The sequence below is a fragment of the Bacillus sp. Bvel1 genome (assembly GCF_014872755.1).
GTDB classification, from domain to species: Bacteria; Bacillota; Bacilli; order Bacillales; family Bacillaceae; genus Bacillus; species Bacillus velezensis.
In genome coordinates this window covers 968,116-1,013,441 of sequence record NZ_JAAOBZ010000007.1, presented here as the reverse complement: position 1 = coordinate 1,013,441, position 45,326 = coordinate 968,116, and the positions used below count along the sequence as shown (strand labels likewise).

48 protein-coding genes, 6 tRNA genes and 1 riboswitch (1 of these 55 running past the window's edge) are annotated in these 45,326 nt (G+C 45.3%); of the genes, 38 read left to right on the top strand and 16 right to left on the bottom strand.

What is annotated here, in order from left to right:
• Nucleotide 1 precedes the first annotated feature (1 nt).
• From HAP68_RS14305 to HAP68_RS14280, 6 genes are all read left to right on the top strand, one after another.
• Nucleotides 2-77: transfer RNA gene (locus HAP68_RS14305), tRNA-His, on the top strand.
• A gap of 8 nt (nucleotides 78-85) precedes the next feature.
• Nucleotides 86-159 (top strand) — tRNA-Gly (locus HAP68_RS14300).
• A 15-nt stretch (nucleotides 160-174) separates the two neighbouring features.
• Nucleotides 175-251, top strand: a tRNA-Ile gene (locus HAP68_RS14295).
• Nucleotides 252-261: 10 nt separating this feature from the next.
• A tRNA-Asn gene (locus HAP68_RS14290) sits at nucleotides 262-336 on the top strand.
• 3 nt (nucleotides 337-339) lie between these two features.
• Nucleotides 340-430 (top strand) — tRNA-Ser (locus tag HAP68_RS14285).
• 3 nt (nucleotides 431-433) lie between these two features.
• Nucleotides 434-505 (top strand) — tRNA-Glu (locus tag HAP68_RS14280).
• A 35-nt stretch (nucleotides 506-540) separates the two neighbouring features.
• On the opposite strand, the gene HAP68_RS14275 is transcribed toward HAP68_RS14280, so the two are convergent.
• Nucleotides 541-1,011 carry a TspO/MBR family protein gene (locus tag HAP68_RS14275; RefSeq protein WP_003152211.1) on the bottom strand — a complete coding sequence of 157 codons (471 nt, stop codon included), beginning with the start codon at nucleotides 1,009-1,011 and terminating at the stop codon, nucleotides 541-543.
• 156 nt (nucleotides 1,012-1,167) lie between these two features.
• Nucleotides 1,168-1,887, bottom strand: a complete 720-nt coding sequence (locus tag HAP68_RS14270; RefSeq protein ID WP_003152213.1) for a TraR/DksA C4-type zinc finger protein — start codon at nucleotides 1,885-1,887, stop codon at nucleotides 1,168-1,170.
• 282 nt (nucleotides 1,888-2,169) lie between these two features.
• Here HAP68_RS14270 and HAP68_RS14265 point away from each other — a divergent pair, with 282 nt between their 5' ends.
• The 6 genes from HAP68_RS14265 (at nucleotide 2,170) to menC (ending at nucleotide 9,670) form a co-directional block, all read left to right on the top strand.
• Nucleotides 2,170-3,585: an isochorismate synthase gene (locus HAP68_RS14265; protein ID WP_024085718.1), complete on the top strand. Its 1,416-nt coding sequence runs from the start codon at nucleotides 2,170-2,172 to the stop codon at nucleotides 3,583-3,585.
• A complete protein-coding gene (gene menD, locus HAP68_RS14260; protein WP_024085717.1) occupies nucleotides 3,582-5,318 on the top strand; it encodes a 2-succinyl-5-enolpyruvyl-6-hydroxy-3-cyclohexene-1-carboxylic-acid synthase in 1,737 nt (578 codons plus the stop codon). Before HAP68_RS14265 ends, menD begins: the two co-directional genes overlap by 4 nt.
• Nucleotides 5,306-6,130 (top strand): 2-succinyl-6-hydroxy-2,4-cyclohexadiene-1-carboxylate synthase, encoded by an 825-nt coding sequence (gene menH / locus HAP68_RS14255; protein ID WP_024085716.1) that lies wholly within the window; start codon nucleotides 5,306-5,308, stop codon nucleotides 6,128-6,130. Before menD ends, menH begins: the two co-directional genes overlap by 13 nt.
• Nucleotides 6,131-6,188: 58 nt before the next feature.
• Entirely contained in the window at nucleotides 6,189-7,007 is an 819-nt protein-coding gene (gene menB / locus HAP68_RS14250) for a 1,4-dihydroxy-2-naphthoyl-CoA synthase (RefSeq protein ID WP_003152221.1), read from the top strand.
• An 87-nt stretch (nucleotides 7,008-7,094) separates the two neighbouring features.
• Nucleotides 7,095-8,558: an o-succinylbenzoate--CoA ligase gene (locus HAP68_RS14245; RefSeq protein ID WP_024085715.1), complete on the top strand. Its 1,464-nt coding sequence runs from the start codon at nucleotides 7,095-7,097 to the stop codon at nucleotides 8,556-8,558.
• Nucleotides 8,555-9,670, top strand: coding sequence for an o-succinylbenzoate synthase (gene menC / locus HAP68_RS14240; RefSeq protein ID WP_014305634.1), 1,116 nt, complete (start codon nucleotides 8,555-8,557; stop codon nucleotides 9,668-9,670). The genes HAP68_RS14245 and menC overlap by 4 nt, the downstream gene beginning before the upstream one ends.
• A 371-nt stretch (nucleotides 9,671-10,041) precedes the next feature.
• On the opposite strand, the gene HAP68_RS14235 is transcribed toward menC, so the two are convergent.
• From HAP68_RS14235 to HAP68_RS14225, 3 genes are read right to left on the bottom strand one after another with little or no spacing between them, the layout of a single operon-like run.
• Nucleotides 10,042-10,200: a DUF1540 domain-containing protein gene (locus tag HAP68_RS14235; RefSeq protein WP_003152224.1), complete on the bottom strand. Its 159-nt coding sequence runs from the start codon at nucleotides 10,198-10,200 to the stop codon at nucleotides 10,042-10,044.
• A 57-nt stretch (nucleotides 10,201-10,257) separates the two neighbouring features.
• Nucleotides 10,258-11,298 carry a cytochrome d ubiquinol oxidase subunit II gene (locus HAP68_RS14230; RefSeq protein ID WP_003152225.1) on the bottom strand — a complete coding sequence of 347 codons (1,041 nt, stop codon included), beginning with the start codon at nucleotides 11,296-11,298 and terminating at the stop codon, nucleotides 10,258-10,260.
• Between the two features lie 22 nt (nucleotides 11,299-11,320).
• Nucleotides 11,321-12,652: a cytochrome ubiquinol oxidase subunit I gene (locus tag HAP68_RS14225; RefSeq protein WP_003152226.1), complete on the bottom strand. Its 1,332-nt coding sequence runs from the start codon at nucleotides 12,650-12,652 to the stop codon at nucleotides 11,321-11,323.
• A 197-nt stretch (nucleotides 12,653-12,849) separates the two neighbouring features.
• Here HAP68_RS14225 and HAP68_RS14220 point away from each other — a divergent pair, with 197 nt between their 5' ends.
• Nucleotides 12,850-13,098: a type B 50S ribosomal protein L31 gene (locus HAP68_RS14220; protein ID WP_003152229.1), complete on the top strand. Its 249-nt coding sequence runs from the start codon at nucleotides 12,850-12,852 to the stop codon at nucleotides 13,096-13,098.
• Between the two features lie 118 nt (nucleotides 13,099-13,216).
• On the top strand, nucleotides 13,217-13,786 hold the full coding sequence (locus tag HAP68_RS14215; protein WP_003152233.1) for a beta-class carbonic anhydrase: 570 nt from the start codon (nucleotides 13,217-13,219) through the stop codon (nucleotides 13,784-13,786).
• Here HAP68_RS14215 and yidD read toward each other — a convergent pair.
• Nucleotides 13,783-14,010 (bottom strand): membrane protein insertion efficiency factor YidD, encoded by a 228-nt coding sequence (yidD, locus tag HAP68_RS14210; RefSeq protein WP_024085713.1) that lies wholly within the window; start codon nucleotides 14,008-14,010, stop codon nucleotides 13,783-13,785. The two genes, HAP68_RS14215 and yidD, sit on opposite strands and share 4 nt — an antisense overlap.
• A 124-nt stretch (nucleotides 14,011-14,134) precedes the next feature.
• Here yidD and HAP68_RS14205 point away from each other — a divergent pair, with 124 nt between their 5' ends.
• The gene (locus HAP68_RS14205) at nucleotides 14,135-14,608 is read left to right on the top strand and encodes an S-ribosylhomocysteine lyase (protein ID WP_003152237.1); all 474 of its coding nucleotides are present in this window, start codon (nucleotides 14,135-14,137) and stop codon (nucleotides 14,606-14,608) included.
• Between the two features lie 114 nt (nucleotides 14,609-14,722).
• Entirely contained in the window at nucleotides 14,723-15,166 is a 444-nt protein-coding gene (locus HAP68_RS14200) for a FixH family protein (RefSeq protein WP_015387819.1), read from the top strand.
• Here the strand turns inward: HAP68_RS14200 and ytzI are convergent.
• On the bottom strand, nucleotides 15,163-15,312 hold the full coding sequence (gene ytzI, locus HAP68_RS14195) for a YtzI protein (protein ID WP_003152241.1): 150 nt from the start codon (nucleotides 15,310-15,312) through the stop codon (nucleotides 15,163-15,165). The genes HAP68_RS14200 and ytzI overlap by 4 nt on opposite strands.
• Nucleotides 15,313-15,436: 124 nt before the next feature.
• On the opposite strand from ytzI, the gene HAP68_RS14190 reads away from it, so the two are divergent.
• The 3 genes from HAP68_RS14190 to ytkD all read left to right on the top strand — a co-directional run bounded on the left by HAP68_RS14190 (nucleotide 15,437) and on the right by ytkD (nucleotide 17,042).
• The gene (locus HAP68_RS14190) at nucleotides 15,437-15,874 is read left to right on the top strand and encodes a Dps family protein (protein WP_003152242.1); all 438 of its coding nucleotides are present in this window, start codon (nucleotides 15,437-15,439) and stop codon (nucleotides 15,872-15,874) included.
• A gap of 151 nt (nucleotides 15,875-16,025) precedes the next feature.
• Nucleotides 16,026-16,430 carry a phage holin family protein gene (locus HAP68_RS14185; protein WP_003152243.1) on the top strand — a complete coding sequence of 135 codons (405 nt, stop codon included), beginning with the start codon at nucleotides 16,026-16,028 and terminating at the stop codon, nucleotides 16,428-16,430.
• A 132-nt stretch (nucleotides 16,431-16,562) separates the two neighbouring features.
• Nucleotides 16,563-17,042 (top strand): RNA deprotection pyrophosphohydrolase, encoded by a 480-nt coding sequence (ytkD, locus tag HAP68_RS14180; RefSeq protein ID WP_003152244.1) that lies wholly within the window; start codon nucleotides 16,563-16,565, stop codon nucleotides 17,040-17,042.
• Between the two features lie 35 nt (nucleotides 17,043-17,077).
• Here ytkD and HAP68_RS14175 read toward each other — a convergent pair whose 3' ends face one another.
• From HAP68_RS14175 to HAP68_RS14165, 3 genes are read right to left on the bottom strand one after another with little or no spacing between them, the layout of a single operon-like run.
• Nucleotides 17,078-17,890, bottom strand: coding sequence for an ABC transporter permease (locus HAP68_RS14175; RefSeq protein WP_014418698.1), 813 nt, complete (start codon nucleotides 17,888-17,890; stop codon nucleotides 17,078-17,080).
• Nucleotides 17,865-18,647, bottom strand: coding sequence for an ABC transporter ATP-binding protein (locus tag HAP68_RS14170; RefSeq protein WP_003152246.1), 783 nt, complete (start codon nucleotides 18,645-18,647; stop codon nucleotides 17,865-17,867). Before HAP68_RS14170 ends, HAP68_RS14175 begins: the two co-directional genes overlap by 26 nt.
• Nucleotides 18,648-18,658: 11 nt before the next feature.
• The gene (locus HAP68_RS14165) at nucleotides 18,659-19,663 is read right to left on the bottom strand and encodes an ABC transporter substrate-binding protein (protein ID WP_014305628.1); all 1,005 of its coding nucleotides are present in this window, start codon (nucleotides 19,661-19,663) and stop codon (nucleotides 18,659-18,661) included.
• Between the two features lie 139 nt (nucleotides 19,664-19,802).
• Between HAP68_RS14165 and HAP68_RS14160 the strand changes: the two genes are divergently transcribed.
• Both HAP68_RS14160 and HAP68_RS14155 read left to right on the top strand, forming a co-directional pair.
• Nucleotides 19,803-20,576, top strand: a complete 774-nt coding sequence (locus tag HAP68_RS14160; RefSeq protein ID WP_015418056.1) for an alpha/beta hydrolase family protein — start codon at nucleotides 19,803-19,805, stop codon at nucleotides 20,574-20,576.
• Between the two features lie 57 nt (nucleotides 20,577-20,633).
• Nucleotides 20,634-20,876 (top strand): DUF2584 domain-containing protein, encoded by a 243-nt coding sequence (locus tag HAP68_RS14155; protein ID WP_003152249.1) that lies wholly within the window; start codon nucleotides 20,634-20,636, stop codon nucleotides 20,874-20,876.
• Nucleotides 20,877-20,918: 42 nt separating this feature from the next.
• Here the strand turns inward: HAP68_RS14155 and pckA are convergent, their stop codons facing one another.
• On the bottom strand, nucleotides 20,919-22,502 hold the full coding sequence (gene pckA / locus HAP68_RS14150; RefSeq protein ID WP_024085712.1) for a phosphoenolpyruvate carboxykinase (ATP): 1,584 nt from the start codon (nucleotides 22,500-22,502) through the stop codon (nucleotides 20,919-20,921).
• A 197-nt stretch (nucleotides 22,503-22,699) separates the two neighbouring features.
• Nucleotides 22,700-22,839: riboswitch (SAM riboswitch) on the top strand.
• A 169-nt stretch (nucleotides 22,840-23,008) separates the two neighbouring features.
• On the opposite strand from pckA, the gene metK reads away from it, so the two are divergent.
• The 3 genes from metK to alaP all read left to right on the top strand — a co-directional run bounded on the left by metK (nucleotide 23,009) and on the right by alaP (nucleotide 27,859).
• Entirely contained in the window at nucleotides 23,009-24,211 is a 1,203-nt protein-coding gene (gene metK / locus HAP68_RS14145; protein WP_003152253.1) for a methionine adenosyltransferase, read from the top strand.
• Nucleotides 24,212-24,354: 143 nt separating this feature from the next.
• Nucleotides 24,355-26,253, top strand: coding sequence for an asparagine synthase (glutamine-hydrolyzing) (gene asnB, locus HAP68_RS14140; RefSeq protein ID WP_003152255.1), 1,899 nt, complete (start codon nucleotides 24,355-24,357; stop codon nucleotides 26,251-26,253).
• A 202-nt stretch (nucleotides 26,254-26,455) separates the two neighbouring features.
• Nucleotides 26,456-27,859 (top strand): alanine permease AlaP, encoded by a 1,404-nt coding sequence (alaP, locus tag HAP68_RS14135; RefSeq protein ID WP_024085711.1) that lies wholly within the window; start codon nucleotides 26,456-26,458, stop codon nucleotides 27,857-27,859.
• Between the two features lie 175 nt (nucleotides 27,860-28,034).
• On the opposite strand, the gene HAP68_RS14130 is transcribed toward alaP, so the two are convergent.
• Nucleotides 28,035-28,550, bottom strand: a complete 516-nt coding sequence (locus tag HAP68_RS14130; RefSeq protein WP_024085710.1) for a gamma carbonic anhydrase — start codon at nucleotides 28,548-28,550, stop codon at nucleotides 28,035-28,037.
• Nucleotides 28,551-28,596: 46 nt separating this feature from the next.
• Between HAP68_RS14130 and HAP68_RS14125 the strand changes: the two genes are divergently transcribed.
• The 3 genes from HAP68_RS14125 to HAP68_RS14115 all read left to right on the top strand — a co-directional run bounded on the left by HAP68_RS14125 (nucleotide 28,597) and on the right by HAP68_RS14115 (nucleotide 31,391).
• Entirely contained in the window at nucleotides 28,597-29,376 is a 780-nt protein-coding gene (locus HAP68_RS14125) for an alpha/beta hydrolase (protein ID WP_003152261.1), read from the top strand.
• Between the two features lie 20 nt (nucleotides 29,377-29,396).
• The gene (locus HAP68_RS14120; protein WP_024085709.1) at nucleotides 29,397-30,476 is read left to right on the top strand and encodes a tetraprenyl-beta-curcumene synthase family protein; all 1,080 of its coding nucleotides are present in this window, start codon (nucleotides 29,397-29,399) and stop codon (nucleotides 30,474-30,476) included.
• Nucleotides 30,477-30,581: 105 nt separating this feature from the next.
• Nucleotides 30,582-31,391, top strand: coding sequence for a glycerophosphodiester phosphodiesterase family protein (locus HAP68_RS14115; protein WP_014305625.1), 810 nt, complete (start codon nucleotides 30,582-30,584; stop codon nucleotides 31,389-31,391).
• Between the two features lie 17 nt (nucleotides 31,392-31,408).
• On the opposite strand, the gene HAP68_RS14110 is transcribed toward HAP68_RS14115, so the two are convergent.
• From HAP68_RS14110 to HAP68_RS14095, 4 genes are all read right to left on the bottom strand, one after another.
• Complete coding sequence (locus tag HAP68_RS14110) at nucleotides 31,409-31,603, bottom strand: hypothetical protein (RefSeq protein WP_003152265.1); 195 nt, start codon at nucleotides 31,601-31,603, stop codon at nucleotides 31,409-31,411.
• 122 nt (nucleotides 31,604-31,725) lie between these two features.
• Nucleotides 31,726-32,307 (bottom strand): tRNA 5-(aminomethyl)-2-thiouridylate-methyltransferase MnmM, encoded by a 582-nt coding sequence (gene mnmM, locus HAP68_RS14105; protein WP_014305624.1) that lies wholly within the window; start codon nucleotides 32,305-32,307, stop codon nucleotides 31,726-31,728.
• A complete protein-coding gene (gene mnmL / locus HAP68_RS14100; RefSeq protein WP_003152268.1) occupies nucleotides 32,304-33,272 on the bottom strand; it encodes a tRNA modification radical SAM protein MnmL/YtqA in 969 nt (322 codons plus the stop codon). The genes mnmM and mnmL overlap by 4 nt, the downstream gene beginning before the upstream one ends.
• A gap of 86 nt (nucleotides 33,273-33,358) precedes the next feature.
• A complete protein-coding gene (locus HAP68_RS14095) occupies nucleotides 33,359-35,026 on the bottom strand; it encodes an MFS transporter (protein ID WP_014305623.1) in 1,668 nt (555 codons plus the stop codon).
• A gap of 423 nt (nucleotides 35,027-35,449) precedes the next feature.
• Between HAP68_RS14095 and HAP68_RS14090 the strand changes: the two genes are divergently transcribed.
• The 11 genes from HAP68_RS14090 to HAP68_RS14040 all read left to right on the top strand — a co-directional run.
• A complete protein-coding gene (locus HAP68_RS14090) occupies nucleotides 35,450-36,562 on the top strand; it encodes an ArsR/SmtB family transcription factor (protein ID WP_051003491.1) in 1,113 nt (370 codons plus the stop codon).
• Nucleotides 36,563-36,926: 364 nt separating this feature from the next.
• Nucleotides 36,927-37,199, top strand: coding sequence for a YtzC family protein (locus tag HAP68_RS14085; RefSeq protein WP_003152272.1), 273 nt, complete (start codon nucleotides 36,927-36,929; stop codon nucleotides 37,197-37,199).
• A 347-nt stretch (nucleotides 37,200-37,546) separates the two neighbouring features.
• A complete protein-coding gene (gene ytrA / locus HAP68_RS14080; RefSeq protein WP_003152275.1) occupies nucleotides 37,547-37,939 on the top strand; it encodes a GntR family transcriptional regulator YtrA in 393 nt (130 codons plus the stop codon).
• Complete coding sequence (locus tag HAP68_RS14075; RefSeq protein ID WP_003152276.1) at nucleotides 37,932-38,810, top strand: ABC transporter ATP-binding protein; 879 nt, start codon at nucleotides 37,932-37,934, stop codon at nucleotides 38,808-38,810. The genes ytrA and HAP68_RS14075 overlap by 8 nt, the downstream gene beginning before the upstream one ends.
• Nucleotides 38,804-39,784, top strand: coding sequence for an ABC transporter permease subunit (locus HAP68_RS14070; RefSeq protein WP_184123326.1), 981 nt, complete (start codon nucleotides 38,804-38,806; stop codon nucleotides 39,782-39,784). Before HAP68_RS14075 ends, HAP68_RS14070 begins: the two co-directional genes overlap by 7 nt.
• Before the next feature lie 15 nt (nucleotides 39,785-39,799).
• Entirely contained in the window at nucleotides 39,800-40,786 is a 987-nt protein-coding gene (locus tag HAP68_RS14065) for an ABC-2 transporter permease (protein WP_024085708.1), read from the top strand.
• A gap of 36 nt (nucleotides 40,787-40,822) precedes the next feature.
• The gene (locus HAP68_RS14060) at nucleotides 40,823-41,806 is read left to right on the top strand and encodes a hypothetical protein (protein ID WP_024085707.1); all 984 of its coding nucleotides are present in this window, start codon (nucleotides 40,823-40,825) and stop codon (nucleotides 41,804-41,806) included.
• Nucleotides 41,807-41,821: 15 nt separating this feature from the next.
• Nucleotides 41,822-42,517 carry an ABC transporter ATP-binding protein gene (locus HAP68_RS14055; protein WP_003152281.1) on the top strand — a complete coding sequence of 232 codons (696 nt, stop codon included), beginning with the start codon at nucleotides 41,822-41,824 and terminating at the stop codon, nucleotides 42,515-42,517.
• Nucleotides 42,507-43,817: an ABC transporter permease gene (locus HAP68_RS14050; protein WP_003152283.1), complete on the top strand. Its 1,311-nt coding sequence runs from the start codon at nucleotides 42,507-42,509 to the stop codon at nucleotides 43,815-43,817. The genes HAP68_RS14055 and HAP68_RS14050 overlap by 11 nt, the downstream gene beginning before the upstream one ends.
• 63 nt (nucleotides 43,818-43,880) lie before the next feature.
• Nucleotides 43,881-44,576 carry a response regulator transcription factor gene (locus tag HAP68_RS14045; RefSeq protein WP_014305616.1) on the top strand — a complete coding sequence of 232 codons (696 nt, stop codon included), beginning with the start codon at nucleotides 43,881-43,883 and terminating at the stop codon, nucleotides 44,574-44,576.
• Nucleotides 44,569-45,326: the 5' portion of a sensor histidine kinase gene (locus HAP68_RS14040; protein WP_024085706.1), read on the top strand. Its footprint extends 247 nt past the window's final position; 758 of the gene's 1,005 nt are visible here — the first part of the coding sequence; it begins with the start codon at nucleotides 44,569-44,571; its stop codon lies beyond the right edge, outside the window. Before HAP68_RS14045 ends, HAP68_RS14040 begins: the two co-directional genes overlap by 8 nt.

Here is a 45,326-nt window from a genome sequence, read left to right as displayed (position 1 = left end):
GGCGGTTGTGGCGAAGTGGTTAACGCACCAGATTGTGGCTCTGGCACTCGTGGGTTCGATTCCCATCAATCGCCCCAAACAACATGCGGGTGTAGTTTAGTGGTAAAACCTCAGCCTTCCAAGCTGATGTCGTGGGTTCGATTCCCATCACCCGCTCCATTTTTATATTGTCATGGGCCTGTAGCTCAGCTGGTTAGAGCGCACGCCTGATAAGCGTGAGGTCGGTGGTTCGAGTCCACTCAGGCCCACCATGATGATTTTTCCACAGTAGCTCAGTGGTAGAGCTATCGGCTGTTAACCGATCGGTCGCAGGTTCGAATCCTGCCTGTGGAGCCATACGGAGAAGTACTCAAGTGGCTGAAGAGGCGCCCCTGCTAAGGGTGTAGGTCGTGTAAGCGGCGCGAGGGTTCAAATCCCTCCTTCTCCGCCATAAGGCCCGTTGGTCAAGCGGTTAAGACACCGCCCTTTCACGGCGGTAACACGGGTTCGAATCCCGTACGGGTCATTAAAAAAACCTTGCATAGTATGCAAGGTTTTTTATTATGCGTTCATAGCGTAAATGGTAAAAGACAGGTATGTGGCAAAAGCGCTCCATAATAAATAAGGAACCAGAAGCCAGGCTGAAGCTTTACTGTATTTACCGGCAATGAGCAACAGAATGAGTGTTGTCACAGCCACAAGCAGGCAATCGATAGATGCAGCAAGCAAATTTTTCTGTGTGAATTGAAAATAGCTGAATCCTTGATTCACGATATAATTGATGAGGAGCATCACCCAAAAAGCTTTGGATTCTTTACATGAAAACCTTGCGTATATCAAGGCTGCTGAGAGCGAAATAAGCGCAAACAAAACCGCCCATATGATGCCTATCACTGATCCGCCCGGCGTCCAGTCAGGTTTTTGCAGCGCGTCGTACCATTCCCGGTCGATGGGAAAGAGAAACCCTGCTAAAGAAAACAAGACATATGTAATGATAAATACAATAATCGCACCGATATACTTCTTTTTCATTTGTTCCCTTCGTCATTCAATGTCAATACGTTAGTTCCCTTTCTTGGAAAGATTAAACCGTTCAAAAGGTTCATGCACCATTAAGTGTATGAGTTTTCGGTGTGAAAATGCAGCAAACCAATTATTTGTATTCAAAAACCCCGGCCTGCCGGGGTTTTAATCAGCATGAAGGTCGCCAAAGGTCGTCATAATTCCTTCTTCGTCCAGTTCCTGCTCATATTTTTCATGTGCTTTGCTTGGATACACGGAAATGTTTTTTCCGGTAATATCTGTTGCGATAAAGTTTTCATAATCCTCGGCATAGCCGATGTTTTCTTCTGAGTTCATTGTCATATCCCCATAGCTGAGCGGCGGATCTTCTAAATCCTGAGGCGTTTCTGAGTTTCCGTATTCCTCAACATCCTGATAAGCATCTTCACTATCGTAAGCCGCCCGGATTGATTCATCATCATCAAATTCAAACTGTCCGAACGGTGTTTCCTCTTCAATCGGCCTGTCTTTGGAAACGGCATCCTGCGAGGAATATTCCGCCAATGTCGTAGCCGTCGGCAGAGCTTCGAGTCTGTCATAAGGAATGTCCTTGCCGCTGACTTCACAAGTGCCGTATGTGCCGTTTTCAATTTGTTTCAGAGAGTAATCAATATCGCGAAGGTGCTCCCTTTCATGGTCGAGCAGAGCCAGGTCTTTTTCCCGCTCGTATAATTCGGTCGCCTGATCGCCGGGATGATTGTCATAGGAAGACAATTCGCCGGATGATTGATACGGGAATTCATCAGTTAACTGAAATTGATCATTTTCTTTAAAGCGGCTTAAAATATCATCTCTGGCTTCTTCCAATTCTTTTTTTAAGTGTGTGATCTGTTCGTTTGTAAGCACATCAATCCCTCGTTTCTATGTGATGCTTACTGTTAGTATGAACGTTTTTACGCAGAAAAATGGTGGATAAAAATAGTCATTTTCCCACGAGGAAGTAAAAGGATACAGTGATTGCCGAGAGTGGGGAAAGAAAATTCAAGTTTGTTTCTTTATTCATTTGCGCAAAAAGGTTTATAATAAGAAATGCAGGCATTTTGTCGTGCTCAAATCTGTGTGTTTGACACAAATTCATCACAGGTGTATTGTATTAAAAGCATTTAACGGATTATGGAGGAATGTCTCATGGTGACAACGGTGCAGCATACGTTCCGAGAGGAAGCAGATCATGCATTACATAAAGCCAAACAAGTCAACCATGCTGTCTTATTGAGCTATTCAAGACGTATTGCGTCTTTAGACCCTCTATCATTTTTCAAAGACGGAGCAAAAAAATATAAAGGCAAACGATTTTTTTGGTCAGAACCCGGTAGTGAATTAACAATAGTCGGTCTTGGCACAGAAGCGCTGTTTCAATCGAATGAAAAAAATGGAAAACGTTATCACGACGTTTTTGAACAATGGGAGCGCTTTAAAAAGACGGCTTTTCATATTCATGAAGAAGAAGAGGCGGCGCATACCGCGGTCGGCCCTGTCTTATTCGGCGGTTTTTCATTTAATCCCGCTGAAGAGAGAGGAGACGAATGGAACGGGTTTGAAGAAGGAATGTTCTTTATCCCCTCACTCATGCTGACAAAGACGGCAGACGGCGATTATTTAACCGTCAATCAATGGGCGGCAGACGGTAATCAGGCAGAAGATACGCTGAAACGTCTGAAATCTTTTTCAGAAGCTTTTGCAGTTTCTTCAATTGAGTATGAAGAATATCCTGTTTTAACAAAAGCGGAAGAACTTGATGTGGAAAACTGGCTTGAAGCCATTAAAACAGCAACAAATGATATGAAGGCAAATCAATATGATAAAGTCGTGCTGGCAAGGGAAGTCGTTTTGTCATATGATGGGCCTATTCCGGCGGAGAGCGTTGTCCGCAAGCTTTTGACGGACCAAACGACAAGCTATGTTTTTGCGATTGAGCAGGGAGATAAATGCTTTGTCGGCGCTTCACCGGAACGGCTGATCAAAAAATCAGGCAAAGACGTTATGTCCACCTGTCTGGCAGGTTCAATTAAGCGCGGAGAAAATCAACAAGAAGATGACCGTCTCGGCAAAGAGCTGCTGCATGACGAAAAAAATCTCGCGGAACATGATTTTGTGGTTAAGATGATACACGATTCTTTCTTGTCGAGCTGCAGTGATGTGAAAAAGCCTGCAGGCCCGCAATTATATAAAACAAAAAGTGTTCAGCATCTATATACGCCGATCACAGGCCATCTGAAAACGTCCGCTTCGCTGTTTGATTTAATTAAAAAGCTGCATCCCACTCCGGCATTGGGCGGAGCTCCCCAGCAGAAAGCTGTTGAAGTTATCGCTGATATTGAACCGATGACACGCGGATGGTACGCGGCTCCGATCGGCTGGATGGACGGCAGGGAAAACGGAGAATTTGTCGTGGCTATCCGATCAGGGCTGATTGAAGGCAAAAGTGCGCGGCTTTTCGCAGGCTGCGGCATTGTTGAAGATTCAGATCCGCAATCAGAATATGAAGAAACACAAATTAAACTAAAGCCGATGATCTCTGCTTTAGGAGGTGAAAGGCTTTGACAAACCCGATTACACATTATATCGGAAGCTTTATTGATGAATTCGCGCTATCGGGTGTCACCGACGCGGTTGTTTGCCCGGGATCGAGGTCAACTCCCCTGGCGGTTTTGGCGGCGGCCCACCCGGATATTCAAGTCCATATACAGATTGATGAACGATCCGCAGGTTTTTTCGCACTCGGTCTTGCAAAAGCCCGCCAGCGTCCGGTCATGCTGATTTGTACGTCAGGAACGGCAGCGGCTAACTTCTATCCGGCCGTGATTGAAGCTCATTATTCAAGAGTGCCTCTTATTGTCCTGACTGCTGATCGGCCTCATGAATTAAGGGAAGTGGGGGCGCCTCAGGCGATTAACCAGCATTTTCTGTTCGGTAACTTTGTTAAGTTTTTCACAGACTCAGCTTTGCCTGAGGAAAATCCTCAAATGCTGAGCTATGTCAGAACATTGGCCGGCAGAGCCGTAAGTGAAGCCGGGAAGCGCCCGATGGGGCCAGTCCATATCAATGTGCCGCTCAGAGAGCCTTTGATGCCGGATTTATCAGCCGGACCTTTTGAAAGAATGAGAAAGGGGAAGCACGTCTCAGTCACAACAGGGATTCAGTCAGCTGATCAAGACTCTCTCTGTCATATTACAGAGCGTCTCGCGGGTACCGAAAGAGGTATGATCGTCTGCGGCGAAATTCACGGTGAAGCAGAAAAGCAGCAAATCATCGCGCTTGCCGAGGTGCTTCAGTTCCCGATTTTGGCTGATCCGCTTTCAAACCTCCGAAACGGGGAGCATGATAAGACGCTGATTATTGATGCTTATGACTCGTTCTTAAAAGATGAAGAAATAAAAGAGGCGCTGCGCCCTGATGCTGTGATCCGCTTCGGTCCGATGCCGGTTTCCAAACCGCTCTTTTTATGGCTCAGAGACGATCCTGCCATTGAGCAGTTTATCGTCGATGAAGACGGAGGATGGAGAGATCCCACCCAGGCCGGCGCGCATATGATTCATTGCCATCCGTCTGTGTTTTTGGAAGCGGTCCGTTCAGCTGAAACCGGAAAACGGCCGTCCGGATGGCTTGAGAAATGGCAATTTGTCAATGACCGGTTCCGGAGTCATTTACAGGCCGCGAGCATGGATGATTTATCATTTGAAGGAAATGTATATCGTCAGCTTCAGCACCTTGTCCCTGAAGGCAGTTCGATTTTTGTCGGCAACAGCATGCCGATCCGCGACGTGGATACTTTCTTTGAAAAACAAGATCGTTCCTTCCGTGTTTATGCCAACCGCGGCGCTAACGGCATTGACGGAGTTGTCTCCTCGGCTATGGGACTGTGTGAAGGTACAAAAGCTCCTGTCACGCTTGTCATTGGAGATTTATCGTTTTATCATGATTTAAACGGGCTGTTAGCGGCTAAAAAACTTGGAATTCCGCTTACGGTTATTTTAATAAACAATGATGGCGGCGGGATTTTCTCGTTTTTGCCGCAGGCATCTGATAAGACTCATTTTGAAGAACTGTTCGGTACGCCGACGGGTCTTGATTTCCGGCATGCCGCCGCACTGTATGGCGGGACGTATACTTGTCCTGAGACATGGGAAGCATTTAAGGATGCGTATCAGCCGCAGGCGGACAAGCCCGGACTTCATATAATCGAGCTGAAAACAGATCGGACATCAAGAGTTCAATTCCATCGCGATCTGCTGCAGGCCGCAGTGCGGGAAGTGAAAAAAGAATGGAAACTGTAACAGTTAAAACGGCCGACGGCGTATGCTATCGTGCTGCTGATAGCGGACACGAATCGTGTGAAGCTATTGTTTGTCTGCATGGATTTACGGGCAGCAAAGAATCATGGATGTTTTTACGCGGCATGTTTCCCGGCGAGCGAATGGTGATGATTGACTGCCTGGGTCACGGGGAGACAGACGCGCCTGTGCAAGCGGCAAGGTATAGTGCGAGCCGGCAGGTTGCGGACCTTGCCGCCGTTTTTGATCAATTAAAACTTCACAAAGTGAAACTTATTGGTTATTCTATGGGGGGAAGACTTGCGTATTCCTTTGCACAGGCATTTCCGCAACGGGTGTCAGCGCTTGTTTTGGAAAGTACAACCCCGGGCCTCAGCACGCTTCAGGAACGCAAAAAACGGATTCAGTCAGACCGGAAGCTTGCTGACTTTATATTGCGGGAAGGTGTAACATCGTTTGTTGATTATTGGGAGAGCATTCCGTTGTTTGCCACGCAGCTTTCTCTGCCGGACAGCGTAAAGGCGTCCATCCGTGCCGGCAGGCTGAAGAATAATCCGTTCGGACTTGCAGGAAGCCTGCTCGGAATGGGAACGGGCTCACAGCCTTCCTGGTGGGAGGCATTACACCGCATCAAGGCGCCCGTCCTGCTCATATGCGGTGAATGGGATGAAAAGTTTTGCGCTATTAATCAAAAGGTGCATAACCTGCTCCCATCAAGTAAAATAGAGGTTGTCAAACAGGCGGGGCACACGGTACATGTGGAACAGCCGCGAATTTTTGGTAAGATAGTAAGTGAGTTTTTATACGGCTTGTAAAGCATAAAGAAAATAGCTTTTCGGCCGGACTCAGGCAAAAATGAAGGAGGTCATATCAATGGCTGCAGAATGGAAAAGTGAACGTCAGTACGATGAAATCCTGTACGAGACGTATAACGGTATTGCAAAAATAACAATTAACCGCCCGGAGGTACATAACGCATTTACTCCTAAGACGGTATCAGAAATGATTGACGCGTTTGCTTGTGCGCGTGATGACTCCAATATTGGTGTCATCGTTCTTGCGGGAGCGGGAGATAAAGCATTCTGTTCAGGCGGAGACCAAAAAGTCCGCGGTCACGGCGGATATGTCGGAGACGATCAGATCCCGCGTCTGAATGTGCTTGATCTTCAGCGTTTGATCCGTGTGATTCCTAAACCGGTCGTAGCGATGGTATCAGGCTATGCCATCGGCGGAGGCCATGTGCTTCATATCGTCTGTGATTTAACGATTGCGGCCGATAACGCGATTTTCGGTCAAACCGGCCCGAAAGTGGGAAGCTTTGATGCCGGTTACGGCTCAGGTTACCTGGCGCGTATCGTCGGACATAAGAAAGCCCGTGAAATCTGGTACCTGTGCCGTCAATACAACGCGCAGGAAGCGCTCGACATGGGGCTTGTCAATACGGTTGTCCCATTAGAGAAACTTGAAGAGGAAACAATTAAATGGTGTGAAGAAATGCTTGAGAAAAGCCCTACAGCCCTTCGTTTCCTTAAAGCGGCATTTAACGCTGATACAGACGGCCTCGCCGGAATTCAGCAATTTGCAGGAGATGCAACGCTTCTTTATTACACGACTGACGAAGCGAAAGAAGGCCGTGATTCCTTTAAAGAGAAACGCAGTCCCGATTTCGGTCAATTCCCTCGTTTTCCGTGATCAGATGACACTACGAAACAGCTTGAGCCGCTCTGGTCCAAGCTGTTTTCTTTTCAAAAACAGTACTTTTACCTCGGAGATGATAACATGCTGACAGAACAGCCGAATTGGCTCATTCAAAGGGCTCAGCTGACACCGGAGAGAATCGCTCTCATATTTGAAAACAAACAGATGACATTCAGAGAATTATATCATGCTTCTAAACAAATGGCCGCGCGGCTGTCCAAATACTGCTCGCTTAAAAAAGGAGACAGGGCCGCGATTTTGCTTTCTAACAGACCGGAAATGGTTCATGCCGTTCACGCCTGCTTCTTATTAGGGGCGGAAGCTGTGCTGTTGAATACGAAGCTCTCAAAACAGGAACGGTTGTTTCAGCTCGAAGATTCACAGGCAAAGCTTTTATTAACGGAGGACGGTTTTTGCCGCGAAGAATATGAATCTGCGGTCGCCACCGCAGATGTGGACGAGCTGCAGGCTGAAGAGGCGGGTGACATGGAGCCGGAAGCTTATGTAACGCTTGATGATACGGCGACTCTTATGTATACGTCAGGAACAACAGGAAGGCCGAAAGGGGTGCAGCAGACTTTCGGTAATCATTATTCCAGCGCTGTATCGTCTGCGCTGAATCTGGGGGTCACGGAGCGGGACCGCTGGCTTATTGCGCTGCCGCTGTTTCATATCAGCGGTCTGTCTGCGCTGTTTAAGTCGGTCATTTACGGCATGCCCGTCGTGCTTCATCAAAAATTCTCTGTCACTGATGTGCTGGACAGCATCAGCTCCCATCAGGTCACGATCATTTCAGCGGTGCAGACCATGCTCTCGGGCCTGCTTGCGGAAACTGAACAATGTCCTGAATCACTGCGCTGCATTCTGCTTGGCGGGGGTCCGGCACCGCTGCCGCTCCTTGAAGAATGCCGCAGGAAACAATTTCCGGTATTCCAATCTTACGGCTTGACTGAAACCTGCTCACAGATTGTCACACTTTCTCCGGAATTCAGCATGGACAAGCTCGGCTCGGCCGGTAAACCGCTGTTTTCATGCGAAATTAGAATTGAAAAAGACGGAAACCCTTGTGCGCCGTTTGAACATGGTGAAATTACGGTGAAAGGCCCGAATGTAATGAAAGGGTATTATCATCGTGACGACGCGAACCAGGCCGCTTTTCATAATGGATGGTTTAAAACGGGCGATCTTGGCTATTTGGATGATGAAGGGTTTTTATACGTGCTGGACAGGCGGTCGGACCTCATCATTTCAGGCGGAGAGAACATCTACCCCGCAGAAGTGGAAGCGGCGCTGCTTGCCCATCCGGCTGTAGCGGAGGCCGGTGTTTCGGGAGCCGAAGATCCGAAATGGGGGAAAGTGCCGCATGCTTTTCTCGTGCTGACTTCTTCTGTCAGTTCTGAGGAGCTGACCGCCTTTTGCCGTGAGCGGCTTGCAAAATATAAAATACCAGCTGCTTTTTTCAAGGTTGACGGGCTCCCGCGGAACGCGTCCAATAAACTGATGAGGCATCGGCTGAATGAGCTTCGTAAAGGAGAATTGTCATGATTAAGATTGAAAAAATCACCCTTTATCATGTAAGTATGAGGCTGAAAAAACCGTTTAAAACAAGTATTGAAACGCTGCAGGATCGTAAATTTTTGATCGTGGAAGCGATCGATGAAACCGGGAGAACCGGCTGGGGGGAGGTATCGGCGTTTTCTTCTCCGTGGTATACAGAAGAAACGATTCAGACATGCGCGCATATGCTGAGAGATTTTTTCATCCCAAATGTCGTAGGCCGCGCGTTTTTCCATCCGTCAGAAGTGCCTGACAGTCTCGCGCGTTTCAAAGGAAACCGCATGGCAAAAGCGGGGCTTGAATCAGCCGTGTGGGATCTATATGCCAAGAAAAAGGGGATATCTCTCGCAGAAGCCTTAGGGGGCAAAAGAGATAAAGTGCCCGCCGGCGTGGCGGTGGGTCTGGCTTCGGCTGATGAGATGCTTCGGGAAATTGAGCAATACGTAAAAGAAGGTTATCAACGTATAAAAATAAAAATTCAGCCCGGCCATGACGTTGATCTGGTCAGAGCCATCCGCAGCCGTTTTCCGAACGTGCCGCTGATGGCGGATGCCAACTCGGCTTATGAACTGAAAGACATCAGCAGGCTGAAAGAGTTGGATGAATTCCAGCTCATGATGATAGAACAGCCGCTTCAGGCAGATGATATTGTCGATCACCGCCACCTGCAGAAACACTTAAGAACCGCGGTATGCCTTGATGAAAGCATATGCTCTTATGATGACGCAAGGCGGGCGATTGAGCTTGGGAGCTGTAAAATCATTAACATAAAACCAGCGCGTGTAGGAGGCCTGACAGAGGCATTAAAAATACATGACTTATGCAGAGAGCATCACATGCCGGTTTGGTGCGGCGGAATGTTTGAAACCGGCATTTCGAGAGCGCAGACAGTCGCGCTTGCTTCGCTGCCGCAATTTACGATACCGGGTGATATTTCCTCATCAGACCGATACTGGGAGGAGGATATTGTCACTCCCGACATCCGTATCGAAGAGGGATTCATCTCTGTCCCGGACGGTCCCGGACTAGGTGTTGAAGTCAATCAGGAAATAATGAGAAAATACGTCACCCAAATGGACGTTTTTACGACAAACAACTGATAAAAAGACATTTCAGCGAGTTGAGCTGCCTGTATGCTGCTGTTATATTGAAGCTGTTCATTATCACCCCTTCCCCCGTTTGAACCGGCTGTATCAGCCGGTTTTTTTAATAGGCGGATGCGATGATTTTTTTATTCTTCAAACAGTGCCGGCTTTACAACGCAGGTGCTGCTTTCCGGCTGGGGCAAACATGTACATCTTGATAAAAAATTCTGAGCTTGTCATGAATGCGATACTGATTGTACCGTCTGCCGCCTATATTTGCCGCCGAACCGCCTTTTTGCCATGCTTCTCATCCGCGCGGTTTTCTCCGGCTCAGGGAGGCTTGCGGCGGAAATGAAAAAGAGCTGTATAAAACCAGCTCTTTTCTTTTATAAATCTTGCGGTTTAAAGGTTTTGCAATCCGTTTCTTCACTTTTTTCAGCGGTTTCGCCTGTATGGCTGACCACATAAATAGCGTCGGCCGTGCATTTGTTTCCTCTGCCCCAATATGAACAGTTATTGACTTCACACAGAATTTTTTGGTCCATGCTGGCTCCCCTCCAAGATAAAAGGTACGCCATTAGTATGAGCCGCCCTGATTTTTGTTATTCCTCCTGGCGGATATAACGTCTGTCTTTCATAAAGAGCTTCCAGAAGAAATAAAACCCGGGGAACAAAATGATGAAAGCGACGATATACGTCATAAACAGCGCCCTGAAGGTTGCCGGCTCCGTAAATCCTGACATGACCGTAATATCCGGATAAATCATATAAGGAAGATGAGCCCGTCCGTATGCATAGCTTGCCAAAAAGTATTGAAGCGCAATGGCGATCATGGCGATTCTCGGTTTGCCGAGGTTGCGGCCGAAGCGCTTATTCGGCAAAAACAGAGCCACGCCGGCAATGATAAATGTAATGACAGACAGAATGAGCCATGTCTTGTCTTTCATCATCCCCGTATACAGCCAGCCGGCTTCAGAGCGTAATGTCAGCATAATGAAGAAGGCAAACAGAAGCGACAGCGGCCCTGTTATTAAAGAGCTCCGTCTGTAGATGCGGTACGCATGCTCCTCTTCCGCAACATTTGAAAAATCGGCCAGAAGCAGTGAAGATAAAAATAAAGTGCTTAAAATGGCAAAGCCGATAAACGCATACGCATTAAGACTTGTAAAGACATTTGCCAAATTCAGGTGATACACTCCGCCCGTCTTCTCAATAAACCCTCCGTGTGTGACCGGAAGGACCAAAATCAGCACAGCGGGAATAATGAAGCCTGAAATTCCGGAGATATATCTCATGATTTTTCTTTCCTTCGCCGTATTGGAGAAGACGAGAAAGCCGCTGCGGATGGCTAAGAGCAGCAAAATAATACTTCCCGGGATCAATAAAACGGTTCCCAGCACGAAGGTTGCCCCTGGAAAGAAGCTGAATAGGGCGACAACGATCGCGACGATAAAGACGTTGGTCACTTCCCATGTCGGGGACAAATAACGGTTGGCGATGTTTGTCGCCTTTGTTTGTTCTTTATTTAAATATATCATCGACCAAAAGCCGGCTCCGAAGTCCATCGTTGCCATGACCGCGTAGATAAACACGAAGCCCCATACGATTGATATCGCAATGAGAGCATCCATGGTAATGTCCATTTCAATTCAGCCCTTTCTATTGTTAGGATTCCGCCGCTTTTACATCCTCCTCAACAGGATGTTTGCGGAAATAATAAAGCAGCACATAAATGACTGCGGCTGCCAAAATGGCGTAAACCACTGTGAACAGGATGAACAGCAAACCGATTGAACCGGTTGTCGTGACGACATCAGACGTTTTCAGGAGATGGTAAATCACCCATGGCTGCCGCCCCGTACAAGCGAATATCCACCCGAATTCAATTCCGATCAGACTGAGCGGTCCTGCGGTTAAAAATAAAATCAAAAGCCAAGTCGGAAAGCTGTCTTTCTTTAAAATTTTTCTCCACACGATGCCGATGATGGAGTACAAAATGAGCAGCATCCCGATGCCGACCATTCCGTTAAACAGTGTATGGATGAATAAAGGCGGCCACTCGTCTTTCGGAAACGCGTTCAATCCTTTGACGACGGTATCAAAGCTGTTTGCGGCCAAAAAGCTTAAAGCCCACGGCACTTCTATCGCCCATTTTACTTTTTCTTCTTTTGCATCAGTAAAACCCCCGATCGCAAGCGGAGCGTGTGATCTAGTTTCAAACAGCCCTTCTGCGCCCGCAAGCTTCTCAGGCTGGTATTCGTAAAGAAGCTGGGCTGACTCGTGACCGTTTAAAGAAGCAATAATAGAGAATATCCCGCCGATCGTTAAAGCGAGCAGCAGCGCTTTTCGGTGAAAGCGGTATACCTGCTCCTGTTTTCTCGTTCTCAGCATTTTATAAGCCGCAACTGACGCGACGATAAATGCACCGGTCATGAAAGCCGTCAGTACGACATGGCCCGCGGTGGTGAAAAAGCTTGGATTAAAAAACGCTGCCCACGGTTCGACGTCAGTGATTTTGCCGTTTAAAATTTTAAAGCCGGCCGGCGTTCCTTCAAATGCGTGAACATTTGTGATTAAGACGGCGGATGCCGCGGCGCCGATCAAAACGAAAATAACGGCAATGATGCGCATCGCCGGAGTCAGCCGGTCAGCGGCGTAGACATAAATGGACATAAACAGCGCTTCAATAAAGAAAGCATAAATTTCAATCTGAAACGGAAGTGACATCACCCTGCCGATGACCTCCATGAATCCGGGCCACAAAAGGGCAAGCTGTGTACCCGCGATCGTTCCGGTCGGTATCGCCACGCCGAGCAGAACAGCCTGCGCCTTCGTCCACCTTTTCGCCATAATGGCATAATGCGGATCTTTTGTTTTTTGATAAATCAATTCGGCCATTAAAATCATCAGAGGCAAGCCGACACCAAGCGTCGCAAAAATAATATGAAAGCCCATGGTTGTCCCGAACAGACTTCTGGCTAATACTAAATCATCCACGATCATAAACCGCCTTTCTAAATTACCGTTTTATGTAATGTGGTTATATTATTTGCTGAAGCGATTAGATTATTCTTCCGATTCCATATATGTGCAGGGTTTAGAAATCAAGGGATCAGGGCATATATGATTGACAAGCGCCTATTTAAGGTTTAGAATAAAACGTAATTATTACGATTTAAGAAAGGGAGATCACCATGAAAAAAGATATTCATCCGGATAACCACCAAGTGATTTTTCAAGATGTGAACAGCGGCTACCGCTTTTTAAGCCATTCTACGAAAACGTCAGAGGAAACGGCAGAGTGGGAAGACGGAAAAACATACCCGCTGATTAAAGTGGAAGTCAGCTCAGATACGCATCCGTTTTATACGGGCCGCCAAAAATTCAACGAAAAAGGCGGGAGAGTCGAACAGTTCAACAAAAAATACAATATGGGGAAATAAGACAAGCCCAATAGGGTTTGTCTTATTTATTGAGCACTTTATCATCTCGTGCGGGGAGTGACGAAATGACCCGCCTTATGTTATATTGTGAATAAAAAAGCAGAAAGGAAACACCAAGATGAGTCTTCTAAACGATATCATGCAATTTAATGAGCAGTTCACTAAAAACAAAGATTATGAAAAATACCAAACATCTAAATTCCCGGATAAAAAGATGGCAATTTTGTCCTGTATGGACACACGTCTTGTAGAATTGCTTCCGCATGCGATGAACATGCGAAACGGCGATGTGAAAATTATTAAAAGTGCCGGCGCGCTTGTCGCCCACCCGTTCGGAAGCATCATGCGCAGCCTTTTAGTGGCCGTATACGAATTAAACGCTGATGAAGTCTGCGTTATCGGCCACCATGATTGCGGCATGAGCAAAATCAACAGCGAGGATATGCTTGATAAAATTATCGACCGCGGTATTCCGAAAGAGCGGATTGACATGCTGAAGCACTCAGGTGTTGATCTTGATCAATGGCTGAAAAGCTTTGATTCAGTAGAAGCGAGTGTTACAGACAGCGTAAACGTCATTAAACACCATCCGCTATTCCCTGACAATGTCCCGGTGCACGGTCTGGTGATTGATCCTGAAACCGGTAAACTTGATCTGGTGATCGACGGCTACCAGCATATGGACTAATGTTTTCGTTTTTTGTCCGGTACGGGATCAACACCGCCCGGATGAAAAGGGTGGCACTTTAAAATCCGCTTCAGTGTCAGCCATCCGCCTTTTAATGCGCCGTGAGTCTTGACGGCTTCGATTCCGTACTGCGAACACGTCGGATAAAAGCGGCATGACGGCGGCGTCAGCGGAGAGATGAACTTCTGGTATCCGCGGATGAGCGCAATCATTATGGTTTTCATTAAAAAACCACCTTTCTGATGCTAGTATAGAAAAAAAATTTCAGATTGAAAAGCTTCCGCCACAATTCTTATCGGAAAACTGTGTTATAATGGATGCATATTCTGAAAAAAAGGGAGTGCCATTATGCCTTCAGTAGAAAGTTTTGAGCTAGACCATAATGCGGTTGTGGCTCCGTATGTAAGACATTGCGGAGTGCATAAAGTCGGAACAGACGGCGTCGTGAATAAGTTTGACATTCGCTTCTGCCAGCCGAACAAACAGGCGATGAAGCCGGATACGATTCATACGCTTGAGCACTTGCTTGCGTTTACGATTCGCACACATTCTGAGAAATACGATCACTTCGACATCATAGATATCTCACCGATGGGCTGCCAGACAGGCTATTATCTTGTTGTCAGCGGCGAGCCGACAGCGGAAGAAATTGTAGACCTGCTTGACGCTACGCTGAAAGAAGCCATCGATATTACGGAGATTCCGGCGGCCAACGAAAAACAGTGCGGCCAGGCGAAACTTCATGATTTAGAAGGCGCGAAACGGCTGATGCGTTTCTGGCTGTCACAAGATAAAGAAGATTTGCTGAAAGTGTTCGGATAAAAAACAGGCCTTTTTGCTGACATGCAAAAAGGCTTTTTTACATATTTCTAAAAAATGTCACACCTTATGTGTAAGCGTTTGCTAAAATAGAAGCAAACATGAAGGAGTGATGGGATGAAACGGGCTGTATTGGCAGGTATGTGCGGTATGGTATTTCTATTATCTTCCTGCGGGGGCAATTCGGACAAAACCGCCGCGGATGAGGAGCCTAAAGCGCTTGAGGTCAAGCTTACAGGACCGGAAAAGGCAGCATTGCATGAAAAAACGGAATACAAGGCGGAGGTTTTTTACGGCGGCAAGCGTGTCACGGATGCGGATGAAGTCATGTTTGAAGTATGGAAAGAAGGAAAAAAAGGCAGCAGCAAAACAAGCAAGGCCAAGGAGGAAAAAGGGGCGTATCACCTGCGGACTGAATTTGATGAAGAGGGTGTGTATACCGTTCAATCCCACGTAACGGCAAAACAGCAGCATAATATGCCGACTGTAAAAGTGCGTGTCGGGGATGCTGAAGCTGCCGATGATTCCTCCGGCCATGAGGAACAGACGCATCATCATTAAGGATTGTTTTTATCCGTCAAGCCTTTTGATGCGTCCTCCGGCGGGTCAATCGTATGTTTTACGTTATAAGCTCTTACAGTCGACCAGATGGATAAAAGCAGCACGGCGAGCACGATAAGAAAGCCGAAGCTCAGAAGAAGCAGCATGAAATCCCTCCTTTTTAACAAATCATAACATATTTTCCATCCGTAAAATCAAGGGCTAAAAATTTATGTTTTAACACACGATATATAGGGTATATCAATAGTAAATCAAAGGAGGAAGATAGGCATGTCAGAAAAACTATTGGAAGCGGTCAATAAACAAGTTGCAAACTGGACGGTCATGTATGTGAAATTACATAACTATCATTGGTACGTCAAAGGGAAGGACTTTTTCACATTGCACGAAAAGTTCGAGGAGCTGTATAACGAAACGGCTACATATATTGACGATCTGGCAGAACGTCTGCTGGCATTGAACGGCAAGCCGATCGGCACAATGACGGAATCATTGAAGACTGCTTCTATAAAAGAAGCGGAAGGCAATGAGAGCGCAGAACAAATGGTACAGAACATTTATGATGATTTCACTGTCATTGCGGAAGAGCTGAAAAGCGGCATGGATCTCGCAGATGAGGTCGGAGACGAAACGACCGGAGATATGCTGCTTGCCATTCACCAGAATATCGAAAAACATAATTGGATGCTGAAAGCGTATTTAGGATAATCAACAAGGGAAGACCGGGGCTATAAAGCACTCGGTCTTTTATTTGGCTGCCGAAGAGAGGTGTTGTCCATTTTTCTGAAAAATCCAGTCCGTTCCATTCACTTTTCATAGAATAATGTAAGGCCGTTTCTGTGAAAGGATGTTGGATCAAGTGGGCAAAGACTTTGGCATCTTTTCGTTTTTTGCAGTGATCGTGTCGGCAGCGGGGTTTTTCTTTGGCGGTTTTCAGTATTCGTTTCTGATTTTGCTATCGGTCATGGCGATTGAGTTTATCAGTACAAGCTTAAAAGAATCTCTTTTGCAGCAGCTGAGCGCAAGAAAGCTTTTTGCGCGGCTGGTCAAAAAAATCGTGACCCTGGCATTAGTCTCAGTTTGCCATTTTTTTGATCAGCTGCTTCATTCAGAAGGCGCTATCCGTAATTTGGCTATTATGTTTTATATCTTATACGAATCGGTTCAGATCGTGATAACGGCAAGCTCGCTGGGCATCCCGGTTCCGCAGGTGCTCGTCGACCTATTGGATACCCTGAAAAATAAATTCAAGCGCAAACCGTAACATTTGCTTCAAAGGAGGCTATACTAGCGGGTATGATGGTTTTCCTCTGAATTTTTGATAAAGGGCTTCCGAACAAACGCAACTGTGGTATGATGTATGGAAGATATGAAGGAACGGATTAGAGGGATAAACATGTACGAGTTTAAAGACTATTATCAGAATACTGTTCAGCTCTCCTTTGAACACCAGCCTTTTTCAGACAGCCCGAAGCATGTATGGGTCATATGCCGATATGGAGATAAGTGGCTTTTGACTGAGCACGAAGACCGGGGGTTTGAATTTCCGGGCGGAAAAGTGGAGCCGATGGAATGTGCGGAGGAAGCGGCCCTGCGCGAGGTGAAAGAAGAAACCGGCGCCGCGGTAAGACATCTGAAGTACGTCGGACAGTATAAAGTTCTCGGCAGGGAAAAGGTAATCGTGAAGAATATTTATTTTGCCGATATTGAAAAGCTTGAAAAACAGGCTGACTATTTTGAAACAAAGGGGCCGGTGCTGTTCAGCGAACTGCCGGAGAATCTCCCCCGAAATAAAAAATTCAGTTTCATTATGAAAGATTCGGTGCTTCCGATCAGTCTGAAAAAGCTGAAAGAGGACGGCGTATTTCAATCATAAAAAACGGAGACCCGGCGCTTACGCACGGGTCTTTTTTATATTTTTCCTTTCGTCCATTTTCTTTCTAACAGTTCGACTCCCTGATACATCAATGTCGCAAAAATCGCGATGATCAGAAGGCTTAAGAACACAAGAGTGAAATTGAAAACCTGGAATCCGTAAATGATCATGTAGCCCAGACCTTTTTCGGAAACGAGAAACTCGCCGACGATGACACCGACCCAGGATAAACCGACGTTCACTTTAAGCGCGGAAATAATCGCGGGGGCGCATGCCGGCAGAATGACTTCTTTAAACATGATGCTTCTTTTCGCTCCGAATGTTTTCATCACCTTAATATAGTTTTCATCCACTTCCTGAAAAGCCGTAAAGACGACGATTGTCGTGATAATGACACTGATGACTGCTCCCATGGCGACAATGCTTGTGAAATTCGGTCCGAGTGCCACGATGAGAATCGGTCCGAGTGCGACCTTCGGCATCGCGTTTAAAATGACGAGGTACGGGTCTAAAACCCGGGCGAGCCGGTTTGACCACCATAACAGAGCGGCGAGGCATGTGCCGAGAAGTGTGCCGAGCAAAAAGCCGAGAACGGTTTCTCCTAAGGTTACGCCGATGTGCGCCGCAAGGGATCCGTCCGCAATCTTTTCAACTAAAAGCCTGCAAACGGCGGAGGGTGAGCTGAAGATTAACGGATCGATCCAGCCCGCCCTGCTCGATATTTCCCACCCGGCAAAAAATACGATGAAAATGGCGGCCTGATACGCACGGATCCGGAGCTTTTCTTTTTGGTGTCTTTTCTTAAACTGCTGATGAAGCTGTTCAATCGTGCCGCTGCTGTTTTTCAAGGGAATTCAGCTCCTTCCATATGGTTTGAAACAGCGGCTGAAAGGCCGGATCCTGACGCGCGTCAAACGGATCTAAAGCCGCGAGCTCCTTAGGCACGGTGAATATTTGGTGGATGGTGCCCGGCTGATTCGAAAATAAATAGATCGTATCGCTCATGGCGATGGCTTCACCGATATCGTGGGTGACGAGCACGGCGGTTTTTTGAAAATCCTTTAATGTTCTGAAGACAAGGTTTTCCAAAGAAAGCTTCGTTTGAAAGTCCAGCGCGGAAAACGGTTCATCAAGGAGCAGCAGTCCAGGGTCCGGCGCAAGAGTTCTGGCAAGTGCCGCCCGCTGCCGCATTCCGCCTGAGAGCTCTTTCGGATATTTCTTTTCAACGCCGATTAATCCGAGCTTAGGCAGAAGGCTGAGAACTTCAGCTCTTTTTTCTTCTGTTAATGTTTTTGAAATGTGTAAACCGAGCAGCACGTTTTCCTCAATTGATTTCCAAGGAAATAAATAATCCTGCTGAAGCATATAACCGATTTGGTGTTCTTTATGGTTCGGCACGCTTCCTTCGATCAGCACCCGGCCTTGCGCAGGGGTGATAAGGCCGGCCAGAATGGACAGGAGTGTTGTTTTTCCGCATCCGCTCGGCCCGAGAAAGGAGATGAAATCCCCTTTTTCAATCTGAAAATGTATATCTTTCACGGCGGTTGTCTTTTCTTTCAGCGAGAAATAAGTATGTGTTACATGATCCACATGTAAAAAAGACATTCATGTTCCTCCTATTGTTCTGAGGTGACTTTTTTGGCGATTTTTGTGTTGACGAGTTTGCTGTACGGAATGTGTTTCGGGAGCTCTCCGGCTTCATCCATAATAGATTGAAGCAGTTCCCATTCATCCTTTTGCAGAACTGGGTCTGCAGAGAATGACTTTTGTTTTTTATAGCGCTCTATCGATGTTTCGATAATGGCCGGGTCTGTATCGGCAAATTCCTTCTGAATCGTTTTTGCGATGTCTTTAGCCGGATGGCTTTCCACCCATTGCTGGGCGCGATAGATGGCGCGGGTGAATTTTTCCGCCGTCTTTTCATTGTTTTTCAAATAACTTTCTTTTGCCATAAAGGTTGTGTATGGCACTTGGCCGGAAGCTTCTCCGAAGGATGCGACGATATGACCGATGCCCTCTTTTTCAAATTGGGATGCCGTCGGTTCAAACAGCTGCACATAATCACCCGTTCCGGATGCGAATGCGTTGGAAATATTGGCGAAATCAATGTTTTGAACGAGGTTAATGTCTTTTTTCGGCTCTATGTGATTCTTTTTCAGGACGTACTCACCGGCCATTTGGGGCATGCCGCCTTTTCGCTGGCCGAGAAATGTTTTTCCTTTTAAATCGTTCCATTTGAATGATTTCTCATCCTTCCGCGACACGAGAAATGTGCCGTCCGTCTGCGTCAGCTGCGCGAAATTGATGACCGGATCTTTTGCTCCCTGCGCCTCCACGTAAATGGATGTTTCAGAACCGACCAGCGCGATGTCTGACCCGTTTGACAAAAGCGATGTCATCGTTTTGTCTCCGCCCCATGTTGTTTGAAGTGACACTTGGAGCCCTTCCTTTTTAAAGAAACCTTTTGCTTCAGCGACATACAGAGGCGTATAGAAGATGGAGTGTGTGACTTCCGCCACCTTTACCTTCGTCAGACTTTCTTCCTGTCTGCAAGCCGGAAGAATGAGCAGGAAAAAGGCGCATATGACAAAAACGCAGCCCGCTTTGAGCCATTTGTTCACGGTGTAACCTCCTTGTTTTAAGCGTTAAAATAACCTTTTCTGCTTTACATATCGTATGATGGGTATAAAAAATGTGTGAGTGCCCATATTCACGTTGGGAAAGAATAAAAAAACTGATGATATAAGGAGGCGCATTGTTTTGCTGGTAGAAAAGAAAAGGTTCCCGTCTCCGAGTCCGCATGTCCGCCTCTTTGCGGTATGCTATGAGTCAGAAGGGCTGAAGGTAAAGGGGCTCCTTGCCGAGCCTGCGGCGCCGGGAACATATGACGGTTTTTTATATTTGCGCGGCGGCATAAAAAATGTCGGCATGGTACGCCCCGGGAGAATCGTTCAATTCGCTTCCCAAGGCTTTGTCGTGTTTGCGCCTTATTACAGAGGCAACCAGGGCGGCGAGGGAAATGAAGATTTTGCGGGAGAGGACAGAGAGGACGCGTTTTCCGCTTTCCGCCTGCTTCGGGAGCATCCGAACGTCAGGGAAGGGCGGGTGCATATTTTCGGTTTTTCCCGGGGCGGAATCATGGGGCTTTTGACCGCGATTGAAATGGGGCATCAAGCGGCTTCACTCGTTTCATGGGGCGGTGTGAGCGATATGGTGCTGACTTATGAAGAGCGGAAGGATATGCGGCGGATGATGAAGCGGGTGATCGGCGGCACGCCGAAAAAGGTGCCGGATGAATACAGATGGCGTTCGCCGTTTGAAAAAGCAGACCGCATTCAGGCCCCTGTGCTGCTCATCCATGGAGAGAATGATGAAAATGTTTCGATCGAACACGCCCGGATGATCGAGGACAAGCTGAAAGAGGCGGGAAAACCGGTGGAAACTTGGTATTACAGCGGTTTTACGCATTATTTTCCGCCGCAGGAAAACAGACGCATTGTCCGGCGGCTGGCGGAATGGATGAAGACACGGTAAGATGCCTGATTTATGATATGATAATAAAGAATAAGAGAATGAAAGGGGATTTTCATTTTGGGAATGCCTGTTGAATTTAATACCATGATTGTGACAAAAGGCAATGAAAAACGGATAGAGGAAAATATCTTTTTATTGGAGAAAGAGGGCTACCGCGTCTATCCTCTTGATATTCCGATGGACGTGCGCAAAACGAAAACCGGAGAGAAATCCGGCACCGGCGAGGTCCAAAAGCTCGAATGGGCGAACGGCCGGACAAGCATTACATACAGACTCACTTCGCTTCATTCGACAAACTGAAAAAACAAAAGCCGAGGGCATAAACGCCCTTGGCTTTTTTGATTACACGAGAGGTCCGCCGGTTTTGGCAATCGAGTCTGCATGGGAAAACTTTTTAAAGTTTTCTTTAAACTCATTGGCTAAAAACAGCGCTTTTTCGTTGTATGCTTGTTTATCGCTCCATGTGTTTTCAGGCTGAAGAACTTCATCCGGCACGCCCGGAACATGAACGGGACTGTGCAGGCCGAAAATGCTGTCTGCCGTCATGTCAGTCTGGTTCAGTCTGCCGTCAATAGCGGCTTTGACCATCGCTCTTGTATACGAAAGTTTCATCCGTTCTCCGACTCCGTACCCTCCGCCGGTCCAGCCTGTGTTGACCAGGAAGACTTGAACGCCGTGTTCGTCGATTTTATGCCCGAGCATTTCGGCATATACATGCGCCGGAAGCGGAAGGAACGGTGAACCGAAGCACGTCGAGAAAGTCGTTTGCGGAGATGTCACGCCGCGTTCGGTTCCCGCGAGTTTACTGGTGTATCCGCTTAAGAAGTGATACATCGCCTGTTCCTTCGTCAGTTTGCTGATCGGAGGAAGCACGCCGAATGCGTCCGCCGTTAGAAAGACGATCGCCTGCGGATGGCCGGCAATGCTCGGCTGCACGATATTGCCGATCATCTCAATCGGATATGCGGCTCTTGTGTTTTCCGTGTAGAAGGAATTGTCGTAATCCGCTTCACCCGTTTTTTCATCAAGCACGACATTCTCAAGAACAGACCCGAAGCGGATCGCACGAAAAATCTGCGGTTCTTTTTCCTCGCTCAGATTGATACATTTAGCGTAACATCCGCCTTCAATGTTGAAAACGCCGGAATCTGACCAGCCGTGCTCGTCATCTCCGATCAGTTTGCGGTCCGCATCGGCTGAAAGCGTCGTTTTCCCTGTGCCGGAAAGGCCGAAAAACAGGGCGACATCGCCTTTTTCACCGACGTTGGCTGAGCAGTGCATCGGCAGTATATCCTGCTGCGGAAGCAGGAAGTTCATAATGGAGAATATTGATTTTTTCATTTCTCCGGCGTATTCGGTGCCGCCGATTAAAATGACGCGCTTTTCGAAAGAGACAATGATAAATGTTTCCGAATGCGTGCCGTCCGTCTCCGGGTCTGCTTTAAAATGCGGAGCTGAGAGAATGGTGAAAGGCTGCGCTTGCGGGTCTCTTTCATCCGTTTCCGGTCTGATAAACAGCTGGCGCGCGAATAAATTGTGCCACGCAAATTCATTTACGACCGTAATCGGCAGTCTGTATTTTTCATCCGCTCCCGCGAATCCTTCAAACACAAACAGTTCATCCCGCTGTTTTAAGTAGCTGACGACTTTGGCGTACAGCTTTTCAAACGCCTCTTCAGAAATGGGCTGATTCACCGCGCCCCAATCAATTTGATTTTCTGTGCTTTGTTCACGGACGATAAATTTATCTTTAGGTGACCGGCCTGTATATGCGCCGGTAGTGGCGCGTACGGCGCCCGTTGATGTCAGCGTTCCTTCATTTCGGCTGATCACTTTTTCGGTAAGTTTTGGAGCCGATAAATTATGATGCACATTCGGACTTGCAAGTAATGCTTGAAGATCTGCGGTTAAATCAACTAATTTCATAAAAACCTTCCTTTGCCGGTTTATTTGTATTTCGCTGAATGTGGAATTAGTATAACATATATCTGAAAATAGTCTATACTATTTACGGTTTTTTGTTTGTGTTTTTCCATTGCTTCCCGAAATAAAGGCGCGCAATCGCTTTAATTCATATTGACACTTTCCGCCCTTTTACGATAAGATATTTCATTGAGCGGATACTCTTATCCCGAGCTGGCGGAGGGACAGGCCCGATGAAGCCCAGCAACCGGTTTCTCTGTAAAAAAGCAGGTGAAAACACTGTGGGAAACCAAGGTGCTAACCTGATGCAAGGTTTAATATTTTCCTTGAGCGATAAGAGTGAAAGGCACACAGACCAAACCCTTTCCTCGAGTGGAAAAGGTTTTTTTATTTCATAAAATATGCCAATTAACATTCTCTGATATAGTATGACATTGTATTAAGAGGGAGCGAGTTCCGTATCATATGAGAAGGTCTTGCAAAAGATCTTTTTTCAGGAGGAAAAGTGAATGAGTAAAAACCGTCGACTATTTACATCTGAATCTGTTACTGAGGGTCATCCGGACAAAATCTGTGACCAAATTTCTGACAGTATCTTAGATGAGATTTTAAAAAATGACCCGAACGCGCGCGTGGCCTGCGAAACATCTGTAACGACAGGACTTGTGCTGGTAAGCGGAGAGATTACTACGTCAACCTACGTTGACATTCCGAAAACAGTCCGTGAAACGATTAAAGAAATCGGCTACACACGCGCCAAATACGGATTTGATGCGGAGACTTGCGCTGTTTTAACATCAATTGATGAACAGTCTGCGGATATCGCAATGGGTGTCGATCAGGCACTTGAAGCGCGTGAAGGCACAATGAGCGATGCTGAAATCGAAGCAATCGGAGCGGGAGACCAAGGCCTGATGTTCGGTTATGCGTGTAACGAAACGAAAGAGCTTATGCCGCTTCCGATCTCTTTGGCGCATAAACTAGCCCGCCGTTTGAGCGAAGTCCGCAAAGAAGACATTCTTCCGTACCTTCGCCCTGACGGCAAAACGCAAGTTACCGTTGAATATGATGAAAACAACAAGCCGGTCCGCATCGACGCGATCGTTATTTCAACTCAGCACCACCCGGAAATTACGCTTGAGCAGATTCAGCGCAATCTGAAAGAGCATGTCATTAACCCTGTCGTGCCTGAGGAACTGATCGATGAAGAAACAAAATACTTCATCAACCCTACGGGACGTTTCGTAATCGGCGGGCCTCAAGGTGATGCGGGTCTTACGGGCCGTAAAATCATCGTCGACACATACGGCGGATATGCACGCCACGGCGGCGGCGCATTCTCCGGTAAGGATGCGACGAAGGTAGACCGTTCAGCGGCATACGCTGCGAGATACGTAGCGAAAAACATCGTGGCAGCAGGTCTTGCTGATTCTTGTGAAGTGCAGCTTGCATACGCAATCGGCGTGGCACAGCCTGTTTCTATTTCCATCAATACATTTGATACTGGAAAAGCTTCTGAAGAAAAACTGATCGAAGTCGTACGGAATAACTTCGACCTGAGACCTGCCGGCATTATTAAAATGCTTGACCTGCGCCGCCCGATCTATAAGCAGACAGCTGCTTACGGCCACTTCGGACGTCATGATGTGGATCTTCCTTGGGAGCGTACTGACAAGGCGGATGCGCTTCGCAAAGAAGCACTAGGAGAATAATTTTATAGCCGCTTACTTAAGCGGCTTTCCCTTTTTGTAGATGCTGCCATGCTTATTTTTTACATAGCGTGAAACCAATGGCGTAACAAAGCGTCTATAAAAAGGGGGTCCAATTAGAAAATTACACTTATGGAGGCTATACTATGTGTGGATTTGTCGGTGTTTTTAATAAGCATCCATTAACTCAAACCGCAGATCAAGAAGAGCTAATCAAACAAATGAACCAAATGATCGTTCACCGCGGTCCTGACAGCGATGGGTATTATCATGACGAGCACGTCGGATTCGGCTTCAGACGGCTCAGTATTATTGACGTAGAAAACGGCGGACAGCCTTTATCATATGAAGACGAAAAATATTGGATCATTTTTAACGGCGAAATCTATAACTACATTGAATTGAGAGAAGAGCTTGAAGCGAAAGGCTACACTTTCAATACAGATTCCGATACCGAAGTGCTCCTTGCGACATACCGTCATTATAAAGAAGAAGCCGCTTCAAAGCTTCGCGGAATGTTTGCGTTTTTAATCTGGAACAAAGCTGACCGCGTCATGTACGGCGCGAGAGATCCGTTCGGAATTAAACCGCTGTATTACACAACCATCGGGGACAAAGTATATTTTGCATCTGAAAGAAAGAGTTTAATGGCCGCTCAAAACGGTATTGATCTTGATACAGCTTCTTTACAGCAATATATGTCTTTCCAATTCGTTCCTGAACCGAGCACGCTTGACGCTGAAGTGAAAAAAGTCGAACCGGGCAGCCAGTTTACGATCCGCCCGGAAGGCGACATCGCGTTTAAAACATATTTCAAAGCGAACTTCAAGCCTGTTCAGTCTGATGAAGATAAATTGGTGAAAGAAGTCAGAGACGCAATCTTTGACTCTGTCAAAGTTCACATGAGAAGTGACGTTCCTGTCGGTTCGTTTCTATCCGGCGGTATCGACTCTTCTTTTATCGTTTCAGTTGCGAAAGAATTTCACCCGAGCCTTAAAACATTTTCCGTCGGTTTTGAGCAGCAGGGCTTCAGTGAGGTTGACGTAGCGAAGGAAACGGCTGCCGCGCTCGGTATTGAAAATATCAGCAAAGTCATTTCTCCTGAGGAGTATATGAACGAGCTTCCGAAAATCGTCTGGCACTTTGATGACCCGCTTGCAGATCCGGCGGCGATTCCTTTGTACTTTGTCGCGAAAGAAGCGAAAAAGCATGTAACGGTCGCGTTATCCGGAGAAGGCGCGGACGAGCTGTTCGGCGGGTACAATATTTACCGCGAACCGCTTTCGCTTAAACCGTTTGAACGCATTCCGTCCGGTCTGAAAAAAATGCTTCTTCATGTGGCGTCCGTCATGCCTGAAGGAATGAGAGGGAAAAGCCTCTTAGTCCGCGGCTGCACACCGCTTGAGGAGCGCTATATCGGTAATGCGAAGATTTTTGAAGAGCCTGTGAAAAAACAGCTGCTCAAACATTACAATCCAGAGCTTTCATACCGTGATGTCACGAAGCCGTACTTTACGGAAAGCCGTTCATACAGCGACATTAATAAAATGCAGTATGTTGACATCCATACGTGGATGCGCGGCGACATCCTGTTAAAGGCTGACAAAATGACGATGGCCAACTCATTGGAACTGCGCGTGCCGTTCCTTGATAAAGTCGTGTTTGACGTAGCTTCAAAAATTCCGGATGAATTGAAAACGAAAAACGGCACGACGAAATACCTTCTGCGCAAAGCTGCTGAAGGGGTAGTGCCTGATCATGTGCTTAACCGCAAAAAACTCGGCTTCCCTGTGCCGATCCGCCACTGGCTGAAAAATGAAATGAACGAATGGGTTCGCAACATCATTCGCGAAAGTGAAACAGATGCTTATATTGAAAAGGATTATGTCCTTCAGCTTCTGGAAGATCATTGTGCCGACAGAGCGGACAACAGCCGCAAAATCTGGACCGTGCTGATCTTCATGATCTGGCACAGCATCAATGTCGAAAAAAGACTGGTGCCGGAAGAGCTGAATCATCAGCCGAAAGAAGTCATTTTCGTTTAATCCAAAAGGCTTTCGAGTTATCGAAAGCCTTTTTTCTATTGTTTTTTGTAAACCGTCTATTCCGCTCTGTTTTCGACAAAGTATTACGCAATATTCAGAAAAAGGTTATAATAGGACTAATCGGGTAGATTCCTGAAAAAGTTTTCTGGCTATTTCGTCTCGGTTTGTTGTTTCTTTGTCAAAATCAGGGGGAGGGAGAGTTATGCAAAACAAAGAAAAAACGCTTCACCGCGGCTTGGAAGAGCGGCATATCTCGCTTATGTCGTTGGGCGCCGCGATTGGAGTCGGGCTGTTTCTCGGGTCTGCTTCTGCCATAAAGCTTGCCGGGCCGGGGATTTTAGCCGCTTACGCCTGCAGCGGACTGATTATGTTTTTTATTATGCGGGCATTGGGGGAAATGGCGATTCAAAAGCCTGTAGCCGGTTCATTCAGCCGGTATGCCAGAGATTATATCGGCCCGCTTGCCGGGTTTTTAACAGGCTGGAATTATTGGTTTTTATGGGTCGTTACCTGCATGGCGGAAATCACCGCGGTCGGCATTTATATGGGCTACTGGTTCCCTGACGTGCCGTCATGGATCTGGGCGCTTTGTGCACTCGTCATTATGACGGCTGTCAACTTTCTGGCGGTCAAAGCGTACGGTGAGCTTGAATTCTGGTTTGCGCTCATTAAAGTCTTGGCGATTCTGTCAATGATCGCGATCGGTCTGGTGATGATCGTATTCGGTCTCGGAAACGGAGGCGTTGCGCTCGGAATCAGCAATTTATGGAGCCACGGCGGCTTTTTCCCGAATGGGATTAAAGGGGTGCTGCTGTCGCTTCAGATGGTCATGTTTGCTTATCTCGGGATTGAGCTGATCGGTGTCACAGCCGGTGAGGTCAAAAATCCGGAAAAATCACTGGCGCGGGCCATAGATACTGTTTTTTGGCGCATTCTCATTTTTTACGTCGGAGCTTTGTTTGTCATTATGTCAATTTATCCGTGGCAGGAAATCGGTTCAGGCGGAAGCCCGTTTGTTTTGACATTTGAAAAAATCGGAATACCCGCTGCAGCCGGAATCATTAATTTTGTCGTATTGACAGCGGCTCTTTCTTCCTGCAACAGCGGGATCTTCAGCACGGGGCGTATGCTGTTCAATCTGGCGGAGCAAAATGAAGCACCTAAAGCATACGGTACGGTCACAAAAGGCGGTGTGCCGGGAAAAGCGGTATTGGTTTCAGCGGGTGCGTTATGCATCGGCGTTTTGCTGAACTACGTGGTGCCGGCGAAAGTGTTTACGTGGGTGACGAGCATTGCGACGTTCGGAGCAATTTGGACATGGTCGATTATTTTGCTTTCCCAAATGAAATACCGTAAAAGCTTACAGCCGGAACAACGGAAAAAACTCAAATATAAAATGCCTTTATACCCCTTTTCCTCATATATCTCGCTGGCATTTCTGGCTTTTGTCGTTGTGCTGATGGCTTTTGATGCAGAGACCAGGGTGGCCGTCATCATCGGTCCTGTCTGGTTCGGCATATTATTAGCCGCCTATTACGGCAAAGGTTTCCATAAAAGAAAAGACATAGATCTGGAAAACGGACAGACATTCGCCGAAAAAGCGTAAAAAAAGAGCCCGCTGAAATGGGCTCTTTTTTCATAGGATCGGGTAAAAGGGGGAAGAATAAAACAAATTCCTGAACATTTTGCTTCTGTTTCCTGACAATCGGGAGAATGCAAATGGTTTTTACTTAAATAATATTTTGAAAAATGGTACAGTAGTAAAACAAAGCTGATCTTTTTTATTTCTCTTGCATTGTTTTATAGTATCGGCCTTTTTCAACATATTCCGTTCTGATTCTTTCCATGTCCCGTATGTCTTCTTCTGTCAGCCGGCGGATAACCTTTGCGGGCCGGCCGAACGCAAGACAGCCGTGAGGAATGGTTTTACCCGGAGGAACGAGACTTCCGGCGCCGATAAACGCGCCTTCTCCGATTTCCGCCCCGTCAAGAATGACGGAGCCCATACCGATTAAAGCATTCTTTCTGATGATTGCGCTGTGCAGTGTAACCTGATGGCCGATCGTGACGTCATCTTCAATAAGAAGCGGGCGGTTCGGGCTTTGATGCAGACAGCTCAAGTCTTGTATGCTGACTCTTTTTCCGATCCTTGTCGGCGCAACATCCCCCCGGATGACTGCCGAGAACCAAATGCTCGATTGTTCTCCGATCACGACGTCGCCCGTTATGACGGCGTTATCCGCAATGAACGCTTCAGGATGTATGTCAGGCGTAAATTGTTTATAAGGGTAGATTATCATGTCTCATCCTTCTTTCTCTAAATTTATGTAAGAGGTGAACTGCATGTGGACTTGGAAAGCAGACAGGCCCGTCGGTACCATTGTCATTATCCACGGGGCGAGCGAATACCACGGGCGTTATAAATGGCTCGTTGAAATGTGGAGATCTTCCGGATATAACGTGGTGATGGGCGATTTGCCCGGTCAGGGAACGTCGACCCGCGCCAGAGGGCATATTCGCTCTTTCCAAGAATACATTGATGAAGTAGATATATGGATTGATAAAGCGAGAACGCTTGAAGCGCCCGTTTTCCTTTTGGGCCACAGCATGGGCGGACTGATTGCGATAGAATGGTTTAAGCAGCAGAGAAATCCCCGCATTACGGCACTCATTTTATCATCACCTTGTCTGGGTCTGCAAATAAAAGTCAATAAAGTCCTTGATTTTGCGTCTAAAGGACTGAACGTCCTCGCTCCGTCCCTCAGAGTGGATTCCGGCTTATCACCTGATATGGCAACGAGGAATGCGGATATGATTGAAGCGGATCAAAACGATTCTTTATATGTCACGAAGGTATCCGTAAGATGGTACAGAGAGCTTTTAAAAACCATTGATGCCGCTATGGTGCCGACTGATGCGTTTTTAAAGGTGCCGCTTTTGCTTATGCAGGGCGGTGATGACAAAATCGTCGATAAAATGAAGGTCCGCAAATGGTTTTCCGGTGTGGCTTCCCATAATAAATCGTACCGGGAATGGGAAGGGCTTTATCATGAAATTTTTAATGAACCGGAAAGAGAAACTGTGTTTAAGGCGGCAAAAGCCTTTACAGATCAGTATATTTGAATTCGCTGGGGGTGCATATGTTGACAGTACCGGAACATCCTTTTAACCTTATGGCAAAAGTGTATCGGGAAATTTTTCCGCTCGTTCATCAGGAATTGAACATGTGGCGGGAAAAATCAGATTCCATTAAAAATACCGAACTGCGGCAGCAGGCGGCCGCAAGTATCCGCGATAAGTCGTTTCATTGTGAAGGAGGCGGCATTTTAGCCCTGCTTTCGGGAGAGCAGAAACAGAAATGCGTGCAATTTATCATCGCGTATCAGACAATCAGTGATTATCTGGACAATCTGTGCGACCGCAGCACCTCGCTTGATCCGGAGGACTTCCGCATGCTTCATCTTTCCATGCGTGACGCGCTGACGGTCGGTGCCGAGGTGCGGCCGTACTATCAGTACAGAGAGGAGCGGGATGACGGCGGTTATCTTCATGAGCTGGTCAAAACATGCCAGCGGGTGCTCGGGTCAATAGAACATTACGGTATCATTAAACCTTATTTGCTTGAGCTGTGTGATTATTATTGCGATCTTCAGGTTCATAAGCATGTCGTTGAGCATGAACGCGTTCCGAGGCTTAAAGCCTGGTTTGAGCAGTACCGGTCACAGCTTCCGGAAATGGAGTGGTTTGAATTCTCGGCCTGCGCCGGATCGACGCTAGGCATTTTCTGTCTCGTTGCTTACTCATTCCAGCCTGATTTTAACGAACATACCGCTGAGAAAATCCGCAGCAGTTATTTTCCGTACATACAAGGGCTGCACATACTGCTCGATTATTTAATTGACCAGGAAGAAGATCTGCTTGAAGGCGATCTGAATTTCTGTACGTATTATCAGTCTCATGAAGAAATGATGCAGAGACTGCAGCATTTTATTGAAAAAGCGGATGAACATTTGCAAGGCATTCCGCATGAAAATTTTCACCGGCTGATCAACAGGGGGCTGCTCGGCGTCTATTTATCCGATGACAAAGTCGCCGGCCAAAAAGAAATGGGCCGCCTCGCCCGAAAGCTGATCAGGGCAAGCGGAAAAACGTCATTTTTCTTTTATATCAACGGAAGAGCCTACCGCAAATTTCAGAAGATGGCTTGGACGAAAAGTTCGTAATGGGTGAACTGCGCCTCTCGTGTACATCATGACGGCGCAGTTTTTTATTTATGATGTGAAGAATGAAACATTGTGTGCGCCTGCAGAATATGATACTTTAATTTTATGAAAAAATTAAAGTATTTAGCGGTCATAGCATTACTTTCCATTTCCGGAGGCTGCTCCGTCACCCATGCTTCCGCCGGCTATCATCCTGTCTTGATAGCGCACAGGGGCTCTTCTGCGATTGAGCCGGAACATACCGCTTTGTCTTATGCACGTGCGATTAAAGACAAAGCAGATTATATTGAGATAGACTTACGGGAGACGAAGGACGGCCGTCTGATTGCAATTCACGATAAAACGGTAGATCGGACAACAGATGGTAAAGGGATGACAGATGATCTGTCTTTGGCTCAGATTAAGAAACTGAATGCGGGAAAAGGAGAAAAGATTTTAACATTAGAAGAAATCATACAGAAATTCGGACAAACTGCCAATTACTATATTGAGACAAGAGAAAGCAACGGCAGCCTGGTGATGGAAAAGAAACTGATTGACATATTACAAAAACATAAGCTGATTTCCAGCCATAAAGCAGTCATTGAGTCTTTTAGCGGGAAGAGCTTAAAGAAAGTTCGTTCTATGAATAAAAAAGTTCCTCTTGTTCGATTATTAAAAGATAACGAGGCTGAGGAGATAAATGATAAGCAGCTGCAAACCATCAGAACGTATGCTGATACAGTCGGAATCAACGCCAAATTGGCAAATGAAGCAGTCGTGAAGCGCATTCATCACAATAAGATGAAAGTGCACGTGTTTTTTGATAAGGAAGACGAGCATACGCTGACGCCTATTATGCTGAAACAAAAAGCAGATGGTGTCTTTACGAACAATCCCGCTTATACACGCAGCGTGCTGCAAAACAGTAAATAAAAAGAGACATGCGCATTTTACGCTGTCTCTTTTTTTAACGGTTTCTTTTTTGCCGCAAGGTGCATTGCGAATTTGCCGATCAGCCCGATGACAAAAAATGCAGCAAACCACCAGTAATAGGTTTTCGCGAACTCAAATCCTAAATGTCTTGATAAAATGATGACAAACATCACATAGGGAACACTTGAAAATATGATGCGAAGAATATTCAAATTGCCGCTCCTCCCAGATGTTACACTTAAAAGATGAACTTTTTTCCATTATTTCATAGTAATTGATTTTTCTTGAAAAGTAAATACAAAAAGAATCGGCCCGCTTATGACAGGCCGATTCTTTATTTGCCGGCAGATTTCTTTTCAATCGCTATAATAAACGGCGGGTCGTTTTGCTGGTTGAGAAAGCCGTAGCTCAGCACGCGGGCTTTTTCCTGATCAAGATTGCTGCAGTATTCCAGTAATGCACTTTTTTCCGTCTTGCCTTCAGGATGCCCGTGGTACACAACGAGAACGATCAGCCCGTTCTCCTTCAGCAGTTCAAGGAGCTGTTCGATCGCGGAAATGGTTGAGCGGCCGTTTGTCGTAATGCTTTTATCGCCGCCTGGCAGATAGCCGAGATTAAAGACGGCGCAAGCCACACGACCGTGCGCATCTTCAGGCAGCGATGCCTTTATTTGATCATGGCTTTTATGGTGAAGCGTGACGCGCGGGCCGAAGTCGGCACCGAGCCGCTCCTTCGTTTTAGCGAGTGCGTCCGCTTGAATATCAAAGGCATGGACATGTCCTGTCTCACCGACAAGGCCGGCCAGAAAATATGTATCATGTCCGTTGCCCATCGTCGCGTCAACCGTGATATCACCTTCCTGTGCGGCGGACTTCAGCAATTCTTTACTGAAAGGGAGGATGTGCATCAAGGTCATAGGGCGGTCTCCTCCCCGGTCTTTCTGAAGAGCTTTCCTTGATAGCTTCCCCGTGTTTCCAGCTCTTTTTGAATGGCGCCCAGTACTTCCCACTTATTGACGCTCCACATCGGCCCGACCATTAATTCGATCGGCCCGTCTCCCGTAATGCGGTGAACGATCATTTCCGGGGGAATGATTTCGAGCTGATCACATACAAGACTTACATATTCTTCTTGAGAAAGGAACTCCAGCTTTCCTTTTTCATATTGCTTCACCATCGGTGTGCCTTTTAATAAGTGAAGCAGGTGAATTTTAATGCCTTGCACATCCAAATCAGCGACGGCTTTGGCCGTCTCCATCATCATGTCCCTGTTTTCAAGCGGAAGCCCGTTAATGATATGGGAACAAACGCGGATGCCGTGTTTTCTCAGTTTATTGACACCCTCAACATAGCAGTCAAAATCATGGGCGCGGTTGATCAGGAGTGCGGTCCGTTCATGCACGGTCTGCAGCCCGAGTTCAACCCACAAATAGGTCCGCTCATTCAGTTCTGCCAAATATTCCACGACATCGTCCGGCAGGCAGTCCGGACGGGTCGCGATAGACATGCCGACAACGCCGTCAAGCTTGAGGACGGATTCAAATTTTTCACGCAGCTCCTCTACCGGGGCATGCGTATTCGTGAACGCCTGGAAATATGCGATATATTTGCCGTCTTTCCACTTTTCGTGCATACGGTTTTTGATATCGTGAAATTGCGTGAGTAAGTCATCGGCCCGGTTGCCGGCAAAATCGCCGGAGCCCGCCGCGCTGCAGAATGTGCAGCCGCCGTGTGCAACCGTGCCGTCCCGATTCGGGCAGTCAAAACCGCCGTCAAGCGCGACTTTAAACACTTTATGCCCGAAATGCTCCCGCAGATGATAATTTAATGTATGGTACCGTTTTTCCGTATTTGAATAAGGAAAAGGGTTATTCTCGTTCAATGTTCAAAAAGCCTCCCTCACATCAGATGCATCCTAAAATTGTAGCATGAATGATGGAGCGGAACAATGAAACAATTATGGAACGGTCAAGGCGTAATATCTACCTGGTTTTTCTGTTGTTGTTTTAATCGTTTTGGAGAAATATCACTGAACAATGCAAAAATAATTCCTAAAATAAGAATTACACTGCCTACTTTGAATGTATTATTAAAACTGTCACTTATTTTTTCATTATATAAATTTGAAATTTTTTTCTGGATAGCGATAACTTCCTTCTTTTGAGTATTGAAACTTTTTTGTACCTTTTCTTTATATGGATCCGGGGTTATAGAAAGAATTTCTTCCTCTTTTTTGTTTAATTCAGCAATACTTTTTCTTCGATCGAAACCTTTACTGTCTGAATGCTTTAAGTGAGTTATTATCTCGTTTTTTGCATTTTTATTAAAAACCTGATTGTTTTCCACAATTGTTATGGCTTCTTTTTTTGCAGAAGCTGTGTGATCATTTATATTCATTGTAAGCACAGATGTAAGTATGGCAATGCCTAGCGCTTGTCCAACTGTCCGCATCATATTAAGAATACCTGAGGCAATACCTACTTTCTCAGGAGGAATAAGCCGTATCCCTGAACTCATTGCCGGTCCTATCACAAGCCCTAAAGCTAAGCCGGTCAAACATAACAGAATAACTACCGTTGTTACAGAACTGTCGTATCGTATGTATCCATATAAATATGTTGTGATTGTTAAACCGAGCATACCTAGACCCGAAAGCCAAATGCCCCCGAGTTTATCAGATAGCTTTCCAGAAAGTACAGAGGTAAACATAGATGATAGAGCTAATGTAGAAACAATTAACCCCGCTTCTAATTCAGTTTTTCCCATTAAATTCGTGAGGAGTAAAGTAATAATAAGGGTACCGCTTGTTAATCCAAGGCCCTGCATAAAGAGGGTGAAAGAACTGAAACTAAACGTACGTATCTTCAGCATGGATAAGGGAATCATCGGGTTTTTAATTTTAGATTCAATAAAGAAAAACAAACAGAATAATAATACAGAGATTACAAAAAGAGAGATAATTAATGGTGATGACCAGCCTAAATCAGATACTTTTGCAAAGCCAAAGGTTAAACAGAAGAGAGCTCCGGATAAAATAAGAATCCCCATGTAATCAATTTTTTTACTCACTGTTTCATCATAACTCTCAGTAATAAAAAATGCTGCTAAAAAAAGAGAAATCAGGCCTAAAGGAATATTTATGAAGAAGATAGCTTGCCAATTAAAGTTTTCAGTTAATAATCCTCCAAGTACAGGTCCTAAAGTAGCTGCTAATCCTGAGAAAGCCCCCCAGATTCCAATGATCAATCCTTTTTTATTTTGAGGAACGATGGCCAAAGCAATAGGCATTGTAACTGGCACAATGAAAGCAGCAGATAATCCCTGAATCACTCTAATTGTGATAAGCATTTCAATTGAAGTGCTCAAACAGGCAATAACTGATGTCAAAATAAAAAGTGCTAATCCAAACATAAAAGCTTTTTTTCTTCCAAAATGGTCTGCCAGCTTTGATGCACCTACTAATAAAACTGCAAAAGCTAAAGTATAACCTGTAGCCACCCAAGCTACTTGAGAAAGGTTGCTCGAAAAGTAATCCAGCATCTTAGGTAATGCAATATTTACTATAGTGGTGTCCATTACCGAAATGAATGTACCTAATAATAATGCAGATAACATAATTAATTTTTTGAAATTCAAAACTACAACCTCCATCAGATATTAATCTAAATTAAAATTCGATATATATCTAAAAACATGATAAATGCAATCTTAAGAGGTGTCAATATTATTCATAAATTGTTTTTTCATCCACTTATCTCGAAATCATATTTTTATAATTCAACAATTTTGTAACTTGAAATAACTCAATAAGAGCTTAAATGGACCTGTAAACTAGCTGAGATGATTAAGGATTTCTGAAGAGTATGACATGAGGAGAATACTTAGCATGAGGTGAAGCAAGTCTAATAAATCTAGGACTGCTCATGATAATGCTCAGTCAGGTAAGTGCTAATTAGAAATGAATATTCTTTGAAAGTTTCCTTTTGATTGATAATATTAAAAATGTAAAATGTCTGGCATGAAGATAGTACAACGTTTTCCTTTGTGGAAAAAGACTTTATGGGGTGTGAAAAAGTGCGGTTAATAATAAATGACAGTGTTTCAGAATTCTTTGACAAGATATCCTCTATTCTATTCTTAAAACACGAGGAATTCTTCAAAGATTATACAACCAAATTGGGTTTGAATTTAGATAATGAATATTTTGTATTATTAGATGATCTTAAAAGAATAAAAGAGTTAGATAGTGAGTTTTTAAATTTTTATTTTGGTAGCTTTTGCGACTACAAAGATGTTAGGAATGCAAATATTTTTTGTTTAGCCACAACATTTTTTAAAATACCACAAATTTACACGAAAGATTTTTTTGAAATTATTGATTATTTGTCTGCAGTTACAGAAGAAGAGATAAGAAAAAATATTTTAGAGTCTCTAATTTATTTACAAGGAGATCTTAAAACCGAAACATCTACCCAACAGTATTTAAATGATAGGGAAAGTTTATTTGAGCTACTTAATAATCTAAATATAAAGCCCGAATACAAGTGGATCATATTTAAGGTAATGAAATCTCCTAAAACTTATGTAGATCAATTTTGCAATAAATTAATGTTGGTGAATGGTTATCTTAACGAGGCGATTTATAATTTAATTAAATTCAGAGATGAGTGGATGAATCAATTAAAAAACATAAATATAGATTTTCCAAAAAAGATAATCAGTACGTTAAAAGGTAAGGAATACTTATCTTGTAATTATATTAATATATATCCAACACTTTTACCTTGCACTGCAACTATTACGAAAAGTGAAGATAACATTTATGTTGGACTGGGTTATAAAGTTGATAAAATATTTGAAAATACATTAGAGAAAGCAGAGATTAATCATATCATTGATTTTTTGAAGCTTTTATCGGATAAAAGTAAGTTCAAGATATTAATCTTACTTAGTCATAAAAAAATGTATGCTAATGAGATTGCTGAACAGCTAAATTTAACCAACGCAACGATTTCACATCATATGAGAATTTTGACATTGCAAGGTTTAGTTGAGAGTACGAGAAATCAAAATAAAACATACTATTATCTTAATTCTTCAAAATTCGATTCACTTTTGAACGGTTTGTTGAAAAAATTTAAAGCTGTTCCAGTCTTAGATGGGGATGAGTAAGTTTTATAGTTGGTGTTAGTTTCGGGATGATAATTAAAGCTAATAAAAACAGATCTAAAAAATTTGATGAATCCCGGGTGTTTTACACAAAAAAGATAATTTAATGGTGAACAATTTAAAGCGAACCGAAGATCTTGTGGGTGATGTGGAAAAATTATGATGTTTTTAATAAAAGAAGAATTAAGTTATCGTTCTAAAATGAAGGATTTTTATAAAGACTTCATTCTGTCTTGATTAAGTTTTACATTTAATCGTATTTTATGCCATCTCTGTCTTGTGAATGAATTACCTGATATTTCTTGTGAGAATTAATTTGGAATAAGAAATACTATTGATATGACATTATCAATAGGAGGACTGTTTAATGGCAACAAGACAATCAGTAGATGAACATCTCCAAAGAAGCGAACAGGCGTATGAATTTGCGAATGAGCAATTTATGACCGCTTCAAAACAAGAGCATTATAATGATAATGAGTACAGTGAAGCGCAAATGATGCTTGAAAACGCGGTGAATGAATTAAACAAGCTGTCATTATCTGCGAATGATCAGCAAAGAGAGCAGCTTTACCGAATGAGATTGCAGCTGCAAACCTTGCAAAACAACATGATTTTGCAGCGTAATTTTGATTACTGATCGCGCCGTTTCAAATGGTTCAGCAAACCTGCCGGAATCCCGGCGGGTTTTTTTTATTTCTTTTAAAAAAAGAATTGACAATAGGCCTGAGTGTGTTTATTGTATTACGTGTACTACTTGATGTAATACACATAAAACACTCAAAAAATGAAATCGACATATAAATGTTAAGCATAGGGAAGGGGAACTTTCATGAAAAACAAAAGATCCGTAAAACAAGATGTGCCTCTTATTATCGCCGCTTCGGTTTTGGCCAGCAGTCTGTTTGTCGTTCTTGTCGTCATCGGTTTTCAATGGCAGAACATTTAAAGAAAGAGAGCAGCTCGTAAAAGAAAGAAGGGAAGTAAATGATTCAAATCGATCCGAGAAGCTCAACTCCGATTTATGAGCAGATCATACAGCAATTGAAAGAGCTTTGTTTAAAAGGGATCATGAAGCCGGGGGATAAACTTCCTTCTGTCAGGGAATTGGCAACGATCATTATCGCCAATCCGAACACAGTCAGCAAAGCGTACAAGGAGCTCGAACGCGATGGTGTCATTGAAACGCTGAGGGGAAGAGGAACGTATATATCGGAGAATGCAAAAACGACATTGGTTGAAGGGAAGATGACGATGATAAAAGAGCAATTGAAACAGCTCATCATCGATGCCCATTACGCGGGAGTTGAGCTGGAGAAGCTGCAGGAATGGATAAAGGAAATCAGCGCTGATGTGAAAGGAGGAAAGGATCATGATTGAATTGCGGAATCTCTCAAAAACGATAGACGGTAAAGAAGTGCTCAAGGATATTTCGCTCACCATCGGAAAAGGGGAAATTTTCGGGCTGCTCGGGCGGAACGGATCAGGGAAAACAACACTGCTCCGGCTCATTCAGCAGATTCTGCTGCCGGATCAAGGGACGGTTTTATTTAATCAGGTGGAAATAAAGCGTCATCCGAAAGTCAAACAGAACATTATTTATATGCCTGTTGAAAATCCTTTTTATGACAAGTATACATATAAACAGCTTGTTGCGATTGTAAGCAGAATCTATCCGAATTTTGATGTGACTTACGCCAATGAGCTGATGAACAGGTACGGCATTCCGGAAACGAAGAAATACCGTGAATTATCCACAGGCCTGAAAAAACAGCTTGCGCTCGTCCTTGCCTTTGCTTCACGCCCGGCTCTTATCCTTTTGGATGAACCGACGGACGGAATTGACGCCGTAACGCGTCATGACGTGCTGCAGCTTATGGTGGATGAAGTAGCTGAACGGGAAACGAGCATTCTGATTACCTCACACCGTTTAGAAGATATTGAGCGAATGTGCAACCGGATCGGGTTTTTGGAAGGAAATCAGCTGACGAATGTGATGGACTTGGATGATATGAAGGAAGAGTACATGAAAATCCAAATGGCATTTGAAGAGGACGTCGCCTTGAAGATCAGAGAACAAAATATACCGATTCTCGACCATGCCGGTGTGTTTTATACGGTGCTGATTCAAAAGAACGATGAGAAGAAAAAGAACTTTCTGCAAGAGCTGCAGCCGAAAGTATGGAACGAACTTCCTGTGAACTTAGAAGAAGTCTTCATCGCGAAGTTTGGAGGGAACCGGAGATGGTAGACAGGGGATTGCTGTACAGGGAATGGGTGCAGAATCGAACTGTTCTTGTGATGGTCGGCATTTTTTTAGCGGCGGTCAATCCATTTGAAGTGTTAAATACCTATCTGGTTTATCAAGGCTGTCTGGACACCCACGGAGCATATTGTAAGTTTTATGTGAATTCTTTGGATAGCGGAATGCTGAACTTAAACTGGGCGCCCGCTGTGATTTTGGCGGTTTGCTTATTCGGACTGGAACGTACGAAAGGTACGATTGATGCGCTTTTCAGTCTGCCTTACTCCCGCGCTCAGGTGTTCCACACTAAATTTTGGCTCGGAGCGGCGGTCATTACCGGCGCTCAGGTGATCGGCTACGGGCTGGCTGAGCTGCTCATTCTTCTGTTAAAGCCTGAGCGCGTATATTTCTTCCACCATTACAGCGTCGGAGAGATTATTGTGAGTGTTTTGGCTTTTACATTGGTTGCGAGCGCGGGCTGCTTAACGGGGAATACGTTCGCCCAGCTGTTAACGGCGTTTGCCGTGTCGATAGCGCCTTACCTGATTATTACGTTGCCGCTGACAAATGCGGAAGTTATCTTCAGGGTCGGCATGCATGAGCTGATGCCATCAGTCAATGCTTACCTAAACGATTCGTTTCAATATCTGATTCCGATCATGTATGTTAATACGGACTGGGTATCTGCCAGCAAGTATATATTAATCATTCCGGCAGTGATGAGCATTGTATTTTATGCCATCGGGTACTTTTGCTATGTCAGGCAGCCGGTGGAACGGAACGGCCATTTTTTTCTCTGGAGACAGCTTGACCGGCCCATTCAGATTGTGGTGATCATCATCGCCGTTCTCGGTTTTGGCCTGGCGGGGTACTCGACGGGACATACGATGACAGGGTATGTGGCCGGGATGCTGGTCGGAGGAGCGATCGGATTTTTGGTCAGTTATTTTGTGATTTATAAAAAAACGAAGCATGTGTAAGAGAGGAGGACCGGAATGATACCGCGGGGATTGTTGTACACAGAATGGAAAAAAAATCAGTGGTTGTTTTTATGCAGCGGCATTCTTTTAATGGCGGCAAACCCTTTTATGGTTTATAACAACTACTCAACATATCAAGAATGTTTGAATAACCCAGCTCTTCAAGATTGTGAATTTGTTGTCAATTATACGAATGGGTCGCCTCTTTCCTTCAGCTGGGTTGTGAGTGTCATCATTGCTGTCTTCTTATTAGGCTTGGAACGGACAAAGGGAACGATGGATGCTTTGTTAAGCATGCCTTACAGCAGAGGCCAAATCTTTCAGACGAAATTCTGGCTCGGCGTGGCAGTCATTGTTGCTCCTCAGGCGATAGGCTATGAAGCGGCGTCATTGCTGATATCTTTGTTGAAACCGAGCCATACGTACGATTTTGATCATTTTTCAATCGGAATGATTGTCATCAGCTTTATGGCTTACGCCTTGTTAATGGCATCCGGCGCATTAACGGGACAGATATTCGCCCAGCTGTTAACGGCGTTTACAGTAACGGTTCTGCCCTTTTTACTCATCGGTCTGCCGGCCGCGAATTTGGAGGTCGTTTTCGATTTTAGTGTCGGAGATCAATTTTCTTTTATCAGCAGTTATATCGAATCCCGTCTTTTTATATTTATAACCCCTATTGGATATGTGTTTAACGACTGGATCAGAGAAAGAGATTTGATTTTAATCATTCCGATTGTGATGAGCCTTGTCTTTTATCTGATCGGTTACGTCAGCTTTCTGAAACATCCGAATGAACGGAACGGCAGATTCTTTCTTTGGAGAAAATTGGACCGGCCGGTGCAGATCTTGGTGATTGCGTTTGCCGTTATGGGTTTCGGCGTTTTCGGATATGGGGTCACAGACACGATGTTCGGCTATTTAGCCGGCATTATCTTCGGCGCGGTTATCGGGTTTTTCATCAGTTATTTTACGGTTTACAGGAAGTCAAAGCATATGTAGATCTGTTTGAGAATGAACAGTTTGGAGGAAAGCAAGGTGCCGATTAGCGGTTTGCTTTATAAAGAATGGAAGCAGCGGCAGACGCTGCTGCTGCTTACAGCGGGGTTCTTATCTATCTTAGGCCCTTTGGCAATTATAAATGAGTATTTTCACTATAAGGATTGTTTACGTGCACTTCAGCTGTACCCGGGGTCAGTTTGTACATTCAGCATCGATTACATCAATTATCGGAATTTGATTGGGCTTCATTTCATTCCGCCGGTTGTTATGGGGCTTTTTCTGATAAGAGCAGGCCGGGCTGAAAGGATGTTTACACTGAGTCTTCCGTATTCGAGAAGCCGGATATTTCATACGAAGTTTTTCTTGGGAGCAGCCGTGTTAGCCGGCTCACAGTTTGTTTCTTACGGAGTATCCGACATATTGTTCCTAGCGCTTAAACCTGACGCTGTCCATCATTTTCAATCATTCAGCGCAGGGATGCTGGTCATCAGCTTGATGATTTACGCATTAGTGACAGCTGCCGGCACGATAACGGGCAATTTAGCGGCGCAGCTGATCACAGCGTTCACGGTTTCCGTCTTTCCGATCGTGGTTATGACGATTTACCTGTTAAACGCCGAGTTCCTTTTTGGCAGGCAGGCTGTGCCGGATATTGATTTCCCTTGGAGCGGATTTCTGATCTATTTCATGCCTGCCGCTTACATCCATACATCATGGATGTATTACATGAAACACGCATTGTTCATCTCCGCATTAATGGGATTTTGTTTCTATCTATTCGGCTATGTGAATTTCCTGAAAATGCCGAATGAACGAAGCGGACATTTTATCCTGAGCAAACACATTGAACGCATCATTCAAGTGCTCGTCATGTCGCTCAGTATGCTGGGAAGTGCGGGGGTATGCGGATATGCTTATAACCGTTCGTATACCGGCTACATATTCGGCATGCTCATCGGTGCGGTTATCGGGTTTTTCATTAATTATTACTTCATCTATAAAAAAACGAAACAGATATAAGGGGGAGTGGTGTACGTGATAGAGGTACAGCATATCGATCATTCATTTAAAATCGGCAGGAAAGGCAGAGAGAGTGAGGTTCCGGTACTGAAGGATGTCTCTTTGACCGTTGAAAAAGGGGAAATTGCCTGTATCGTCGGGCGGAGCGGTTCCGGAAAATCAACGCTTCTGAATTTAATTTCGGGATACATAGCGCCGACAAAGGGCCGTATCGTCATTAACGGCACTGATGTGACGGGTTTCAATGAAAAAGAGTGGGCGCAGTTCCGCCTCGGGCATTTCGGCTTTATTTTTCAAAGCTTTCAGCTCATTCCGAGTCTGACAACCTATGAAAATGTTGAAATGCCGCTTGCCTTAAAAGGCGTCAAACCGTCTGAACGCAAGCAGAAAGTCGCAGATATGCTGAAACGGGTCGGACTTGAGAATCATGCGAATCATTATCCGAATGAGCTGTCAGGCGGCCAGCAGCAGCGTGTCAGTATCGCAAGAGCCCTCATTTTAAATCCGTCAATTATTTTAGCCGATGAGCCGACGGGAAGCCTCGATTCAGAAACGGAACTTGAGGTGCTTGCATTAATTCAGCAGCTGAACCGGGAGCGCGGGATTACATTTGTCATCATTACGCATGACGATGAAGTCGCTTCGATCGCGCATTCAAAATTCCAGCTGCATGACGGTGTATTAAAAGGGGGCGTTACTGTTGAGATTTAAGGATCAGATTCACTTTATCAGAAGAAATATGAAGAAAAACCGGCTGCGTGTTTTCATGACGGTGCTGGCGACGACAATGGCGTGCGCGTTTTTAGTGGTGCTGGCTTCCGTCGGATTCGGCATCCAAAAAACGATTACAGACATTACGATGAGCCAGCAGATTGTTACGGAAATCAATGTGCTCGGCCAAGAAAACGGAAAAGCCGTGAAGAAATCAGACTTGGAAAAGTATAAAAATGTCAAGTCTGTCGTTGAGAGAACACAAGTGTATGAACCGAACAAAGCGTCATTGGGAAACCGAACAAATGAAGATTCAGCCATTGTGCTGACAAACATGAAAGATGAAGTCAAAGCCAATATGGAGCTTGATCAGGGAAGAGTCGCCCGTACAGAGAATGAAATCGTGGTCGGCTATGATTTTGCGAAGAACCTATTGACGAAAAAAGAGGCTGACGCTTACGACAAAGAGTTAAAGGATCACCAAGGCGACATGTCGGAGGTGAAAAAACCAAAAGGCTATACGAAAGACCTGCTTAATAAAACGATACAGCTGAGCATCTCCAAAACAAACAAAGACGGAGACGTTGAAAAAACGAAAACGTACGACTTCAAAGTAGTCGGAATTACAAAAAAACCGTCCCAAGATTGGATGGAGGATACAAATATTTTTGTGAGTGATCAATTCAAGAAAGACTTCTCGACATTCTTGGATCTGAAGAATGGAAATGCGGAAAAAAGCATCAATGTGTATGCGGACAAATTCGATCATGTCGATCAGCTTACCCATGACCTCACGGATGACGGCTTTTATGTCAGATCTGTCACAACCGAGCTGAAGGGCGTCAACACCTTTTTCCTCGTCTTTAAAATCGGTCTGATCTTTGTCGGCTTTATCGCCGTCGTGATTTCAGCCATCGGTATTTTCAATACGATGACGATGGCGGTGACGGAACGAACGCAGGAAATCGGGATTATGAAAGCGATCGGCGCAAGCCCGTCCATCATCCGCAGAATGTTCCTGATGGAAAGCGCCTATATCGGGATATTAGGTTCTGTCATCGGGATTATCATTTCTTACGGAGTGAGTTTTGCCGTCAATCTGGCTGTGCCGGTTATCTTGAAAGCGGTAGGGGGAAATACCGGAGCTGAAGATCTTCATTATACCTTCTCCTACATCCCGCTCAGCCTCGTTGTGATCGCAGTTGTCATTTGTGCGGGGGTCGCGGTGATTTCCGGTATGAATCCGGCCCGCAAAGCGACAAAAACCAACGTTCTGACCGCATTAAGAAGAGAACTGTAAAGGAAAAAAGCCGGCTGGACATCAGCCGGTTTTTCCTCTATCTATCAGAAAAGGGCGGATACCATGTTTCACATTTTGTTAATAGAAGATGATAACACTTTGTTTCACGAGATGAAGGAGAGATTAACAGGCTGGTCATTTGCGGTGCACGGAATAAAGGATTTCAGCCGGGTCATCCGGGAGTTTACTGAAATTAAGCCTGATTTGGTGATCATTGATGTACAGCTGCCGAAATTTGACGGCTTTCATTGGTGCAGAATGATACGCTCCCAATCAAACGTGCCGATTCTCTTTTTGTCCTCGCGCGATCATCCCGCGGATATGGTCATGTCGATGCAGCTCGGGGCAGATGATTTTATTCAGAAGCCTTTTCACTTTGATGTGTTAATCGCGAAAATACAGGCGGTGTTCCGCCGTGTGCACCAATACGGCACAGAACCGGCGCTGATGAAAAGATGGTGCGGGGCGGTCATTGACACAGAAACCAACACGGTCAGCCGTAAAAACGGTTCGGTCGAACTGACCAAAAACGAAATGCTGATCTTAAAACTGCTGGCTGAGCAGAAAAATAAAATCGTCAGCCGGGAAGAACTCATCAGAAGCCTATGGAATGATGAGCGTTTCGTCAGTGATAATACGCTGACGGTGAATGTCAACCGGCTGCGGAAAAAACTCGATCAATTAGGCATCGGGAAAATGATTGAAACCAAGGTGGGGCAGGGATACATCGCAAAGGAGGAAGACGGTCTTTATGATTAAATCATTTCTGCTCGAAAGAAAAAGCTGGATCGCGATGTTTCTTTTGCAGCAGGCTGTGCTCCTTTTTGCGGCATATATTGATCCGTCTATTCCGTTTTTTTCGGTGCTGTATTTTGTTTACCTGTCGCTTCTTGTGTTTCTTGTATTTCTCTTGTTCCGCTATCGTAAAGAGACCGCCTATTATAAAAGCTTAAGAGAGTGGGACGCCAATTTAGACATGTCTTATCTTAAAGCGCCTGACAGTCCGTTTGAGTCTATCGTTGAAGAAAGCATTGAAGGGCAGACAGAGCAATTACGAAAAAGCTCACTTGATCTTCAGGCGGCGTCAGAGCATGAAAAGGATGATCTGATGTCATGGATTCACGAGGTCAAAACACCGCTGACAGCGATGCATCTCATGATCGAGCGCCTTGATGAACAGCCGCTGAAACCCCCTTTGCTGTATGAATGGCTGCGGATTCACCATCTCCTGGACCAGCAGCTTCATCAGAAACGATTGTCCTTTATTGAAAATGATTTATCATTCCAGCGCATTCAGCTCAGACCGCTCGTTTTCAAAGAAATTAAAAACCTGCAATCATGGTGCATACAAAAAGGGATCGGGTTTGACATTCAGCTTGATTCGCCGGACGTTCACAGTGACGGAAAATGGCTTTCCTTCATCATCAGGCAGCTGTTAAGCAATGCCGTCAAATACAGTGAAGCGGATGACATTACCGTAAAAAGCTATGAACAAAACGGCCGGGTGCA

Excerpts from the sequence above, each read along its gene's own strand:
- HAP68_RS14090 (WP_051003491.1), top strand. The coding sequence starts at position 35,450 with ATGGGGTGTGAAAAAGTGCGGTTAATAATAAATGACAGTGTTTCAGAA.
- HAP68_RS14190 (WP_003152242.1), top strand. The coding sequence starts at position 15,437 with ATGTCAGAAAAACTATTGGAAGCGGTCAATAAACAAGTTGCAAACTGG.
- mnmM (WP_014305624.1), bottom strand. The coding sequence starts at position 32,307 with ATGACCTTGATGCACATCCTCCCTTTCAGTAAAGAATTGCTGAAGTCC.
- HAP68_RS14235 (WP_003152224.1), bottom strand. The coding sequence starts at position 10,200 with ATGGACCAAAAAATTCTGTGTGAAGTCAATAACTGTTCATATTGGGGC.
- HAP68_RS14200 (WP_015387819.1), top strand. The coding sequence starts at position 14,723 with ATGAAACGGGCTGTATTGGCAGGTATGTGCGGTATGGTATTTCTATTA.
- pckA (WP_024085712.1), bottom strand. The coding sequence starts at position 22,502 with ATGAAATTAGTTGATTTAACCGCAGATCTTCAAGCATTACTTGCAAGT.
- HAP68_RS14125 (WP_003152261.1), top strand. The coding sequence starts at position 28,597 with ATGTGGACTTGGAAAGCAGACAGGCCCGTCGGTACCATTGTCATTATC.
- HAP68_RS14170 (WP_003152246.1), bottom strand. The coding sequence starts at position 18,647 with ATGTCTTTTTTACATGTGGATCATGTAACACATACTTATTTCTCGCTG.
- HAP68_RS14230 (WP_003152225.1), bottom strand. The coding sequence starts at position 11,298 with ATGGACATTACCATGGATGCTCTCATTGCGATATCAATCGTATGGGGC.
- metK (WP_003152253.1), top strand. The coding sequence starts at position 23,009 with ATGAGTAAAAACCGTCGACTATTTACATCTGAATCTGTTACTGAGGGT.
- asnB (WP_003152255.1), top strand. The coding sequence starts at position 24,355 with ATGTGTGGATTTGTCGGTGTTTTTAATAAGCATCCATTAACTCAAACC.
- HAP68_RS14275 (WP_003152211.1), bottom strand. The coding sequence starts at position 1,011 with ATGAAAAAGAAGTATATCGGTGCGATTATTGTATTTATCATTACATAT.
- ytkD (WP_003152244.1), top strand. The coding sequence starts at position 16,563 with ATGTACGAGTTTAAAGACTATTATCAGAATACTGTTCAGCTCTCCTTT.
- yidD (WP_024085713.1), bottom strand. The coding sequence starts at position 14,010 with ATGAAAACCATAATGATTGCGCTCATCCGCGGATACCAGAAGTTCATC.
- HAP68_RS14085 (WP_003152272.1), top strand. The coding sequence starts at position 36,927 with ATGGCAACAAGACAATCAGTAGATGAACATCTCCAAAGAAGCGAACAG.
- menC (WP_014305634.1), top strand. The coding sequence starts at position 8,555 with ATGATTAAGATTGAAAAAATCACCCTTTATCATGTAAGTATGAGGCTG.
- HAP68_RS14045 (WP_014305616.1), top strand. The coding sequence starts at position 43,881 with ATGTTTCACATTTTGTTAATAGAAGATGATAACACTTTGTTTCACGAG.
- HAP68_RS14070 (WP_184123326.1), top strand. The coding sequence starts at position 38,804 with ATGGTAGACAGGGGATTGCTGTACAGGGAATGGGTGCAGAATCGAACT.
- alaP (WP_024085711.1), top strand. The coding sequence starts at position 26,456 with ATGCAAAACAAAGAAAAAACGCTTCACCGCGGCTTGGAAGAGCGGCAT.
- HAP68_RS14245 (WP_024085715.1), top strand. The coding sequence starts at position 7,095 with ATGCTGACAGAACAGCCGAATTGGCTCATTCAAAGGGCTCAGCTGACA.
- HAP68_RS14220 (WP_003152229.1), top strand. The coding sequence starts at position 12,850 with ATGAAAAAAGATATTCATCCGGATAACCACCAAGTGATTTTTCAAGAT.
- HAP68_RS14075 (WP_003152276.1), top strand. The coding sequence starts at position 37,932 with ATGATTGAATTGCGGAATCTCTCAAAAACGATAGACGGTAAAGAAGTG.
- ytrA (WP_003152275.1), top strand. The coding sequence starts at position 37,547 with ATGATTCAAATCGATCCGAGAAGCTCAACTCCGATTTATGAGCAGATC.
- HAP68_RS14205 (WP_003152237.1), top strand. The coding sequence starts at position 14,135 with ATGCCTTCAGTAGAAAGTTTTGAGCTAGACCATAATGCGGTTGTGGCT.
- HAP68_RS14215 (WP_003152233.1), top strand. The coding sequence starts at position 13,217 with ATGAGTCTTCTAAACGATATCATGCAATTTAATGAGCAGTTCACTAAA.
- ytzI (WP_003152241.1), bottom strand. The coding sequence starts at position 15,312 with ATGCTGCTTCTTCTGAGCTTCGGCTTTCTTATCGTGCTCGCCGTGCTG.
- HAP68_RS14065 (WP_024085708.1), top strand. The coding sequence starts at position 39,800 with ATGATACCGCGGGGATTGTTGTACACAGAATGGAAAAAAAATCAGTGG.
- HAP68_RS14115 (WP_014305625.1), top strand. The coding sequence starts at position 30,582 with ATGAAAAAATTAAAGTATTTAGCGGTCATAGCATTACTTTCCATTTCC.
- HAP68_RS14265 (WP_024085718.1), top strand. The coding sequence starts at position 2,170 with ATGGTGACAACGGTGCAGCATACGTTCCGAGAGGAAGCAGATCATGCA.
- menH (WP_024085716.1), top strand. The coding sequence starts at position 5,306 with ATGGAAACTGTAACAGTTAAAACGGCCGACGGCGTATGCTATCGTGCT.
- menB (WP_003152221.1), top strand. The coding sequence starts at position 6,189 with ATGGCTGCAGAATGGAAAAGTGAACGTCAGTACGATGAAATCCTGTAC.